General features: G+C 57.7%; 60 protein-coding genes (1 of these 60 running past the window's edge). 36 read left to right on the top strand and 24 right to left on the bottom strand.

What is annotated here, in order from left to right:
- The 4 genes from JWR17_RS05455 to pilG form a co-directional block, all read right to left on the bottom strand.
- On the bottom strand, positions 1–1875 hold the 5' portion of the coding sequence (locus JWR17_RS05455; RefSeq protein WP_299829064.1) for a methyl-accepting chemotaxis protein. The gene continues 156 nt to the left of window position 1, outside the view; the window shows 1875 of its 2031 coding nt (coding positions 1–1875); the start codon lies at positions 1873–1875; its stop codon lies off the left edge, out of view.
- Between the two features lie 78 nt (positions 1876–1953).
- On the bottom strand, positions 1954–2496 hold the full coding sequence (locus JWR17_RS05450) for a chemotaxis protein CheW (RefSeq protein ID WP_299829062.1): 543 nt from the start codon (positions 2494–2496) through the stop codon (positions 1954–1956).
- Positions 2497–2507: 11 nt separating this feature from the next.
- Positions 2508–2873 carry a twitching motility response regulator PilH gene (pilH, locus tag JWR17_RS05445; RefSeq protein ID WP_299829060.1) on the bottom strand — a complete coding sequence of 122 codons (366 nt, stop codon included), beginning with the start codon at positions 2871–2873 and terminating at the stop codon, positions 2508–2510.
- A 50-nt stretch (positions 2874–2923) separates the two neighbouring features.
- Positions 2924–3334 (bottom strand): twitching motility response regulator PilG, encoded by a 411-nt coding sequence (gene pilG, locus JWR17_RS05440; RefSeq protein ID WP_299829058.1) that lies wholly within the window; start codon positions 3332–3334, stop codon positions 2924–2926.
- Positions 3335–3584: 250 nt separating this feature from the next.
- Between pilG and gshB the strand changes: the two genes are divergently transcribed.
- The 7 genes from gshB (at position 3585) to JWR17_RS05405 (ending at position 9649) form a co-directional block, all read left to right on the top strand.
- Complete coding sequence (gene gshB / locus JWR17_RS05435) at positions 3585–4538, top strand: glutathione synthase (protein ID WP_299829056.1); 954 nt, start codon at positions 3585–3587, stop codon at positions 4536–4538.
- A 243-nt stretch (positions 4539–4781) separates the two neighbouring features.
- Positions 4782–5681 carry an energy transducer TonB gene (locus JWR17_RS05430; RefSeq protein WP_299829054.1) on the top strand — a complete coding sequence of 300 codons (900 nt, stop codon included), beginning with the start codon at positions 4782–4784 and terminating at the stop codon, positions 5679–5681.
- 56 nt (positions 5682–5737) lie between these two features.
- On the top strand, positions 5738–6307 hold the full coding sequence (locus JWR17_RS05425; RefSeq protein WP_299829052.1) for a YqgE/AlgH family protein: 570 nt from the start codon (positions 5738–5740) through the stop codon (positions 6305–6307).
- Positions 6307–6747 (top strand): Holliday junction resolvase RuvX, encoded by a 441-nt coding sequence (gene ruvX / locus JWR17_RS05420; RefSeq protein ID WP_299829051.1) that lies wholly within the window; start codon positions 6307–6309, stop codon positions 6745–6747. The genes JWR17_RS05425 and ruvX overlap by 1 nt, the downstream gene beginning before the upstream one ends.
- A 91-nt stretch (positions 6748–6838) precedes the next feature.
- Positions 6839–7354 carry a bifunctional pyr operon transcriptional regulator/uracil phosphoribosyltransferase PyrR gene (gene pyrR, locus JWR17_RS05415; RefSeq protein ID WP_299829049.1) on the top strand — a complete coding sequence of 172 codons (516 nt, stop codon included), beginning with the start codon at positions 6839–6841 and terminating at the stop codon, positions 7352–7354.
- A 22-nt stretch (positions 7355–7376) separates the two neighbouring features.
- Entirely contained in the window at positions 7377–8381 is a 1005-nt protein-coding gene (locus JWR17_RS05410; RefSeq protein ID WP_299829047.1) for an aspartate carbamoyltransferase catalytic subunit, read from the top strand.
- The gene (locus JWR17_RS05405; RefSeq protein ID WP_299829045.1) at positions 8378–9649 is read left to right on the top strand and encodes a dihydroorotase; all 1272 of its coding nucleotides are present in this window, start codon (positions 8378–8380) and stop codon (positions 9647–9649) included. The genes JWR17_RS05410 and JWR17_RS05405 overlap by 4 nt, the downstream gene beginning before the upstream one ends.
- Before the next feature lie 80 nt (positions 9650–9729).
- Here the strand turns inward: JWR17_RS05405 and JWR17_RS05400 are convergent, their stop codons facing one another.
- Positions 9730–10149: a TM2 domain-containing protein gene (locus JWR17_RS05400; protein ID WP_299829043.1), complete on the bottom strand. Its 420-nt coding sequence runs from the start codon at positions 10147–10149 to the stop codon at positions 9730–9732.
- A gap of 250 nt (positions 10150–10399) precedes the next feature.
- Between JWR17_RS05400 and JWR17_RS05395 the strand changes: the two genes are divergently transcribed.
- Positions 10400–11176, top strand: coding sequence for a C40 family peptidase (locus tag JWR17_RS05395; protein WP_299829041.1), 777 nt, complete (start codon positions 10400–10402; stop codon positions 11174–11176).
- Positions 11177–11287: 111 nt separating this feature from the next.
- Here JWR17_RS05395 and JWR17_RS05390 read toward each other — a convergent pair whose 3' ends face one another.
- Positions 11288–12322, bottom strand: coding sequence for a type IV pilus twitching motility protein PilT (locus JWR17_RS05390; RefSeq protein WP_299829039.1), 1035 nt, complete (start codon positions 12320–12322; stop codon positions 11288–11290).
- A gap of 54 nt (positions 12323–12376) precedes the next feature.
- Here JWR17_RS05390 and JWR17_RS05385 point away from each other — a divergent pair, with 54 nt between their 5' ends.
- From JWR17_RS05385 to JWR17_RS05345, 9 genes are all read left to right on the top strand, one after another.
- On the top strand, positions 12377–13063 hold the full coding sequence (locus JWR17_RS05385; protein WP_299829037.1) for a YggS family pyridoxal phosphate-dependent enzyme: 687 nt from the start codon (positions 12377–12379) through the stop codon (positions 13061–13063).
- A 24-nt stretch (positions 13064–13087) separates the two neighbouring features.
- Positions 13088–13906 (top strand): pyrroline-5-carboxylate reductase, encoded by an 819-nt coding sequence (gene proC / locus JWR17_RS05380; protein ID WP_299829034.1) that lies wholly within the window; start codon positions 13088–13090, stop codon positions 13904–13906.
- Positions 13907–13916: 10 nt separating this feature from the next.
- Complete coding sequence (locus JWR17_RS05375; protein ID WP_299829032.1) at positions 13917–14507, top strand: YggT family protein; 591 nt, start codon at positions 13917–13919, stop codon at positions 14505–14507.
- A 184-nt stretch (positions 14508–14691) separates the two neighbouring features.
- Positions 14692–15831: a homoserine O-acetyltransferase gene (locus JWR17_RS05370; RefSeq protein WP_299829030.1), complete on the top strand. Its 1140-nt coding sequence runs from the start codon at positions 14692–14694 to the stop codon at positions 15829–15831.
- 7 nt (positions 15832–15838) lie between these two features.
- Positions 15839–16459, top strand: coding sequence for a methionine biosynthesis protein MetW (metW, locus tag JWR17_RS05365; RefSeq protein WP_299829028.1), 621 nt, complete (start codon positions 15839–15841; stop codon positions 16457–16459).
- Between the two features lie 127 nt (positions 16460–16586).
- Entirely contained in the window at positions 16587–17021 is a 435-nt protein-coding gene (locus JWR17_RS05360; RefSeq protein ID WP_299829026.1) for a DUF4426 domain-containing protein, read from the top strand.
- Positions 17018–17614, top strand: a complete 597-nt coding sequence (gene rdgB / locus JWR17_RS05355; protein WP_299829025.1) for an RdgB/HAM1 family non-canonical purine NTP pyrophosphatase — start codon at positions 17018–17020, stop codon at positions 17612–17614. Before JWR17_RS05360 ends, rdgB begins: the two co-directional genes overlap by 4 nt.
- Positions 17611–18825: a radical SAM family heme chaperone HemW gene (hemW, locus tag JWR17_RS05350; protein WP_299829024.1), complete on the top strand. Its 1215-nt coding sequence runs from the start codon at positions 17611–17613 to the stop codon at positions 18823–18825. The genes rdgB and hemW overlap by 4 nt, the downstream gene beginning before the upstream one ends.
- Before the next feature lie 10 nt (positions 18826–18835).
- Positions 18836–19159, top strand: a complete 324-nt coding sequence (locus JWR17_RS05345) for a DUF3392 domain-containing protein (RefSeq protein WP_299829023.1) — start codon at positions 18836–18838, stop codon at positions 19157–19159.
- A 113-nt stretch (positions 19160–19272) separates the two neighbouring features.
- Here the strand turns inward: JWR17_RS05345 and trmB are convergent, their stop codons facing one another.
- From trmB to JWR17_RS05325, 4 genes are all read right to left on the bottom strand, one after another.
- On the bottom strand, positions 19273–19998 hold the full coding sequence (gene trmB, locus JWR17_RS05340; RefSeq protein WP_299829022.1) for a tRNA (guanosine(46)-N7)-methyltransferase TrmB: 726 nt from the start codon (positions 19996–19998) through the stop codon (positions 19273–19275).
- Between the two features lie 9 nt (positions 19999–20007).
- Complete coding sequence (locus JWR17_RS05335) at positions 20008–20802, bottom strand: thiazole synthase (RefSeq protein WP_299829021.1); 795 nt, start codon at positions 20800–20802, stop codon at positions 20008–20010.
- 76 nt (positions 20803–20878) lie between these two features.
- The gene (gene thiS, locus JWR17_RS05330) at positions 20879–21079 is read right to left on the bottom strand and encodes a sulfur carrier protein ThiS (RefSeq protein WP_299829018.1); all 201 of its coding nucleotides are present in this window, start codon (positions 21077–21079) and stop codon (positions 20879–20881) included.
- Between the two features lie 113 nt (positions 21080–21192).
- Complete coding sequence (locus JWR17_RS05325) at positions 21193–21570, bottom strand: DUF423 domain-containing protein (protein WP_299829016.1); 378 nt, start codon at positions 21568–21570, stop codon at positions 21193–21195.
- A gap of 79 nt (positions 21571–21649) precedes the next feature.
- Here JWR17_RS05325 and mtgA point away from each other — a divergent pair, with 79 nt between their 5' ends.
- The gene (mtgA, locus tag JWR17_RS05320; protein ID WP_299829070.1) at positions 21650–22360 is read left to right on the top strand and encodes a monofunctional biosynthetic peptidoglycan transglycosylase; all 711 of its coding nucleotides are present in this window, start codon (positions 21650–21652) and stop codon (positions 22358–22360) included.
- Positions 22361–22523: 163 nt separating this feature from the next.
- On the opposite strand, the gene rpoH is transcribed toward mtgA, so the two are convergent.
- From rpoH to ftsY, 4 genes are all read right to left on the bottom strand, one after another.
- Positions 22524–23378: an RNA polymerase sigma factor RpoH gene (gene rpoH / locus JWR17_RS05315; RefSeq protein WP_299829014.1), complete on the bottom strand. Its 855-nt coding sequence runs from the start codon at positions 23376–23378 to the stop codon at positions 22524–22526.
- Positions 23379–23490: 112 nt separating this feature from the next.
- Positions 23491–24519 carry a permease-like cell division protein FtsX gene (ftsX, locus tag JWR17_RS05310; protein WP_299829012.1) on the bottom strand — a complete coding sequence of 343 codons (1029 nt, stop codon included), beginning with the start codon at positions 24517–24519 and terminating at the stop codon, positions 23491–23493.
- Positions 24516–25187, bottom strand: coding sequence for a cell division ATP-binding protein FtsE (gene ftsE, locus JWR17_RS05305; RefSeq protein WP_299829010.1), 672 nt, complete (start codon positions 25185–25187; stop codon positions 24516–24518). Before ftsE ends, ftsX begins: the two co-directional genes overlap by 4 nt.
- On the bottom strand, positions 25184–26716 hold the full coding sequence (gene ftsY / locus JWR17_RS05300) for a signal recognition particle-docking protein FtsY (protein ID WP_299829008.1): 1533 nt from the start codon (positions 26714–26716) through the stop codon (positions 25184–25186). Before ftsY ends, ftsE begins: the two co-directional genes overlap by 4 nt.
- A gap of 288 nt (positions 26717–27004) precedes the next feature.
- Here ftsY and JWR17_RS05295 point away from each other — a divergent pair, with 288 nt between their 5' ends.
- The 6 genes from JWR17_RS05295 (at position 27005) to JWR17_RS05270 (ending at position 32860) form a co-directional block, all read left to right on the top strand.
- Positions 27005–28360, top strand: a complete 1356-nt coding sequence (locus JWR17_RS05295) for a pitrilysin family protein (RefSeq protein WP_299829006.1) — start codon at positions 27005–27007, stop codon at positions 28358–28360.
- Positions 28353–29831, top strand: a complete 1479-nt coding sequence (locus JWR17_RS05290) for a pitrilysin family protein (RefSeq protein ID WP_299829004.1) — start codon at positions 28353–28355, stop codon at positions 29829–29831. The genes JWR17_RS05295 and JWR17_RS05290 overlap by 8 nt, the downstream gene beginning before the upstream one ends.
- Positions 29831–30412 (top strand): 16S rRNA (guanine(966)-N(2))-methyltransferase RsmD, encoded by a 582-nt coding sequence (rsmD, locus tag JWR17_RS05285; protein WP_299829002.1) that lies wholly within the window; start codon positions 29831–29833, stop codon positions 30410–30412. The genes JWR17_RS05290 and rsmD overlap by 1 nt, the downstream gene beginning before the upstream one ends.
- 316 nt (positions 30413–30728) lie before the next feature.
- Positions 30729–31745 (top strand): hydrolase, encoded by a 1017-nt coding sequence (locus JWR17_RS05280; RefSeq protein ID WP_299829068.1) that lies wholly within the window; start codon positions 30729–30731, stop codon positions 31743–31745.
- 69 nt (positions 31746–31814) lie between these two features.
- Entirely contained in the window at positions 31815–32540 is a 726-nt protein-coding gene (locus tag JWR17_RS05275; protein WP_299829000.1) for an AzlC family ABC transporter permease, read from the top strand.
- Positions 32537–32860 (top strand): AzlD domain-containing protein, encoded by a 324-nt coding sequence (locus JWR17_RS05270; protein WP_299828999.1) that lies wholly within the window; start codon positions 32537–32539, stop codon positions 32858–32860. The genes JWR17_RS05275 and JWR17_RS05270 overlap by 4 nt, the downstream gene beginning before the upstream one ends.
- 122 nt (positions 32861–32982) lie before the next feature.
- Here JWR17_RS05270 and JWR17_RS05265 read toward each other — a convergent pair whose 3' ends face one another.
- Positions 32983–33837, bottom strand: coding sequence for a sulfurtransferase (locus tag JWR17_RS05265; RefSeq protein ID WP_299828997.1), 855 nt, complete (start codon positions 33835–33837; stop codon positions 32983–32985).
- 37 nt (positions 33838–33874) lie between these two features.
- Positions 33875–34546 carry a TetR/AcrR family transcriptional regulator gene (locus tag JWR17_RS05260; RefSeq protein WP_299828996.1) on the bottom strand — a complete coding sequence of 224 codons (672 nt, stop codon included), beginning with the start codon at positions 34544–34546 and terminating at the stop codon, positions 33875–33877.
- A gap of 148 nt (positions 34547–34694) precedes the next feature.
- Here JWR17_RS05260 and JWR17_RS05255 point away from each other — a divergent pair, with 148 nt between their 5' ends.
- The 5 genes from JWR17_RS05255 to JWR17_RS05235 all read left to right on the top strand — a co-directional run bounded on the left by JWR17_RS05255 (position 34695) and on the right by JWR17_RS05235 (position 39351).
- The gene (locus JWR17_RS05255) at positions 34695–36125 is read left to right on the top strand and encodes a coniferyl aldehyde dehydrogenase (RefSeq protein ID WP_299828994.1); all 1431 of its coding nucleotides are present in this window, start codon (positions 34695–34697) and stop codon (positions 36123–36125) included.
- Positions 36126–36157: 32 nt separating this feature from the next.
- Positions 36158–36703, top strand: a complete 546-nt coding sequence (locus JWR17_RS05250) for a twin-arginine translocation pathway signal protein (protein ID WP_299828992.1) — start codon at positions 36158–36160, stop codon at positions 36701–36703.
- A 30-nt stretch (positions 36704–36733) separates the two neighbouring features.
- Positions 36734–38329: a GMC family oxidoreductase gene (locus tag JWR17_RS05245; protein ID WP_299828990.1), complete on the top strand. Its 1596-nt coding sequence runs from the start codon at positions 36734–36736 to the stop codon at positions 38327–38329.
- A 208-nt stretch (positions 38330–38537) separates the two neighbouring features.
- Positions 38538–39017 carry a pantetheine-phosphate adenylyltransferase gene (coaD, locus tag JWR17_RS05240; protein WP_299828988.1) on the top strand — a complete coding sequence of 160 codons (480 nt, stop codon included), beginning with the start codon at positions 38538–38540 and terminating at the stop codon, positions 39015–39017.
- 82 nt (positions 39018–39099) lie between these two features.
- Entirely contained in the window at positions 39100–39351 is a 252-nt protein-coding gene (locus tag JWR17_RS05235) for a YfhL family 4Fe-4S dicluster ferredoxin (protein ID WP_259101132.1), read from the top strand.
- A gap of 21 nt (positions 39352–39372) precedes the next feature.
- Here the strand turns inward: JWR17_RS05235 and JWR17_RS05230 are convergent, their stop codons facing one another.
- The 3 genes from JWR17_RS05230 to JWR17_RS05220 all read right to left on the bottom strand — a co-directional run bounded on the left by JWR17_RS05230 (position 39373) and on the right by JWR17_RS05220 (position 41514).
- Positions 39373–39705 (bottom strand): multidrug transporter, encoded by a 333-nt coding sequence (locus tag JWR17_RS05230; RefSeq protein ID WP_299828986.1) that lies wholly within the window; start codon positions 39703–39705, stop codon positions 39373–39375.
- 123 nt (positions 39706–39828) lie between these two features.
- Positions 39829–40641, bottom strand: a complete 813-nt coding sequence (mutM, locus tag JWR17_RS05225) for a bifunctional DNA-formamidopyrimidine glycosylase/DNA-(apurinic or apyrimidinic site) lyase (protein WP_299828984.1) — start codon at positions 40639–40641, stop codon at positions 39829–39831.
- A 54-nt stretch (positions 40642–40695) separates the two neighbouring features.
- Positions 40696–41514 (bottom strand): HDOD domain-containing protein, encoded by an 819-nt coding sequence (locus tag JWR17_RS05220; RefSeq protein WP_299829066.1) that lies wholly within the window; start codon positions 41512–41514, stop codon positions 40696–40698.
- Positions 41515–41788: 274 nt separating this feature from the next.
- Here JWR17_RS05220 and JWR17_RS05215 point away from each other — a divergent pair, with 274 nt between their 5' ends.
- Both JWR17_RS05215 and JWR17_RS05210 read left to right on the top strand, forming a co-directional pair.
- Complete coding sequence (locus JWR17_RS05215) at positions 41789–42328, top strand: type 1 glutamine amidotransferase domain-containing protein (protein ID WP_299828982.1); 540 nt, start codon at positions 41789–41791, stop codon at positions 42326–42328.
- Between the two features lie 88 nt (positions 42329–42416).
- Positions 42417–43613, top strand: coding sequence for a class I SAM-dependent rRNA methyltransferase (locus tag JWR17_RS05210; RefSeq protein WP_299828980.1), 1197 nt, complete (start codon positions 42417–42419; stop codon positions 43611–43613).
- A 58-nt stretch (positions 43614–43671) separates the two neighbouring features.
- Here the strand turns inward: JWR17_RS05210 and JWR17_RS05205 are convergent, their stop codons facing one another.
- Positions 43672–44412 (bottom strand): magnesium transporter, encoded by a 741-nt coding sequence (locus JWR17_RS05205; protein WP_299828978.1) that lies wholly within the window; start codon positions 44410–44412, stop codon positions 43672–43674.
- Positions 44413–44864: 452 nt separating this feature from the next.
- Here JWR17_RS05205 and JWR17_RS05200 point away from each other — a divergent pair, with 452 nt between their 5' ends.
- Both JWR17_RS05200 and ilvD read left to right on the top strand, forming a co-directional pair.
- Complete coding sequence (locus tag JWR17_RS05200) at positions 44865–45521, top strand: TIGR04211 family SH3 domain-containing protein (RefSeq protein WP_299828976.1); 657 nt, start codon at positions 44865–44867, stop codon at positions 45519–45521.
- A gap of 312 nt (positions 45522–45833) precedes the next feature.
- Positions 45834–47681, top strand: a complete 1848-nt coding sequence (gene ilvD, locus JWR17_RS05195; RefSeq protein ID WP_299828974.1) for a dihydroxy-acid dehydratase — start codon at positions 45834–45836, stop codon at positions 47679–47681.
- 59 nt (positions 47682–47740) lie between these two features.
- Here the strand turns inward: ilvD and JWR17_RS05190 are convergent, their stop codons facing one another.
- Complete coding sequence (locus JWR17_RS05190) at positions 47741–48808, bottom strand: haloacid dehalogenase-like hydrolase (RefSeq protein WP_299828972.1); 1068 nt, start codon at positions 48806–48808, stop codon at positions 47741–47743.
- A gap of 250 nt (positions 48809–49058) precedes the next feature.
- A complete protein-coding gene (locus tag JWR17_RS05185; RefSeq protein ID WP_299828970.1) occupies positions 49059–49571 on the bottom strand; it encodes a dihydrofolate reductase in 513 nt (170 codons plus the stop codon).
- A 100-nt stretch (positions 49572–49671) separates the two neighbouring features.
- Between JWR17_RS05185 and JWR17_RS05180 the strand changes: the two genes are divergently transcribed.
- Both JWR17_RS05180 and JWR17_RS05175 read left to right on the top strand, forming a co-directional pair.
- A complete protein-coding gene (locus JWR17_RS05180; protein ID WP_299828968.1) occupies positions 49672–51051 on the top strand; it encodes a DUF2868 domain-containing protein in 1380 nt (459 codons plus the stop codon).
- On the top strand, positions 51044–52414 hold the full coding sequence (locus JWR17_RS05175; protein ID WP_299828966.1) for a GTPase/DUF3482 domain-containing protein: 1371 nt from the start codon (positions 51044–51046) through the stop codon (positions 52412–52414). Before JWR17_RS05180 ends, JWR17_RS05175 begins: the two co-directional genes overlap by 8 nt.
- 122 nt (positions 52415–52536) lie before the next feature.
- On the opposite strand, the gene JWR17_RS05170 is transcribed toward JWR17_RS05175, so the two are convergent.
- Positions 52537–53109 carry a phosphonate degradation HD-domain oxygenase gene (locus JWR17_RS05170; RefSeq protein ID WP_299828964.1) on the bottom strand — a complete coding sequence of 191 codons (573 nt, stop codon included), beginning with the start codon at positions 53107–53109 and terminating at the stop codon, positions 52537–52539.
- Positions 53110–53273: 164 nt separating this feature from the next.
- On the opposite strand from JWR17_RS05170, the gene JWR17_RS05165 reads away from it, so the two are divergent.
- Complete coding sequence (locus JWR17_RS05165) at positions 53274–53708, top strand: YkgJ family cysteine cluster protein (RefSeq protein WP_297839279.1); 435 nt, start codon at positions 53274–53276, stop codon at positions 53706–53708.
- Between the two features lie 112 nt (positions 53709–53820).
- Here JWR17_RS05165 and typA read toward each other — a convergent pair whose 3' ends face one another.
- Complete coding sequence (gene typA, locus JWR17_RS05160) at positions 53821–55641, bottom strand: translational GTPase TypA (protein WP_299828961.1); 1821 nt, start codon at positions 55639–55641, stop codon at positions 53821–53823.
- Positions 55642–55832: the final 191 nt, after the last annotated feature.

Raw genomic sequence — 55832 nt, 5'->3', positions numbered from 1 at the left:
CGACGTCGCTTGCTGCTGCGCTGCATTGGTGATGCTTTCGATCAGTGCCGCGAGGGTTTTCGATACACCTTCGATTTCTTCAAGGGCCACTCCGGCATCCTGCGCCAGTCGCGCGCCGCGCACCACTTCACTGGTGGTTTGCTCCATGGAAATCACGGCTTCGTTAGTGTCGTTTTGAATCGCACGTACCAGGGTTTCAATCTGCTTGGTGGCGGAGGACGAACGCTCCGCCAGACGTTGTACTTCGTCGGCGACGATGGCAAAACCGCGCCCGGCGTCTCCCGCCATGGACGCCTGAATCGCGGCGTTCAATGCCAAAATATTTGTCTGGTCGGCAATATCATCGATCAAGCTGACAATATCGCCAATCTCCTGAGAAGACTCACCCAAACGCTTGATACGCTTGGAGGTGTCCTGAATCTGCTCACGAATGTTGTCCATGCCGGTGATGGTGTTGTGCACCACCTCGTTGCCTTTGTTGGCAATCATCACCGAACGCCCGGCCACAGCCGATGACTCCGACGCGTTGGCCGACACTTCATCGATGGACAGCGCCATGTTATTGATCGCGGTCGAGGCAGCAGCGATCTGAAGCGCCTGATGTTCGGACGCAGCCGCCAGTTGCATGGCCGTGGTTTGGGTGTCCTCGACGGCAGACGCCACTTGCTCGGCGGTCAAGTTGATGGTCCCCACCAAATCCCGCAGCTGGTCGATGGAATAGTTAATGGAGTCTGCGATGGCCCCGGTGAAGTCTTCGGTGACTGATGCAGCAACGCGCAAGTCTCCGTCCGCCAGGTTCTCGATCTCATCAAGCAAACGCATGATCGCCGTTTGGTTGCGCTCGTTCTTCTCGGCGGTCTCACGTAATTGGCGGTTGGTCTCACGCACCATCACGATGCCAATCAAAATGATCGACATCAACGCGAACAAACCCAGCACATAACCGACGATGCTGTGCATGGATCGACCGCTGGCCTGGTGCTCAAAGCCGTTGGCCAACACCGACGCTTCGTCCAGCAAGGTTTGCGAGGTGGTGAAAATGGCGCTGGCGGACTCGCGCACCTGGAACAGTTCAGGCGAGGTTTCGAGGATTTCATCCACAGAGCCGGACACAAACTGGAACAGCTCGGCGATTTCGCTCAAGCGAGCGCGGGCGTCGGGGTCTTGAACCTGGGTGATTTTCATCGCCGCGTTGCCTTCCAGCATTCCGTTCAGCACACGACCAAACAGGCTGGCATCGCGACCGAACGCATCGGCGGCTTGCACGGCGGTATCGTCGCCAGCCAACACGGTGTTGACCGAGCCGAGAATTCGTTCAGCCAACAGCGACTGACGCTGGGCAACCACTACCTGGGTCGTAGGTGCATGGTTGAGGAGCAAACTGTCGACAACTTTCTCGTACTCGACCTGCAATTGCGGAATGGTTTCGGCCAGAGTTGCCGCCACTTGGTGCAGGGACAATACCGTCTGCTCACTGGAAACAATCACGTCCGTGCTTTTGCGCAGCTCCTCCCAGTCCCGCTGCACGGCCTGCATTTCGTCTTTCACTTCCGGTGGCGCAGGGGGCAGCCCGGTGAGCTTGTCGCCTTTTTTCAGCACGACCCAACGCTGGTCAAAATCGTTACGGGCATCGGCCAGCAGTTTGAACGCCGGGGCTTTACCAGACGCCGCCTCGCTGGCGTTTTTAGCGATGCGCTGGGACAGCACGCGCAATTCGCCCGCATGGCCGATGTACTGCTTGTCGTAATTCGACTGGGCATTGAGATAGGCGAAGTTAGCGAACAGCAACATGATGCAAATGATCAGGGCGACAAACAGCACTACGATCTGCGACCGACTGCGCGCACCTTCTAAAGACCTACCTGTCTTGCTCATTGATAAGGCCCGCCTGGACCAACTGCATTGTGCATCCCAGAAATAAAGAGCCTGGCCAGGCCCACCGAAATTACAGCGTTATATCCCTGCTACATCCATGAAGCGCGGCGACAGTGCCAACGCCCGAGGGCTGAACACCAGCCAGGCCTGCTCACGCAAAAACTGTCCGCGAATGAACGGCGCAAGCCCTGCATTGACTGCCACCAGCGGCTCCGGCATCAGGCTGCGGTGATTAAAATGCTGCATCCCCAACACTTCATCCACCATCAACCCGGCGAATACGTCCTGATGCTCTACCACCAATACCCGCCGCTCCTTACGCAAAGGCGACAGGTCGTGGCCGAAAAATGCGCATAAATCCATGATTGGCAGCAAACGTCCACGCAAATTGGCCACGCCCTTGATCCAAGGCTTCACCCCCGGTAACACGGCATAGCGCGGTTCATGGAGGATCTCGCCAATTTCTCCCATGGGCGCGACGTAACATTGATCGCCCATACGAAAACCGATCCCGGTCCAGTCTTGCTGTCGGGTTTCTTGCAACGGCAGGTCCGCCGCCAACGAGCGGCAACGCTGATCGATTTCAAGCAGCAACTGGAAAGCGGTTTGCGACTCAGCCATGACGACGGCCGTCAGCCTGCCAGCACTGAATTCAGGGTTTTGATCAGGGTTTCTTCGTCTACCGGTTTGGTCAGGTAGTCGCGTGCACCTTGGCGTGTGCCCCAGACCTTGTCGGTTTCCTGGTCCTTGGTGGTAATGATGATCACCGGAATCGAAGCCGTGTCGGGGTCTTTGGTCAACTGGCGTGTCGCCTGAAAGCCATTAAGGCCGGGCATCACGATGTCCATCAAGACTGCATCGGGTTTTTCCTGCCGCGCCAACGCAACGCCATCGGCGCCGTTTTCGGCTTTCAGGACCTGATGGCCGTGTTTTTCCAGCATGCCGGTGAGCTTGTACATTTCAGTCGGCGAATCGTCGACGATCAGAACGCGAGCCATGGTGTTCCCCAAATGCAGTGGACGCCCGCAACCGACAGGGTCAAAGGGCATCAAGATACTTGTTGTTCTACTGCCACGAATTCCGGCACATGGGCCTTGATCGCGTTCAGTAGCTCTTCCTTGCTAAAAGGCTTGGTCAGAAACTGGTCGGAGCCAACGATCCGGCCTTTGGCCTTGTCGAACAAGCCGTCCTTGGAGGACAGCATGATCACCGGGGTCGACTTGAACGCCCGGTTGTTTTTGATCAGGGCGCAGGTCTGATAGCCATCCAGACGCGGCATCATGATGTCGACAAAGATAATTCTAGGGTGATTATCAGCGATTTTCGCCAACGCATCGAACCCGTCAATCGCTGTGATAACTTCGCAACCGACGTTTTTCAACAGCGTCTCGGCCGTCCGACGAATCGTCTTCGAATCGTCGATAACCATCACTTTCAAAGCTGTGGAATGTTGATCCATGTGAGCTCTACCATCGCCGCGGCGAATCATTTACTGCAATATGCCCGGCATCAACGAGCCACTATCTGCCGCCAAACCCCGCATTAGCAGGGTCCGAGCTCAAGTGCCGAGCCTTTTTAGCACACTCTCCCTATGCAATCCATAAAGCCCTTTGTCACGCGCCTGCCCCTTGACCCGGAGCATGCACGGCGCCACCCTGACGCCTATTTTAAGGCCGTAGCGGCCCCATAACCATCAGAGGATTTTGCCCATGAGCGTTCGCCTAGGAATTGTCATGGACCCCATCGAGCGTATTTCCTATAAAAAGGATAGCTCGCTGGCCATGCTCCTTGCCGCCCAGGCTCGCGGTTGGACGTTGTTCTATATGGAGCAGCAAGACCTGTACCAGAACGCCGGGCAAGCGCGCGCGCGAATGAAACCGCTGAAAGTCTTTGCCGATCCTGCGCATTGGTTCGAACTTGAGGCCGAAATCGACGCTGGCCTGGACGATCTGGACGTGATCCTGATGCGTAAGGATCCGCCGTTCGACATGGAATTCGTCTACGCCACTTACCTGCTGGAACAGGCCGAGCGCGCTGGCGTGCTGGTGGTCAACCGCCCACAGAGCTTGCGTGACTGCAATGAAAAGCTGTTCGCTACGCTATTCCCGCAGTGCACGCCGCCGACCTTGGTCAGCCGTCGCGCCGATATTCTGCGCGGCTTCGCTGATTTGCACGGCGATGTGATCTTGAAACCCCTGGACGGCATGGGCGGCACGTCGATCTTCCGCCACCGCGTCGGCGACCCGAACCTGTCGGTGATTCTCGAAACCCTCACCAACAACGGCAACCAGCAAATCATGGCCCAAGGTTATTTGCCGGCGATCAAGGACGGCGATAAACGCATCCTGATGATCGACGGCGAACCCGTGCCCTATTGCCTGGCGCGCATTCCGGCAGCCGGCGAAACCCGCGGCAACCTCGCCGCCGGTGGCCGTGGCGAAGCCCGCCCACTCACCGACCACGACCGCTGGATCGCCGCCGAAGTCGGCCCTACCCTGCGGGAAAAAGGCCTGCTGTTCGTCGGCCTCGACGTCATCGGCGAGCACCTCACCGAAATCAACGTCACCAGCCCAACGTGCATACGCGAAATCGACAATGCGTTCGGCACCAATATCGGTTCGATGCTGATGGATGCGATCGAAGGGAAGTTGAAGGCGAAGTAACACCATTACCCCAACCTATATAACCCACTGAATTACCGCAAATCACTCTGTAGGAGCCAACGTGTTGGCGAGCCGCCCGGCCTGGCACGCCGTTAGGGCCTCTCGCCAACACGTTGGCTCCTACATTTTTTTTTGGGAGGGGTGTGCGCCCTACCTCACGCCAGACCAGCGTCCCCCGCAATAACCGGCCAGTGCGCTATCATGCGCGCCCTGTGAAACGTGGAATGTGATGCTGACTTGCCGATGAACGCCTTGGCTGACGATATGCCCCCCGAACTCTCCCGCAGCGGCGTGCGCCCGGCGGATCGGCTTGGGTTTACCTTGATGATTGCGGCGCTGATCCACGTGGCGGTGATCCTCGGTGTGGGCTTTACCTTCGTCAAACCGCAGGACATCAGCAGAACCCTGGAAATCACGCTTGCGACCTTCGCCAGTGAAGCGCCGCCGAAAAAAGCTGATTACCTTGCCCAGGACAACCAGCAGGGCAGCGGCACCCTGGACAAGAAGGCGATTCCCAAGACCACTGAAATTGCACCGTTTCAGGACACCAAGATCAATAAGGTGACACCGCCGCCCCCTGCCGTGAAACCGGTGGAGAAGGTCGAAGCGCCGAAAGCCGCCGTGGCGACCAAGGCACAGAAGGCCCAGAAAACGGTCATCAAGCATGAAGAGGTCAAAGAGCAGCCAGCAGCCAAGGCCGAGCCGACCATCGACAGTGCCGAGTTATCCACCGAAATTTCCAGCCTGGAAGCCGAGCTGTCCAACGAACAGCAGTTGTACGCCAAGCGACCAAAGATCCATCGTCTCAGCGCCGCCTCGACCATGCGCGATAAAGGTGCCTGGTATAAAGAAGACTGGCGCAAGAAAATCGAACGCGTCGGCAACCTCAACTACCCGGAAGAGGCACGGCGCCAACAAATTCGCGGCAACTTACGGATGATGGTGTCGCTCAACCGTGACGGTTCGATCTACGAAATATTGGTACTTGAATCTTCCGGGCAACCACTACTGGACCAAGCCGCCCAGCGTATTGTGCGTTTGGCCGCCCCATTTGCGCCGTTCACCGGCGATCTTGCCGACATTGACCGCCTGGAAATCATTCGAACCTGGAAGTTCACCAACGACAAGCTGTCCAGTAACTGATGGCCTAGTCGTTTAGCCAGTTGTCAGGTCCCTCCACCAGCGCCACACTAGGGCTCATGAAAAACGTCTCCGCGAGCTACCTCAAGCATCACTTCCTGATCGCCATGCCGCACATGGCCGATCCGAACTTCGTGCAAACCCTCACCTACGTTGTCGAGCACAACGCCGAAGGTGCCATGGGTATTGTCATCAATCGACCGCAAAGCCTGACGCTGGCCGATGTGCTTGAACAATTGCGACCCGAAGTCACGGCTCATTCACGCTGCCAGTACATCCCTATTTTGACCGGCGGGCCGGTGCAAACCGACCGCGGTTTTGTATTGCACCCCACAGGTCAGGTATTTCAAGCGACGCTGGACCTCGGCGACTTGGCACTATCGACTTCTCAAGACGTATTGTTCTCCATCGCTGACGGCCATGGCCCGGAAAAAAGCGTGATCGCCCTTGGCTATGCCGGTTGGAACGCTGGCCAGCTAGACGCCGAGCTGTCGGCCAATGCATGGCTGACCTGCCCGTTCGACCCGGCCATTCTGTTCGACACGCCCATGGAACTTCGCCTGAATGCCGCCGCCGCGCGCCTGGGTGTCAACCTGAGCTTATTGACCAGCCAGGCGGGCCACGCCTGATGGCTGGATTACGTCTATTGCTGGGCTTTGATTACGGCACTAAACAGATCGGCGTTGCGGTCGGCCAGACCATAACCGGTCAAGCCCGCGAGCTGTGTATCTTGAAAGCCCAGAACGGTATTCCCGACTGGGACAAGGTGGAGGCCCTGGTCCGGGAATGGAAGCCTGATGCCATAGTCGTCGGCTTGCCGTTGAACATGGACGGCACGCCGAGCGACATGAGCGCCCGCGCAGAAAAGTTTTCGCGCCGACTTAACGGGCGCTACAACCTGCCCGTGTTTACCCACGATGAGCGCCTGACGACCTTTGAGGCCAAGGGAGAACGCCAAGCCCGAGGGGGCCAAAAAGGCACTTACCGCGACAATCCGGTAGACGCCATTGCCGCCGCGCTGCTGCTACAGGGCTGGCTGGATGCCAACGGCGCGCTGTTCGACGCCTGATCCGCAACCGGTTGGTTTGATTGACCCCAGAATCCAAGTTTCAGCCTGAGCGAACCGCGCCGCCGGCGCTCAGGCCATTGAAGGAGCAACCATGAGCCTGCCCAATCCCGCCGCCCTGATTAGCCAAATGGCCATCGACCTTACGGCGCACCTCAGCCAGCGCAGCATTAATGAACCGCGCTTCATCGGTATCCGTACCGGCGGCGTCTGGGTGGCTCAAGCACTGCTCGACGAGCTCGGCAGTCAGTCGCCGCTGGGCACGCTGGACGTATCGTTCTACCGCGATGACTTCAGCCAAAACGGCTTGCACCCGCAGGTGCGGCCCTCAGCCCTGCCCTTCGAGATTGAAGGCCAGCATCTGGTGTTGATTGATGACGTACTGATGAGCGGCCGGACCATCCGCGCCGCACTCAACGAGCTATTCGATTATGGCCGCCCAGCCAGCGTGACGCTGGTATGCCTGCTTGACCTGAATGCCGGGGAGCTGCCGATTCGCCCCAACGTGGTCGGTGCAACCTTATCGCTGCCGCCCAACGAGCGGGTCAAACTGCTCGGCCCAACGCCGCTCGCGCTTGAGTATCAAAATCTTTCCGCCGCCGCCCTCTAGCCCTTTATAAAGAGTCTTTGCGATGACGCCTCTCCACGCCAAGCGCCCGCTGCAGCTCAATCATCAGGGCCAGCTGCGCCATTTCCTCTCGCTTGATGGTTTACCCCGCGAGCTGTTGACTGAAATTCTCGACACCGCTGACTCGTTTCTTGAAGTCGGCGCTCGGGCGGTCAAAAAGGTCCCGCTGCTGCGCGGCAAGACCGTGTGCAACGTATTTTTCGAAAACTCGACCCGAACCCGCACTACCTTCGAATTGGCGGCTCAGCGTCTGTCAGCGGACGTGATCACGCTGAACGTGTCGACGTCGTCGACGAGCAAGGGCGAAACGCTGTTCGACACCTTGCGCAACCTTGAAGCCATGGCTGCCGACATGTTTGTGGTGCGCCACGGTGATTCGGGCGCCGCACATTTTATCGCCGAACACGTGTGCCCCGAGGTCGCAATCATCAATGGGGGTGACGGCCGCCATTCGCACCCAACCCAAGGCATGCTCGACATGCTGACGATTCGTCGGCACAAAGGCGGTTTTGAAAACCTTTCCGTGGCCATCGTCGGCGACATCCTGCACTCACGGGTAGCGCGCTCGAACATGATCGCGCTCAAAGCCCTGGGTTGCCCGGACATCCGTGTGATAGCGCCAAAGACGCTGTTGCCAGTGGGCATCGAGCAATATGGAGTCAAAGTCTTCACCGACCTGGCCACCGGCCTGAGAGACGTCGACGTAGTGATCATGCTGCGCCTGCAACGCGAGCGCATGCAGGGCGGTTTGTTGCCCAGCGAAGGCGAATTCTACCGCCTGTTCGGCCTGACCACGGCACGACTGGCTGGAGCAAAACCGGATGCCATCGTCATGCACCCCGGCCCGATCAATCGCGGAGTAGAAATAGAATCGGCCGTGGCTGACGGCGCGCAATCGGTGATTCTCAATCAAGTCACCTACGGCATCGCCATCCGCATGGCCGTATTGTCCATGGCCATGAGCGGGCAAACCGCACAACGTCAATTCGAGCAGGAGATCGCCCAGTGAAGCTCAGCATCCTCGGCGCTCGCGTCATCGACCCCGTCAGCGGTTTCGACCACGTCACTGACTTGCACCTGCACGGTGGCAAAATTGTCGCTATCGGCGCCGCACCGGCAGAATTCGTCGCGGTGCAGACCATTGAAGCCCAGGGTTTAGTCGCTGCACCGGGCCTGGTCGACCTCAGCGTTGCCCTGCGCGAGCCGGGTTACAGCCGCAAAGGCACGATTGCCAGTGAAACCCAGGCTGCGGCTGCCGGTGGTGTGACCAGCCTGTGCTGCCCGCCACGGACCAAACCGGTGCTGGACACGTCCGCCGTCGCCGAGCTGATCCTCGACCGCGCCCGTGAAGCCGGCAACTGTAAGGTATTTCCCATTGGCGCCTTCAGCAAAGGGCTGGAAGGTGAGCAGTTGGCTGAGTTGGTAGCGTTGCGTGACGCTGGCTGTGTGGCGTTTGGCAATGGTCTGGACAGCTTTCAAAATACCCGCACGCTATGCCGGGCAATGGAATACGCCGCGACGTTCGACCTGACGATCATCTTTCACTCTCAGGATCATGATCTGGCAGCGGGCGGCCTGGCCCATGAAGGCGCCACGGCGAGCTTCCTCGGTTTGCCGGGCATTCCCGAGACCGCAGAAACAGTGGCCCTGGCGCGCAATCTGTTGCTGGTGGAACAAAGCGGCGTACGTGCGCACTTCAGCCAGTTGACCAGCGCTCGCGGTGTCGAGCTGATTGCCCAGGCGCAGGCACGCGGCCTGCCGGTGACTGCCGACGTGGCGATGTATCAATTGATACTCACCGACGAAGCGCTGATCGATTTTTCCAGCCTGTATCACGTGCAGCCGCCGCTGCGCACCCGCGCCGACCGTGAAGGCCTGCGTGAGGCGGTAAGGTCCGGGGTGGTTCAAGCCATCTCCAGCCATCATCAACCCCACGAACGGGACGCCAAACTGGCACCTTTCGGCGCAACCGAACCGGGCATCAGCAGCGTCGAGCTGTTGCTGCCGCTGGCGATGACCCTGGTGGAAGACGGCTTGCTTGACCTGCCGACCCTCCTTTCGCGCCTCAGCGCCGGCCCTGCGGCGGCGTTGCGCCTGCCGGCCGGTCGGCTAACGGTCGGTGGCGCTGCGGACATCGTGCTATTCGATCCCACATCCTCGACCGTTGCCGGTGAGAAGTGGCTATCCAAAGGCGAAAACTGCCCATTCATTGGGCACTGCCTGCCAAGTGCAGTGCGTTACACCCTGGTGGACGGCCGGGTAAGCTACGGCGCTTGAAGGATGGCCTCGCCTTGCGGTGTGTCTGACATACCGCGGCGTGGCTTACCGGATGTATTCGGTCCTACAGGGATTGTTGCTTACCCCTGCTGCGCGTTCTTCACGGAAATCTGTTCATTCAATGTCCAGAAGTCATACAGCACGCCCAGCAGAAACAAGCCTCCGGTCAGAAAGTAAACAATCCCACTGATCCATTTTCCCTGGTACAAGCGGTGCGCACCGAACACGCCGAGAAAGGTCAGCAATACCCAGGCGACGTTGTAATCGGTCGAGCCGGCGTTGAAGCGCAGGTCGGCTTCGCGATCCATGGCCGGAATCAAAAACAGGTCGATCAGCCAGCCGATACCCAACAGCCCGAAGGTGAAAAACCAGATCGTTCCCGTGACAGGCTTGCCGTAATAGAACCGATGCGACCCGGTGAAGCCGACAATCCACAACAAATATCCAAGGAGTTTGCTGTGGGTATTTTGCGGTTGCTGATCTTGTCGATAGCTGTTCATTTACTGCCTCTTCAACGCCGATAGAAAAAAATATCTGTATTTTGTGTGACTTTAATTTGGCGCCCCGACAGATGGCAAAGCGCTTGGACCACCGCTGTAAGTCTTTGTTTCAGCGGGCTTGAACAATTCGGTGTGACACATTAACGCAACACATCTGTGCGCCGCCGCGTAAAAGTTTCGACAAGTGGGGTCGGAATCCGTGGAAAAGCTGTTATAAAGTTGCGCGCTGACCAACAAAGAGCCTTGCCGAATGCGTCCAATTTTTAAGACATGGCTAACCATCTGCCTATTTATGCCCCTGGCCGCCCACGCCACCAATCGTGAGCAACAACTACCGCCAAGTTTCAACGGCCACACATCGAAAACCCATTCTTCGCCCGTCACCATCGCCTCAAAAACACCTGAAGCCAGCGAAGAAGAAAGTGCCGAAACGGCAGCCCCAGCGAAATCCTCTCACAAGAAATCCAGCAAACAGACCAGCACGAAAAATAAGCCCGCCAAACAAGCCGCAACGTCCAGACACAGCAAGACCTCCAACCAGGCTTCCCGTCACTCCGCTCATGGCAAATCATCTGTGGCCGCCATAGCGCCGCCGCAAATGCCCGCCAAACAGAGCAGTATTGTGTTGAGCCGGGCAGTGAACGTCTTGGGTACGCCTTATGTTTGGGGCGGCACTAGCCCAAGTAAAGGGTTCGATTGCAGTGGATTGGTTAAATACGCCTTTCGCGATGTGAAAGAAGCTGATCTGCCGCGCACGTCCAATGCCATGGCCGAAGGTCATGGGCAGCGCGTTGAACGCAAGGACTTGAAGCCCGGCGATTTGCTGTTCTTCAACATCAAAGGCCGTCAGGTAAATCACGTTGCTATCTACTTGGGCAACGATCGCTTTATTCACGCACCTCGCCGTGGAAAGGCCGTGACCATCGACACGCTGAGCAAACCGTATTGGGAAGACCACTACGTGCTTGCCAAGCGCGTCCTGCCAAAACAGAAGGCACAGCCCACTCTGCGCGTCAGCCAGCGTTGAGTGTGTCGCTGCACCGTGCAGCGTCAAAGCGCCGAGGGCTCCTTCGGCGCATCGATTTTCCCCGCTTAAACCCCCAATGTCGCGCCCAGCATAAGACCTCGCTCGAAACGACTAGAAATTGTCCGGGGTCTTGGCCTTTTCTCGCGCGCTTTCCCGGGTGACCAAGCCTTTGTTCACTAAGTCCTTGAGGCACATATCCAGCGTTTGCATGCCAAGCGAACCGCCGGTCTGGATCGACGAGTACATCTGCGCCACTTTGTCTTCGCGGATCAGGTTACGAATCGCTGCCGTGCCGATCATGATTTCGTGAGCCGCCACCCGCCCGCCGCCGACTTTTTTCAGCAGCGTCTGGGAAATCACTGCTTGCAGCGACTCAGACAGCATCGAACGCACCATGGACTTTTCTTGCGCCGGGAACACGTCGACCACCCGGTCGATGGTTTTCGCCGCCGAGGTGGTGTGCAGCGTGCCGAAGACCAAGTGACCGGTTTCAGCGGCGGTCAACGCCAGGCGAATGGTTTCAAGGTCGCGCATTTCGCCCACAAGGATGACGTCCGGGTCTTCCCGCAACGCCGAACGCAATGCCTCGGCAAAACCCAGCGTGTCGCGGTGCACTTCTCGCTGGCTGACCAGGCATTTCTTCGATTCGTGAACGAATTCGATGGGGTCTTCAATCGTCAGGATATGGTGGTGCTTGGTGCTGTTCAGGTAATCGATCATCGCCGCAAGGGTGGTGGACTTGCCGGAACCCGTCGGTCCCGTTACTAACACCAGCCCGCGGGGCACGTCGGTAATCTTGCGAAACACTTCTCCCATGCCGAGATCGTCCATGGTCAGGACCTTCGACGGAATGGTCCGAAACACCGCACCGGCACCGCGATTATGGTTAAAGGCGTTGACCCGGAAGCGCGCTACGCCAGGTACATCGAAGGAAAAATCCGTCTCCAGAAACTCTTCGAAATCCTTGCGCTGCTTGTCGTTCATGATGTCGTAGACCAGCCCTTGGACCTGTTTCTGGTCCAGCGCTGGCAGATTGATACGCCGCACATCACCGTCGACCCGAATCATCGGTGGCAGGCCGGCGGATAGGTGCAAATCTGATGCGCCTTGCTTGGCACTGAAGGCCAGCAGCTCGGTAATATCCATAGAGCTCCCCAATCACATAGAATGCCGCAGACTTTAGCCCTGCTGGCGCAAATCATGTCCACGATAGCAGACAACGTTTCCCAAGTTGATGAGCGAATTCGCGCCGCCGCCCTTGTGGCGCAACGGGATCCGAGCACCATCGGCCTATTGGCCGTAAGCAAGACCAAACCGGCCGCCGCACTGCGCGAAGCATATGCCGCTGGCCTGCACGATTTTGGCGAGAATTACCTGCAAGAAGCCTTGAGCAAGCAGCTTGAATTAGCGGACCTGCCCTTGTGTTGGCATTTCATCGGCCCCATTCAATCGAACAAGACTCGTGCTATTGCCGAACACTTCGCTTGGGTGCATTCCGTGGATCGTTTGAAAATTGCACAACGGCTATCTGAGCAACGCCCCGCCGAATTGCCTGCGCTTAACATCTGCATTCAAATCAATGTCAGCGGTGAAGCCAGCAAGTCTGGCTGCACCCCGGAAGACTTACCTGCGCTGGCTGCGGCGATCAGTCTTCTGCCGCGTTTGAAGCTGCGTGGCTTGATGGCCATTCCCGAACCCACCGACGACAGCGCTGCACAAAACGCCGCGTTTGCTGCCGTCAGCAGTCTGCAACACAGCTTGAACCTGCCGCTGGACACACTTTCCATGGGCATGAGCCACGACCTGGAGGCCGCCATTGCACAAGGCGCCACCTGGGTTCGCATCGGCACAGCCCTTTTTGGCGCCCGGGACTACGGCCAGCCATAACCCTTTGCTAACAGGAATCCAGTCATGAGCACGACTCGTATTGCCTTTATCGGCGCCGGCAACATGGCCACCAGCCTGATCGGTGGCTTGCGCGCCCAAGGTGTGGACGCTGCACTGATTCGCGCCAGCGATCCGGGTGCCGAGACCCGCGCCAGAGTGGCGGCTGAACACGGCATCGAACTGTTCGCCGATAACGCCGAGGCCATCGAAGGCGCGGACGTGGTGCTGATCGCGGTCAAACCGCAAATGATGAAAGCGATGTGCATCGCCCTGCGCCCGAATTTGAAGCCCCATCAGTTGGTAGTGTCGGTGGCCGCTGGCATTACTTGCGCCAGCATGAATAGGTGGCTGGGCGACCACCCCGTGGTGCGTTGCATGCCGAACACCCCAGCGCTGTTGCGTCAGGGTGTCAGCGGTTTATACGCCACCGCCCAAGTCTCCAATAACCAACGCGCCCAAGCCGAGCAATTGCTCTCGGCGGTGGGCATCGCGCTGTGGCTCGACGAAGAAAAACAACTGGATGCCGTCACCGCTGTCTCTGGCAGTGGCCCGGCGTATTTTTTCCTGCTGATCGAAGCGATGACCGCCACCGCCGAAAAACTCGGCCTGCCACGTGACATCGCCGTTCAGCTGACCAGGCAAACCGCCTTGGGCGCCGCGCTGATGGTCACGGGCAGCGATGTTGATGCGGCAGAGCTGCGTCGTCGCGTGACCTCGCCAGCCGGCACCACAGAGGCTGCAATCAAAGCGTTCCAGGCCGGCGGCTTCGAAGCCCTGGTCGACACCGCACTCACTGCTGCCGCGCACCGTTCGGCAGAGATGGCCGAACAGCTCGGTAAATAAGGAACTACGTATGAATGCACTTACTGGCGCCATGACTTTCGTTATCCAAACCCTGGTCAGTCTCTATCTGGCCATTGTTTTGCTGCGCTTTGTACTACAGCTGGTCAAGGCCAATTTTTATAACCCGCTCTGCCAATTCGCGGTGCGTGCCACACAACCGCTGCTCAAGCCCATCCGCCGGATAATTCCCAGCGTGCTGGGACTGGACACCTCATCATTGCTGCTGGCGATCATTATCCAGGCGTTGTTGATGGCTCTGGTATTAACGATAACTTACGGCACTATCGGCGATATCCCGCACTTGCTGGTCTGGTCGATCATCGGCGTCACCTCACTGTTCCTGAAAATCTTTTGGGTAGCGATGATCGTCATGGTGATCGTTTCCTGGGTCGCGCCCGGCAGTCATAACCCGGCTGCGGAACTGGCCTACCAGATTAGCGAACCGGTGCTGGCGCCATTTCGCCGATTAGTACCGAACCTTGGCGGCATGGATATTTCGCCGATCTTCGCTTTTATCGCGATCCAGGTGATCCAGTCCTACCTGATGCCCGCATTGGCTGCCTATGCAGAAATGCCGCAAGTGCTGTGGCGTTTGATCTGACTCGCACCCATCCCGAATGCGTCATGCCAAACATCTGTCGGCGCGAATTTGTTCGCGAAGCGGTGTAGCTGAAACACCGCTTTAAGTCCTCGCTGACACGTTGGCTTTTACAGGGACCGTGTTTGCTTGCCGCTAGGGGCAGCGGTCTTTAGACTTACGCCTCATTTATGCGAGAGCAGGGTCGATGCCCACGGTCTTTCCCCCCGATTCTGTTGGACTGGTCACGCCGCAAATGGCGCATTTCAGCGAGCCGCTGGCCTTGGCCTGCGGTCGTTCACTGCCCGCCTACGACTTGATTTACGAAACCTACGGCCAGCTCAACGCCGCTGGCAGCAACGCCGTGCTGGTCTGTCACGCGCTTTCCGGGCACCACCATGCGGCGGGCTTTCACAGCGCCGACGAGCGTAAGCCCGGTTGGTGGGACAGCTGCATAGGTCCCGCAAAGCCCATCGACACCAGCAAGTTCTTCGTCGTCAGCCTGAACAACCTTGGTGGTTGTAACGGTTCGACCGGCCCCAGCAGCATCAATCCCGAGACCGGTAAACCATTCGGTGCCGATTTCCCGGTGTTGACTGTCGAGGACTGGGTCCATAGCCAAGCCCGCCTCGCTGATCTGCTGGGCATCGTGCAATGGGCCGCAGTCGTCGGCGGCAGCCTGGGCGGCATGCAGGCATTGCAATGGACCATCAGTTACCCAGACCGGATCCGTCACTGCCTGGCAATTGCGTCGGCACCGAAGTTGTCCGCGCAAAACATTGCGTTCAACGAAGTGGCGCGGCAGGCGATTTTGTCCGACCCGGATTTCCATGGCGGCTACTTCCAGGAACACGGGGTTATTCCCAAACGCGGGCTGATGCTGGCGCGCATGGTCGGACACATCACTTATTTGTCCGACGACTCCATGGGCGAGAAATTCGGCCGTGGCCTGAAAAGCGAAAAGCTTAACTACGATTTCCACAGCGTAGAGTTTCAGGTTGAGAGTTACTTGCGCTACCAGGGCGAAGAATTCTCCGGTCGCTTCGACGCCAATACCTACCTGCTGATGACCAAGGCGCTGGACTACTTCGACCCCGCTGCCAATCACGGCGATAACCTGGCGCTGACGCTTGCCGGAGCCAAGGCCGACTTCTGCGTGATTTCCTTCACCACCGACTGGCGCTTCTCCCCGGCCCGTTCCCGGGAGCTGGTGGATGCGCTGATGGCAGCGAAAAAGAACGTCTGCTACCTGGAGATCGATGCGCCCCAAGGCCATGACGCCTTTCTGATTCCGATCCCGCGTTACTTGCAGGCCTTCACCAGCTACATGAACCGAATTGCACTCTGAGGACACCATGAGAGCCGACCTGGAAATTATCCAAGACTGGATCCCTGCCGGTAGCCGGGTGCTCGACCTCGGCTGCGGCGACGGCGAGCTGCTGGCGTGGCTGCGCGATAACAAGCAAGTCACTGGCTACGGCCTGGAAAACGACGCGGACAATATTGCCCGTTGTGTGGCCAAAGGCGTGAATGTCATCGAACAAGACCTGGACAAAGGCCTCGGTAATTTTGCCAGCAACAGTTTTGACATTGTCGTTATGACCCAGGCATTGCAAGCCGTGAGTTACCCGGACCGGATACTCGACGAGATGCTGCGCGTCGGTCGTCAGTGCATCATTACGTTCCCCAATTTCGGTCATTGGCGTTGCCGTTGGTACTTGGCGAGCAAGGGTCGGATGCCGGTTTCGGATTTTCTGCCGTACACCTGGTACAACACGCCTAACATTCACTTCTGCACCTTCGAAGACTTCGAAGCGCTGTGCCGGGGCCGTGACGCACAGGTCATTGACCGGTTAGCCGTCGATCAGCACCATCGTCACGGTTGGGCCAGCAAGCTTTGGCCTAACCTGTTAGGTGAGATCGGGATCTATCGGGTCAGCAGTCCTGGCTTTGAAGATCACCAGATCGCGATTTAACTGGGAACACCCAACCGTAGGAGCTGCCGAGGCACGAAGGCCGCGATGCGATTTACCTGACACACCGCAATCGCAGCCTTCGTAACCTCGGCAGCTCCAGGGATCATCCATAACAAGGAGAATATACATGCGCCGCTTAGCTCTGTTTCTCTGCGCCTTCTGCCTCGCTATACCGGCCTTTGCCGCCGATTACGCCAAACCCGATCGCCAGGAAGTGTTCGGGGACACGACCGTGCATTACAGTGCGATCAGTTCAAGCTATTTACAGCCTGAAATCGCCTCTGCGGCGGGGTTGATCCGCAGTAAAAACCAGGGCGTGTTGATTATTGTTGCACTCAAAGCAGGGAAACCGGCGGTAGCCAATATCACCGGCACGGTCAAAGACCTGACGGGGCGCAAACTCCCCCTGGTTTTCAAACAGATCGCTGACCAGGGTGCGATGGACTACATTGCGCAGTTCCCCATTGAACAGCAAGAAACCCTGACCTTCGACATCAATGTCAAAGCAGGCGACGACGCCAACAGCTTCAGCTTTGACCAGGAACTTTTCCCAGGCGAATGATGAATTTCACGCAACTCGTATTGGCCAGCCATAACGCCGGCAAACTCAAAGAACTCCAAGCGATGCTGGGTGGCTCCGTGCAGCTGCGCTCCATCGGCGAATTCAGTGATGTGGAGCCGGAAGAGACCGGCCTGTCATTCGTCGAGAACGCGATTCTCAAAGCCCGTAATGCGGCGCGGATTTCCGGGCTTCCGGCGCTGGCCGATGACTCTGGCCTGGCCGTGGACTTTCTCGGCGGCGCACCGGGTATCTATTCGGCCCGCTATGCCGATGGCAAAGGCGATGCAGCCAATAACGCCAAGCTGCTAGAGGTGCTCAAAGACGTGCCTCATGAGCAGCGCGGTGCGCAGTTCGTTTGCGTCTTGGCGCTGGTTCGGCATGCTGATGACCCGTTGCCGATCTTGTGCGAAGGCTTGTGGCACGGACGCATCCTGACCGTCGCTAGCGGTGAACACGGTTTCGGCTATGACCCGCTGTTCTGGGTCCCGGAGCGCGATTGCTCCAGCTCAGAACTAAGCCCTGCCGAAAAGAACCAACTCAGCCACCGCGCCCGCGCCATGGTGCTGTTGCGTCAACGCCTGGGTTTGCAATGACTCAGGATTCGCCCGCACAGCCGCTATTTTTGGGCGAGGCTGGTTTTTCGTCGCAAGCGCCTCGAATTGCTCTGCCGCACCTGCCACCGTTGGCGCTGTACGTCCATATTCCCTGGTGCGTGCGCAAATGCCCCTATTGCGATTTCAACTCCCACACCGCCAGCCCGGTATTGCCCGAGCAAGCATACGTTGATGCGTTGCTGGCGGACCTCGATCAGGACCTGGCGCACGTTCATGGCCGGGAGCTGAGTTCGATCTTTTTTGGCGGCGGCACGCCGAGCCTGTTCAGTGCCGACGCGCTGGGCCGTCTGCTCAAAGGCGTTGAGCAACGCATCCGGTTCGCCAGCGACATCGAAATTACCCTGGAAGCGAACCCCGGCACCTTTGAGCAAGCCAAATTCAGCGCCTATCGCGGTTTGGGCATCAATCGGCTGTCGATTGGCATTCAGAGTTTTCAGGAAGAGAAGCTCAAGGCGCTGGGACGCATTCATAACGGCGACGAAGCCATTCGTGCTGCTGATATGGCGCGTCAGGCCGGGTTCGATAACTTCAACCTGGACCTGATGCATGGCCTGCCAGATCAATCCCAGGATGACGCGCTGGGTGATTTGCGCCAAGCCATCGCCTTGGCGCCGACGCATTTGTCTTGGTATCAACTGACCCTTGAACCGAACACCGTGTTCTGGAATCAGCCGCCGACCCTGCCGGAAGACGACATTCTCTGGGATATTCAAGAAGCCGGGCAAACGCTACTGGCCGAACACGGTTATGCACAGTATGAAGTGTCGGCCTATGCCCAACCCGGCAGGCCCGCGCGGCATAACCTGAATTATTGGAGCTTCGGTGATTTTATCGGCATCGGCGCCGGTGCCCACGGCAAACTCAGCCACCCGGACGGACGCATCGTACGCACCTGGAAGACGCGGCTGCCCAAGGATTACCTGAACCCGGACAAAGCCTTTAAAGCCGGTGAGAAGCTGGTCAGCCTCGAAGAAATGCCTTTCGACTTTTTGATGAACGCTTTGCGCCTGACAGATGGCGTCGCCGCCGAGCTATTTCCCCAGCGCACCGGTCTAAGCCTCGACACGCTGGCCAGCGCCCGGAAACAGGCCGAACAGCGTGGCCTTATGGACACAAATCCAACGCGGCTGGTTGCCAGCCCCCAAGGCCAGTTGTTCCTGAATGACTTGCTGCACTACTTTTTGATTTAAGGACTTTTGCATGGATCTTGTACTCGACCTGCTCGCCACCGTTTCCCGTTGGAGCCGCAGTAATCTTTCGGAAATTTCGTTGGCGCTGGTCGGTTGTTTGCTGGTGCTATTCGGTGCGGACATCAAAGGCTGGATCGAAGGGCGCATCAGCAGCCTGGCGGGCGCGTTGCGCGTACCGGTAATGGCCTTGTTGTGCACCATCGGCAGCGGCGCGGCGCTTATCTACGCCACACCCTGGGTGATCCGTGGCCTGAGCCAGTTCAACAACTACAGCCTGGCGCCGGTATTGTTGGTGGTGCTGGTGTTGATTGGGGTTATTGCAGATCGCCGCTGAATTTGATGACCAAAAGACCTGTAGGAGCCAACTTGTTGGCGAGGCGTCAGACCTGCTTACCGCATCAGGCCCTTCGCCAACAAGTTGGCGCCTACAGGTGAGGTAGTCGTTACTTAAGCCAGCTTCTCGAACTTCAAATCCCAAACTCCATGCCCCAGTTTTTCGCCCCGGCGTTCGAACTTGGTGACAGGACGCTCAGCCGGACGTGGCACGCATTTAGCGTCTTCGGCCTGGTTTTTATAACCTGGCGCAACGTTCATCACTTCCAGCATGTACTCGGCATACGGTTCCCAATCGGTGGCCATGTGCAAAATCCCGCCGACCTTCAACTTACTGCGTACCAGTTCAGCAAATTCTGGCTGAACGATGCGACGTTTGTGGTGGCGGCTTTTGTGCCATGGATCCGGAAAGAACAGCATCAAGCGGTCGAGGCTGTTGTCGGCGATGCAGCGGTTGAGCACTTCGATCGCATCGCACTCGTAGACCCGCACGTTGGTCAGGCCTTGAGTAAGGACGCCGTTAAGCAGCGCGCCAACGCCCGGGTGATGCACTTCGACACCGATAAAATCGTGCTCGGGCGAGGCTGCTGCCATTTCCAGCAACGAATGGCCCATGCCGAAGCCGATTTCCAGAGTGCGCGGCTCAGAGCGGCCAAACACCTGATCGAAATCCACGGGCGCATCGACCAACGGTAAAACGAACAGCGGACGACCTTGATCGAGGCCGCGTTGCTGGCCTTCGGTCATACGTCCGGCGCGCATCACGAAACTCTTGATGCGGCGGTGCTGGCGCTCTTCGCCTTCTTCCGGGATCGGTGCTGCTTCTAAGATTTTCGTCATCAAGGGCTCTTACTTGATCAGGCCATCCAGCGGCGAGGAAGCGCTGGCATAGAGTTTTTTCGGCATACGGCCGGCGAGGTACGCCAGACGTCCAGCAACAATTGCGTGCTTCATGGCTTGCGCCATCATCACCGGGTTTTGCGCGTGGGCGATGGCCGAGTTCATCAGCACCGCTTCACAGCCCAGCTCCATGGCAATCGTGGCATCGGAGGCGGTACCGACACCGGCATCAACCAGAACAGGCACTTTGGCTTCTTCGAGGATGATTTGCAGGTTATACGGGTTGCAGATACCCAGCCCGGTGCCGATCAAGCCCGCGAGTGGCATCACCGCGATGCACCCGATTTCTGCCAATTGACGGGCAATGATCGGGTCGTCGCTGGTGTACACCATCACGTCGAAACCGTCCTTGACCAGAATTTCGGCGGCTTTAAGCGTTTCGATCACGTTCGGGAACAAGGTTTTCTCGTCAGCCAATACTTCCAGTTTCACCAGATTCTTGCCGTCGAGCAGTTCACGGGCCAGGCGGCAGGTGCGCACGGCTTCGGTGGCGTCGTAGCAGCCTGCGGTGTTTGGCAAAATGGTGTAGCGATCCGGCGGCAGGATATCCAGCAGATTCGGCTCGCCCGGGTTTTGCCCGAGGTTCGTGCGGCGAACGGCGACCGTTACAATTTCAGCGCCCGAGGCTTCAATCGCCAGACGGGTTGATTCCATATCCGGGTATTTGCCAGTGCCGACCAACAGGCGCGACTGGAACGTACGACCGGCCAGAACGAAAGGTTTGTCGGTGCGAAAGGTGTTCATCGGAAATCCTCTTTAAGGTTGAGGTTCTTGCAGACTTGAAATCGGGTTTGATGGACCGCTGATCGGCTGGCGCGGGTTAACCGCCGCCAATAGCGTGGACCACTTCGACCTGATCGCCTTCGCGCAGGGTCGTGGAAACATGCTGGCTGCGCGGAACAATATCCATATTGAGTTCGACCGCGACTCTGCGTCCGGTCAGGTCCAGAAGGACTATCAATGCCGCGACGGTTTCGCCATCGGGCAGTTCAAAGGATTCGCCGTTCAACTGAATGCGCATACGGGCAGCAGCCTTCATTTTAGGGGCCAGCATTCTAGCCCGATCAGTACGTATGACCAAGGCAAAACCGAGCCATTCGTCTCAAGCTCGACCTAGGAGTCAGGATTGACCCCTTAAACCCCGCCTAGACGCCATGCGATCAGGCCTAGCAACGCCCAGCCGATTAGAAACGCCAGGCCACCGAATGGGGTGATGATTCCCAGTTTGCTGACGCCGGTCAGCGTCAGCGCGTACAGGCTGCCGGAGAACAGCACGATACCGATGACAAAGGAAATACCGGCCCACGTCACAAGGCGGCCGGGAATTTGGACGGCAATCAGCGCGACCGCCAGCAAGGCCAGGGTATGGATGAGTTGATACAGCACGCCCGTATGGAAAATTGCCAGGTATTCAGCGCTGAGCCGGTTTTTCAAGCCATGGGCAGCAAACGCGCCCAAGGCCACGCCGGTAAAGCCAAAAAAAGCCGCTAGCATCAAAAAGCCACGAAACATGTCGAACTCCAGTCAACGGTTGTCATTTGCGCAGGGTCTGTATAATGGCCCGCTCGACTGCTCCGGCCAAGCCATCTCTATGCTGCGTATCTTCTTCAATCGACTCGTCAAAGCCCTGTTTTGGTTCGCAGCAGCCAGCGTCGTGCTGGTATTGATCTTTCGCTGGGTGCCTCCGCCCGGCACCGCGCTGATGGTTGAACGCAAGGTCGAATCCTGGTCAGATGGCCAATCCATCGACCTGCAACGCACCTGGCAGCCGTGGGACAAGATATCCAATGACCTGAAACTGGCAGTGATTGCCGGTGAAGATCAGAAATTCGCCGAGCATTGGGGCTTTGACGTCGATGCGATTCAGGCAGCGCTGGCCCACAACGAGCTTGGGGGTTCAGTGCGCGGCGCGAGTACGCTGAGCCAGCAAGTGTCGAAGAATCTGTTTCTATGGTCCGGCCGCAGTTGGCTGCGCAAAGGGTTGGAGGCATGGTTCACCGGCCTGATCGAGGTGTTCTGGTCCAAGCAACGGATTCTTGAGGTTTATCTCAATAGCGTTGAGTGGGATGACGGCGTGTTCGGCGCAGAAGCGGCAGCGCGGCATCACTTTGGTGTAAGCGCTGGTGCGATTTCCTTGCAGCAAGCGAGCTACCTCGCTGCCGTATTGCCCAACCCACGGGAATGGAGCGCCAGCCACCCCAGCAGCTACGTGTCACGCCGCGCCGGCTGGATTCGCCAGCAGATGCGTCAGTTGGGCGGGGATGATTACCTGGTGACGCTGAACAGCAGCCGCAAGTTCTGAGGGTAATACCAAACCCGCAGGAGCCAACTTGCTGGCGAGGCGGTACATCAGACACACCGCACCAAGCCCTTCGCCAACACGTTGGCTTCTACAGATTCAGGCTGCACACAAAAAACGCCCTGACCATTTCTGATCAGGGCGTTTTTGTGTGTCGAGCAACTGCTTATGCCGGAATCGACTGCTTCAGCTTGTTCATCGCGCTTTTTTCCAGCTGACGAATACGCTCGGCAGAGACGTTGTACTTTTGCGCCAGGTCGTGCAGCGTGGCTTTCTCTTCAGCCAACCAGCGCTGATAAAGAATGTCACGGCTACGCTCGTCCAGCACTTCCAGCGCCTGATGCAGATTGGCGGTGGAGTTGTCGGTCCAGTCGGAATCTTCCAACTGACGCGCCGGGTCGTAACGGTGGTCTTCCAGGTAATTGGAAGGCGACTGGAACGCGCTGTCGTCGTCCGCTTCGGCAGCCGGGTCGAACGCCATGTCGTGGCCCGTCAAACGACTTTCCATCTCACGCACTTCGCGTGGCTCGACGCCGAGGCTTTCCGCCACGCGATGGACTTCTTCGTTGTTCAACCAAGCCAGACGTTTTTTCTGGCTGCGCAGGTTGAAGAACAGTTTGCGCTGGGCCTTGGTCGTGGCGACTTTGACGATGCGCCAGTTGCGCAGGATGAATTCGTGAATTTCAGCCTTGATCCAATGGACAGCGAACGACACCAGCCGCACACCCATCTCAGGGTTGAAGCGTTTGACGGCCTTCATCAAGCCAACGTTGCCTTCCTGGATCAGGTCAGCCTGTGCCAGGCCATAACCGGAATAGCTGCGTGCGATATGCACAACAAAACGCAGGTGGGCCAGCACCATCTGCCGAGCCGCCCCTAGATCCTGCTCATAATAAAGACTCTCGGCCAGCTCACGCTCCTGCTCGGGCGTCAGCAATGGAATGCTGTTGACCGTGTGCACATAGGCTTCCAGGTTCGCGCCTGGGACTAATGCATAAACAGGTTGCAAAGAAGTGGTCATACGAAAAAAACCTCCGCTCACATGACTCGTGCAGTTCAGCACTGCGAAATTGACCGGGAACCGTTGGGCAAGTTCCCTAAACAGCTGAAAGTGTCAATATATTAAATAAGGGTTAACGAGGCGCCAGCTCTCTCAAATGGCGGGCAACCGCAATCCAAGCACCGATATACCCTAACAACACAGCTCCAAGCAAGAGCGATAGACCATCGGCTGAGGGCACACCGGCCAGCGAGAAGTCACTTCCGTACAACCCGGCGAGGTCAATTACAGCACCATTTAACCAATTCAGGCCATAAGCAAGTACGCCCCAGGCGAGAAAACCGGCCCCCAGGCCATACAGCGCGCCCATATACAAAAACGGTCTACGCACATAACTGTCTGTACCGCCCACCAGTTTTATCACTTCGATCTCGGTCCGACGATTTTCGATGTGCAGACGTATTGTGTTACCAATTACCAAAAGCAGCGCCGCCACCAGCAGCACGGTCAAGCCGAATACAAACCGGTCGCCCAGTTTTAAAATCGCCGCCAACCGTTCAACCCACACCAGATCGAGTTGCGCCTGCTGCACCTTGGGCAGTTCTGCCAGTCGACCGCGCAACGCCTCAAGCGCTGGTTTGTCGACTTCCAGCGGGGTGACCAGCACCACACCCGGCAGCGGGTTTTGCGGCAATTCCTTCAGCGCCTCGCCGAGCCCCGATTGCTGCTGGAACTCAGCCAGAGCCTGATCGCTGCTGATGTACTCGGCATTCGCCACGCCGGGCATCCCTTTTATCTGGTCGCGCAACTGGGCGCCATCGTCAGCGTTGGCATCAATGTTCAAATACAGCGAAATCTGTGCCGCACGCTGCCAGGAACCGCCCAGCCGTTCGACGTTGCTCAGCAATAAAGACAAGCCCATGGGCAGGCTCAAGGCGATAGCCATGACCAGGCAGGTAAAGAAGCTGCCAATCGGCTGTTTACCCAAGCGCCGCAGACTGTCGACCATGCTGGAGCGATGCGCTTCCAGCCACGCATTCAGCTGCGCGCTGAAATCCGGGCCGTCGTCTTCATCACGTTGCTTTTTCTTTTTCTCAGGCGTCGGTTCGACGGCTTTGGGCGATACCCGCTCCGAGACTTTTGGGGTGCGTGTAGCACTCATACCGCAGCCTCCCCGTCGCCGATCAATCGACCGCGTTGCAAAGTCAGCATGCGATGGCGCATGCGCGCGATGAGGGCCAAATCGTGGCTGGCGATCAGTACGCTGGTGCCGAGACGGTTGATGTCTTCGAACACGCCCATGATTTCTGCGGCCAACCGTGGGTCGAGGTTACCGGTCGGCTCATCCGCCAGCAGCAGGGCCGGGCGGTGGACGATGGCCCGAGCGATACCGATGCGCTGTTGTTGGCCCGTGGACAAATCGCCGGGGTACAGGTCGGTCTTGTCCGACAGCGCCACGCGTTCCAGGGCCGAATCGACGCGCTTGGTCACTTCGCCCTTGGACAAACCCAGTATTTGCAGCGGCAATGCGACGTTATTGAACACCGTGCGATCAGACAACAATTGGTGATTCTGAAACACCACGCCTATCTGGCGCCGTAAAAAAGGGATTTGTGCGGTACTGATCTTGCCCAAGTCTTGCCCGGCCAGCAGCAGTTTGCCCGTGGTCGGCCGCTCCATGGCCAGCAACAAGCGCAGCAAGGTGCTTTTACCGGCGCCCGAGTGCCCCGTGACAAACAGGAATTCGCCGCGACGAACTCGAAAACTCAGTTCATGCAGGCCAACGTGCCCGTTTGGATAACGCTTTCCGACTTGTTCGAATCGAATCATGTGCGCTCCCGCTCTGCAAACAGAGCTTGAACAAAGGGTTCGGCTTCAAAGGTACGTAAATCGTCGATGCCTTCACCGACGCCGATGTAACGGATCGGCAAACCGAATTGCTTGGCCAACGCGAAGATCACCCCGCCTTTGGCGGTGCCGTCGAGTTTAGTCAACGCTAGACCGGTAAGGGCTACGGTCTGATGGAATTGCTTGGCCTGATTGATCGCATTTTGCCCAGTACCGGCGTCCAGCACCAACAGCACCTCATGGGGCGCCTCGGTATCCAGCTTGCCCATCACCCGGCGTACTTTTTTCAGTTCTTCCATCAAGTTGTCTTTGGTGTGCAGGCGCCCGGCGGTGTCAGCGATCAACACATCAATACCGCGGGCCTTGGCGGCCTGTACCGCATCAAAGATGACTGAAGCCGAGTCGGCGCCGGTGTGCTGGGCGATGACGGGAATGTTGTTGCGCTCGCCCCACACCTGCAATTGCTCCACCGCGGCGGCGCGGAAGGTATCACCGGCTGCCAGCATGACCTTCTTGCCTTCGAGCTGAAGCTTTTTCGCCAGTTTACCGATGGTCGTGGTTTTGCCAGCGCCGTTGACGCCCACCACCAGAATCACAAAGGGCTTTTGCAGGCCGGTGATTACCAGCGGCTGTTCAACCGGCTTCAGCAGCGCGGTCAGCTCGTCTTGCAATGACGTGTAAAGTGCATCGCTGTCGGTCAACTGCTTGCGCGCGACTTTCTGCGTCAGGCTCTGAATGATCACCGACGTGGCTTCGACGCCCACGTCAGCGGTCAGCAAGCGGGTTTCGATTTCTTCGAGCAGGTCATCGTCGATGGCCTTTTTGCCGAGAAACAGGCTGGCCATGCCTTCGCCAAGGCTGGCACTGGTTTTCGACAGGCCTTGTTTGAGGCGGGCGAAAAAGCCGATTTTGCTGGCTTCGATTGTTGCGGGAGCGGCAATCGGAGCAGCAACCGGTAAAGAAGGCGCAGGGACGCCTGGCGCAGCAACGGGCACCGTGACAGCTGCGGCGGGAGGGGCCACCAAGGTTTCGGCAACGATAAGCGGCTCGAGAGCAATCTCTGGCTCAGGCGTCACGATCAGCTCAGTGACCCGCTCGGGCTCGGGCGAAGGCTGGTCTGGCAGCGCGTGCGAGTGGTTTGATTGGGTTTGCAGTGGAATCGCTGGCGTGACATGGGGCTCAAGCTCGTCGATCAGCGCTACGGACTCTTCGGCCACCGGCAGCACCAGCCAAGGCTTTGGCGACGGGCTGACGGGCGGTTGCGCCTCAATAACCGTGTGGACAACGGGCTCTATAACCGGATCGGGCAGCGGTTCCGGGACCGATTGCGGCGCAACAGACGGCTCAACGACGACGGGAGCCTGGTCAATGACCGACTCTGGCGTCGCTGAAAATTCGTCCTGTGGCTGTTCGGCAACGGGTTCCTGCGGCTTTTTGCGCAGCCAACCGAACAGGCCTTTTTTCTCTGCAGCCGGAGCTGGGGTCTTCTTGTCGTCGTTGGAACCAAACATGGAGGACGGCTATCTCATGGTAGCGACGCGCCATAGCGGCGCCTCTGAAAATTCTGTCAATGCGAAACAGACTGCTTTTGACCCGGCTTGTTCATCCGCCGCTATAGATAAGCAGCGAATGGGCTGACCGGAAACGTCATTTCTGCGGATTTTGTCCATGCCTGACCGGCCACTGAAACATAAGTAACTGTTCTAGCCGTGGTCGGCAGTCAAACGGATCAGTATCCTAGCACCTCCGCGCCTGCCTACGCTAAGTTCAAGCGGGCCGCCTCACAGGTTCAAAAATCAATGAATGCTTTAGCCCGCCGCGCTGCAGGCCTGATGTTCAGCGCGGTTTGTCTGCCTTTCTCCGCACTGGCCGCTGATCCGCAACCTACCCATGAATTCACGCTGGACAATGGCCTGAAGGTCATCGTCCGCGAAGACCATCGCGCGCCCGTGGTGGTTTCTCAGGTCTGGTACAAAGTCGGCTCCAGCTATGAAACCCCTGGCCAGACCGGTTTGTCCCATGCCCTTGAGCACATGATGTTCAAAGGCAGCAAGAACGTCGGCCCAGGTCAGGCGTCGCTGATTTTGCGCGACCTCGGCGCTGAAGAAAACGCCTTCACTAGTGATGATTACACGGCGTACTACCAGGTATTGGCTCGTGATCGCCTGGGTGTCGCCTTCGAACTCGAAGCGGACCGGATGGGCAGCCTGCTGCTACCGCCGGAGCAATTCACCCGTGAAATCGAAGTGATAAAAGAAGAGCGGCGCCTGCGCACGGACGACAAGCCCAGCTCAAAAGCCTTTGAGCGCTTTAAAGCCATGGCTTACCCCGCCAGCGGTTACCACACGCCGACCATCGGCTGGATGGCCGACCTCGACCGAATGAAGGTCGAAGAACTGCGCCATTGGTACGAAAGCTGGTACGTGCCTAACAACGCTACGCTGGTGGTGGTTGGCGATGTGCAGCCCGATGAAGTCAAAGCCTTGGCTGAGCGCTACTTCGGTCCGATCCCGCGTCGCGCCGTGCCGCCCTCGAAAATCCCGATGGAGCTGCCAGAGCCCGGTGAACGGTTGATCACCTTGCATGTGCAAACGCAGCTGCCGAGCCTGATTTTCGGCTTCAATGTGCCAAGCATGGCCACCGCTGAAGATAAGCGCTCAGTGAACGCGTTGCGCCTGATTTCCGCACTGCTCGACGGCGGCTACAGCGCCCGTATTTCAGCCCGTCTGGAACGTGGGGAAGAATTGGTATCGGGCGCGTCCTCCAGCTACGACGCGTTCAGCCGTGGCGACAGCCTGTTCATGATCAATGCCGCACCTAACGTGCAGAAAAAGAAAACCCTGGCCGATGTTGAAGCCGGTATCTGGCGTTTGCTGGATGAACTCAAGACCACACCACCAAGCGCTGCCGAACTGGAACGGGTTCAGGCACAGGTGATCGCAGGACTGGTCTTTGAACGTGACTCGATCACCAGTCAGGCCAGCACCATTGGCGAACTGGAAACCGTCGGTTTGTCATGGAAACTCATCGACGAAGAGTTGGCCGCGATAAAAAATGTTACCCCGGCCGACATTCAAAAAGCCGCGCGCACCTATTTCATCCGCGAGCGCCTCAGCGTTGCGCATGTTTTGCCTGAGGAGAAAGCACATGAGTGAGCGCAAGGCTTTGAATTACGCGCAGCTCGGCATGGGCGCCCTGGCGTTTCTTGGCTTGCTGACCACGGCCTCGGCCCACGCTGACGGCAGCGTTACCGACACTCCGGCGCCGGCCTATAACCTGCAATCGCTGAAAGAACTGGACGGCAAACCGCCAGCCCACCGCACGGTGAATATTCAGACCTGGAAAACAGCCGAGGGCGCCAAGGTGCTGTTTGTCGAAGCGCGGGAATTGCCGATGTTCGACATGCGCCTGATTTTCGCCGCAGGCAGCAGTCACGACCAAGGCACTCCCGGAATTGCAGTGCTGACCAACGCCATGCTCAACGAAGGCGTGGCGGGTAAAAATGTTGGCGCGATTGCTGAAGGTTTCGAAGGCCTGGGCGCAGATTTCGGTAATGGCGCTTACCGCGACATGGCCGTGGCCTCGCTGCGCAGCCTGAGTGCTGTAGACAAGCGCGAGCCGGCGCTAAAGCTGTTTGCTGACGTGGTGGGCAAGCCGACGTTTCCCCAGGCGTCGCTGACACGAATCAAAAATCAGTTACTGGCTGGCTTTGAATATCAGAAACAAAACCCGGGCCGATTGGCGGGCAACGAACTGTTCACGCGCCTGTACAACGATCACCCTTATGCACATCCAAGCGAAGGCACTGCCAAAAGCGTGACCCCGGTTACCGTCGCGCAACTTAAAGCTTTCCACGCCAAAGCCTATGCGGCGGGCAATGCGGTGATCGCGCTGGTGGGCGACTTATCCCGCGCCGAAGCCGAAGCCATCGCCGCACAGGTTTCTTCCGCGCTGCCGAAAGGGCCTGCTTTGCCGAAAATTGCCGAACCTGTAGCGCCGAAAGCGGGACAGACCCACATCGACTTCGCGTCCAAACAGACGCACCTGATGCTTGCGCAACTGGGAATCGATCGTAACGATCCCGATTATGTCGCGTTGACCCTGGGCAACTCGGTGCTAGGCGGTGGCGGGTTCGGCAGCCGTCTGATGACTGAGGTCCGTGAGAAACGTGGCCTGACCTATGGCGTTTCGTCGGGCTTTACGCCGATGGAAGTCCAGGGTCCTTTTATGATCGCCCTGCAAACCCGCGCCGAACTCAGCGTAAACACCTTGAAACTGGTGCAGGACATTGTGCGAGAATTCCTCCTCACTGGCCCTACGCAGAAGGAACTGGACGACGCCAAGCGTGAATTGGCCGGCAGCTTCCCGCTGTCCACCGCGAGCAACGCCGATATCGTCGGCCAATTGGGCGCTATCGGTTTCTACGATTTGCCGCTGACGTTCCTCGAAGACTTCATGCAACAAGCGCAGAGCGTGACCGTCGAGCAAGTGAAAACGGCGATGAACAAACATTTGAATGTGGACAAGATGGTGATCGTCACTGCTGGCCCAACGGTCGCGCAGAAAGACTTACCAGCACCTACTGACAACCCCGTCGAGCAGCCGCTTGGCGTACCGGAGCATTAATGGCTAATCCAAGACCTAAGGGCCACAACGGCCTGGGTCAACTTCGCATCATCGGTGGCCAGTGGCGCAGCCGGCGCCTGACATTTCCAGACGCGCCAGGCCTGCGCCCGACGCCCGATCGCGTGCGTGAAACCCTGTTCAATTGGCTGGCGCCAACCATCGAGGGCGCGCGGGTACTCGATCTGTTCGCGGGTAGCGGCGCGTTATACCTGGAAGCGCTGTCCCGTGGCGCAAGCATGGCGTTGGCGCTGGATTCCAGCAGCGCAGCCATTACCAGCTTGCGCCAAAACCTGGCCGCCCTTGAATGTACCACCGGGCAGCTGGTGCACACCGATGCCCTGCGTCATTTGGAAGGTCAGCCCGCCGAGCCGTTCGACGTGGTATTCCTTGATCCACCGTTCCATCAAGGCCTGCTGCCTGCGGCCTGTGGGTTGCTGGAAGAGCGCAACTGGCTAGCCGATGAGGCATGGGTCTATACCGAAAGCGAAATACCGCCAGCCACCATCGGCGTACCGGGCAAATGGCGCCTGCACCGCGAGAAAAAGGCAGGACAGGTGTATTACGCGTTGTGGCAGCGGTAACTGATTGCCGTGTCGAACCCTTCGCGCCCTCTGTCGGAGCCAACTTGTTGGCGATGGAGCGCGAAGCGATCCCAAATGCCATACCCGGTTTTAACGGGAAAAAATCTACTCAATGAATCACGACTGCTGCGCAGCCGATTGCGAACAGGTTCGCTCAGATGTGTGTTTGCTGCGCGACATCGAGGCGTCTGGACCAAGGGCGACCTCCTACAGTTGGTCAAAAACCCCCGCACGCCGCTTCGCAGTTGTGGCAACGTAGCGTTCAAGCAGTCCCGTGAGTTTGCCGATGAGTCTCGACGTGCCTATCCGATCTGCTTTGCCGACACCGTCCGAACGTTTCATCCCTGCCTTCGGCCTGGGGAACCCGCACCTGCAAACGTTATGGGGCCCTGTATGGCGCAAAAAGACTCGGCTGGAGCGTGAGCGCGAGCGCGTGTGGTTGGACGACGGCGATTTTCTCGACCTCGATTGGTATGGCCCCCACGAAACAGATTCGCCATTGGTACTGGTGCTGCACGGCCTGACCGGCTCGTCCCATTCGCTGTATACAGTGGGCTTGCAACAGGCGCTGGCACAGCAGGGTTGGGCGAGTGTGGCGCTGAACTGGCGCGGCTGTTCCGGTGAGCCCAATCTTTTACCGCGCAGCTATCACTCGGGCGCCACCGAAGACCTCGCCAGCGTGGTCGCCCATCTTCGTGCAAAGCGCCCGCTGTCGCCCTTATATGCAGTCGGTTACTCCCTCGGTGGGAATGTGCTGCTCAAATACCTGGGCGAAGAAGGCAGCCGCTGCACATTGCAAGGCGCCGTCGCGGTGTCCGTGCCGTTTCGTCTGGACCAATGTGCAGACCGTATTGGCCAGGGCTTTTCCAAGGTATACCAAGCGCACTTCATGCGCGAAATGCTCGCCTACATTCGGGACAAACAGCGGCGCTTCCAGCATGAGGGGCTCAGTGAAGGGCTGGCAGAGCTGTCTGCCCTTGGCTCGCTGGAAAATATGCGCACGTTTTGGGATTTCGATGGCCGGGTCACCGCGCCGTTAAATGGCTTTATCGACGCCAAAGACTATTACCGCCGCGCCTCGAGCCGTTACTTTCTCGGAGACATCCGTACGCCTACGCTGATTATTCATGCGGTTGACGATCCTTTTGTGTTTCCTCACAGTTTGCCCGACCCCGATGAACTATCGCCCAGCACCCACTTCGAGCTTCAGGCCCGAGGCGGACATGTGGGCTTCGTCGAAGGCTCTCTTAGAAAACCCAGCTATTACCTCGAACGTCGGATCCCACAATGGTTGAGCACCGCTCACGGCGTTGGCTCGCAGGTTGCGGACTGAATTAATCCATAAAATCATCCGAGACACGTTTTTCCTTACCGCCTAAGATGCGCGCACAAGGAGAGACACATGTCCCGTTATGAGTTGTATTGCCTCGGTCTTCGCGACAGCGTTCCAATGTTGGTCGGCATCGCTCCCTTTGGCATCATCTTCGGCACCCTGGCTGGCGCAGGCGGCTTGTCATTGTGGCAAGCGGTCGGTATGTCGCTGTTCGTCTACGCCGGTTCCGCCCAATTTATCGTTATCAGCCTGATGGGCGCGGGGGCCAGTGCAGCAGTAATTTTGCTCACTACCGTCATCATCAACCTGCGCCATTTGCTGTACAGCGCCACGCTGCAACCCCAGGTTAACCAACTGCCCCAGCGCTGGCGCCTGATATTGGCATTCTGGCTGACCGACGAAACATTCGCAGTAGTGCAGCGTTATTACCTGGTGCATGGCCGTTCGGCGTTGGCGCATTGGTATTGGCTTGGTGTGGCCAGCTCGCTATATGCCTGCTGGGTTAGCAGCACTCTGGTGGGCGTCCTGTTTGGCGAGGCCGTGCCTGACATGGCCGGCTGGGGACTGGAGTTCGCCATGCTCGCGACCTTTATTGGCATTGTCGTACCCTTGCTGCGCAATCGACCGCAAATCGCCGCGGCGCTGGCGGCCGGTGCAGTTGCGCTAATGACTCATGCCTGGCCGTACAAACTTGGGCTGATGGCGGCGGCGTTCAGCGGAATCGCCGTGGGGGTTTTGTTGGAGCGGCGGCGTACCGGTACGACCGAAACGCCGAATAACGAGGTGCACTCATGAATTATTGGTGGTTGATCCTCGGTATGGCGATGATTACGTTTGTGCTGCGTTACAGCCTGTTCGCCTGGCCAAACCTGCGCTTCCCGCCAGTGGTTCGCCAGGGGCTGCATTACGTCCCGACAGCGGTGCTGACCGCGATAGTGGTGCCTGGCATGTTGCTGCCGGACGGCGAGCACTGGCAGTTGAACCTGAACAACGCGTACCTATTGGCCGGGTTAGCCACCATCGCCGTCGCTGCCCTCAGTCGTAATCTACTGGCGACCATCGGCGGTGGCTTGCTGGTGTTCTTCCTGCTGCGCTGGGCGTTGGGGCAGATTTAATATGAATAATCCACCTACCCTCTGTAGATCCAAGGAGCCAACGTGTTGGCGAAGGATTTGTAACGCTTCATAGGGCGCTTCGCCTACAAGTTGGCTATTACACAGGGGGCGTGTTGCCTGGATTACGCACCGGTTGCGATCTCGCGCTGTGGATCGGTAATCCACTCACTCCACGATCCTGCGTACAGCTTAGCCAACGGGTAACCCGCCAGGCTCAGCGCGAACAGGTTATGGCAAGCCGTTACTCCGGACCCGCAATACGCCACCAAGTCGTCGGCCGAACGGTTTTCCAGCTTGGCCGCAAAACGCTGCTGGAGCTGATCGGCTGGTAAAAACCGCGCGTCGGGGCCAAGGTTTTCGTTGAACGCGGCACACACGGCACCGGGTATATGGCCGGCGACAGAGTCAATCGGTTCGACCTCACCACGATAACGCGGCTCGGCGCGGGCATCGATCAAGGTCATTTCAGGCTGCCCCAGACGCGCTTGTAACGCTTCAGCGCTCAGCAGCAGCGATGGGTCTGCATGCCCGATGAAGTTTCCTTTTTTGACGACAGGCACATCCAGGCTCAGCTTTTGACCCGCCCCATGCCATGCTTTCAGGCCGCCATCCAGCAAGTACACGCCATCGCGCTTGCCCAACCACGCTAACAACCACCAACCCCGTGCGGCAAATGCGCCTGGAGCGTCGTCGTAGAGCACGATTTCGCTGTCTTGGTTGATGCCCCAGTCCTGAAAGCGCTGGACCAGTTCAGCGGGGTTCGGCAGCGGATGACGGCCCGTCACACCTTTGGTCACAGGGCCGCTAAAGTCTCGCTCCAGATCCGCAAAAAGCGCACCGGCAATATGGCCTTCGGCGTAGCTGCTATGGCCGTATTCCGGGTCTTCCAACGCGAAGCGGCAATCCAGGATAACCAACCCCGGCTCCCCGAGGCGAGCCACCAATTGTTCCGGGGTGATCAGTTGCGCAATAGACATGACAGGCTCCGCTCCTACAAGAAAAGGGAAAAGTAACTCAGCTGACTTCCTGCAACGCTCGATTCAGCGGCACGTAAAACTCAGCACACAGGGCATCGACAGAGTTTCGTGCCTGTGGTGTGACGTAACCCAGCTCCAACATCAATACTTGGTAAACGCCTCGACGAAGGGCTTCTTCACTGAGTCGAGTGGAGTTTTCCGTTGTGGTGCACAGAAAGCGCACCCATGACGTGAGAATAATCCAGGCGTTAAGCGTCAGTGACTCGATCTGCACCTTGTCCATCTGCAAAATGCCCGCCTCGACAAACCCGCCGTAGATCGCCATGCCATGAATCATGCAGCGCTGGGAAAACCGTCGATACCGCGCGGCAAGCGCTGGATCAGCGTCCAGCAAATGTTCCAGATCACGGTGCAGGAAACGATAACGCCACATCCCATCAAGCAGTTGCAGCAAGTAAAAACGCTTGTCTTCAACACCTGGCAAACGGCCTTTTGGCAAACGCAAAAAACTGTCTACCCACGTTTCGTACGCGGCAAACAGCTCGGCGATAATCGCTTGCTTATTGGGAAAGTGGTAATACAGATTGCCCGGCGAGATTTCCATGTGCGCCGCGATGTGATTAGTGCTGACGCTGCGCTCGCCCTGCTGATTGAACAGTTCCAGGCTGATATGCACGATGCGCTCACGGGTTTTGATACGGGGAGCCATGTTCAGGTCGACCGGATTAAGCGAGATGAGCACGATCTTAACGCAACCGCCCAAAGCGCGGCGATGCGTTCGGTCCCAGGAGTTTGACAGTTGACTTTATAGAGTCATGACTCTAAAAACATAGCACAACTCTAAAAGAGCCACGTCCATGCCTGCCGAAATTGCCTTTCTGCAAGACTCCCAGCGCACCGTCAGCGAGCTGGAGCCGTTATTCAACGTTCAGCGTCAAGCCTTTGGAGCCAATCCAATGCCGACTGCGGGGCAGCGTCAGCAATGGTTAAAAGCGTTGCGCACGCTGCTCAGCGACGAACGGCAGGCGTTGATCGCCGCCATCAGCAGTGACTTCAGCCACCGCAGCGCTGATGAGACGTTGCTGGCCGAGTTAATGCCGAGTCTGTTAGGCATTCATTACGCCAGCAAGCACCTGAAACGCTGGATGAAGTCGTCGAGACGCAGGGTTGGCATGGCGTTTCAACCGGCGTCGGCCAAGGTGGTGTATCAACCGCTGGGTGTTGTAGGAATTATCGTCCCGTGGAATTACCCGCTGTTTCTTGCCGTTGGGCCGCTGGTCGGGGCATTGTCGGCAGGTAATCGAGTGATGCTCAAGCTCAGTGAGTCCACGCCGGCCACCGGACAACTGCTAAAACGACTACTGGCGCAGGTGTTCCCGGAAGATCTGGTGGCGGTGGTGTTGGGCGAGGCAGACGTCGGCATGGCCTTTTCGAAGCTGCCGTTTGATCATTTGTTGTTCACCGGCGCCACCAGTGTCGGCAAACACGTGATGCGCGCTGCGGCCGAGAATTTGACCCCGGTCACTCTGGAGTTGGGTGGTAAATCCCCCGCCATCGTTTCCCATGACGTGCCGCTCAAGGACGCGGCTGAACGGATTGCCTTCGGTAAAACGTTAAATGCCGGGCAAACCTGTGTAGCCCCGGATTATGTCCTGGTGCCGGAAGATCGCGTCGACGCTTTTGTCGAAGCCTATCGGCAGGCAATCCACGACTTTTACCCGACGCTGGCGGACAACCCGGACTACACCGCAATCATCAATGACCGTCATCTTACGCGGCTTAATCACTACCTGAGCGACGCCAGCAGCAAAGGCGCAAAGGTGATTTCGCTGTTCAATGAGAGCCAGGGTCGACGTATGCCGTTCAGCTTGTTGCTCAATGTCAGCGACGACATGAAGGTGATGCAAGACGAAATTTTCGGTCCGATTTTGCCCATCGTGCCCTACAGCCGTATCGACCAGGCCTTTGCCTACATCAATCAGCGGCCTCGTCCGCTGGCGTTGTACTACTTTGGTTACAACAAATCCGAGCAACAGCGGGTGTTGGAACAGACCCATTCAGGAGGCGTATGCCTGAACGACACGCTGCTGCACGTCGCCCAGGATGACATGCCATTCGGCGGCATCGGTGCGTCGGGCATGGGCCATTACCATGGCCATGAAGGGTTTCTGACATTCAGCAAGGCCAAGGGCGTATTCATCAAACAACGCTTCAATGCGGCGCGGGTCATTTACCCGCCATACGGCAAGGCTATCCAGCGATTGGTGTACAAGTTGTTCATTCGCTGATTAGGCTCGAAAACACAGGTAAAACAATAAAAATGAACAGCAGCCTGCCTGAAAGCGTCGGATTGTCACGGCGCAACGTACTAAAAGTCGGCGTGTGTGCCGGCGCTTTTTTGTCCACCGTCGGGCTTGCGGCAAGCCTGAGCGGCTGCTCCGCCAGTTCTCCCGCCAGTGATTTCAACGTGCTACGCGACAGCGACCTGCCGTTTTTGCACGCGCTGATTCCGGTAATGCTGGAAGGGAGCCTGGGCCCCGTTTCAGTATCGAGCGCCATGACGAGCACTCTGAAAAGCATTGATGCCACCCTAAGCGCGCTTTCCCCTGAAGTGCTCAAACTGACTCAGCAACTGTTCGATGTATTGGCGTTGCCTATTATTCGCGCGCCATTGACCGGTATTTGGGGCCGCTGGGATAACGCCAGTCCGGAGCAGATCAAGGCCTTTCTTGATCGCTGGGATAACAGCTCCCTGAGCCTGTTGCGCATGGGCCATAACGCTTTGCAGCAATTGGTGATGATGGCCTGGTACAGCCGGCCGCAATCGTGGGCACAGTGCGGATACCCTGGTCCACCGACGGTTTAGCCCCATCCAATAACAATAGAAAGAGATTTTATGCCGGTTCCTGACGTGTTTCGCGAAGGCCTTGCCCGTGGCTGGAAAACCTACAACGGCGCGCAGTTGGAAAAAGACCTGACCCTTGAGGCCGATGTGGTGATCATTGGCAGCGGCGCGGGTGGCGGGACCACGGCAGAAATTCTCAGCGCGGCCGGTTACAAGGTATTGCTGGTCGAAGAAGGTCCGCTGCAGACCAGCACCGACTTCAAAATGCTTGAAGATCAGGCCTACTCCAAGCTGTATCAGGAGGGGCTTGGCCGGATGAGCAAGGACGGCGCGATTACCATTCTTCAAGGCCGCGCGGTGGGTGGCAGCACCTTGGTCAACTGGACCTCAAGTTTCCGCACACCCGAGCCGACGCTGGAACATTGGGCGCAGCAGCATGGCGTCACAGGCCACAGCGCCGGGCAGATGGCGCCGTGGTTCGAGAGAATGGAGCAACGCTTGGGCGTCGCGCCATGGGCCGTGCCGCCCAATGCCAATAACGACGTAATCCGCATCGGCTGTCAGCACCTCGGTTATAGCTGGAAGGTCATACCGCGCAATGTTCGTAGCTGCTGGAATTTGGGCTATTGCGGCATGGGTTGCCCGACCAATGCCAAGCAATCGATGCTGGTCACGACCATCCCTGCCACCTTGGATAAGGGCGGCGAGCTGCTGTACCTGGCGCGTGCCGAGTCACTGATGGTTAAAGGTGACAAGGTCGTCGGCCTGCAGTGCCTGGGAATGGATGAGCGCTGCGTGGCGCCGAATGGGCGCTGCATCACGGTCAAGGCGAAACACTACGTACTGGCGGGTGGTGGTATCAACAGCCCGGCACTGCTGATGCGCTCCCAGGCGCCGGACCCGCATAAACGCGTGGGCAAACGCACCTTTTTGCACCTGACGAGCTTTTCTGCGGCGCAATTCGATCGGGTCATCAATCCGTTTTACGGGGCGCCGCAGTCCATTTACTCCGACCATTTCCAGTGGATCGATGGAACTACCGGGCAGATGTCCTACAAGCTTGAGGTGCCACCTTTACAGCCATCATTGGCAAGCACCCTGCTGGGCAGCTTCGCTCAGGAGAGCGCCGAGCGCATGGCTCAACTGCCCAACACACACATGATGTTGGCGCTGATGCGCGATGGTTTCCATGCTGACAGCACGGGCGGCAGCGTGGAATTGCGCAGCGATGGCACGCCGGTGCTGGATTATCAGGTCTCGCCCTATGCATGGGACGGCATTCGCCGCGCTTTCCACAGCATGGCCGAGATCCAGTTCGCGGGCGGCGCAAAGGCGGTAATGCCGTTGCACGAAGACACTGGCTACGTAAAAACCCTTGCTCAAGCAAAATCCGTGATTGACGGTTTGAGCCTCAAAATATTCAGCACTCGGCTAGGCAGCGCTCACGTGATGGGCGGCTGCGCCATGGGGGAAGATCCCGCCATGGCCGTCTGCGACAGCCTCGGCCGTCACCATCAGTTGAGCAATCTGTCGATTCACGACGGCTCGTTATTTCCCACCAGCATCGGCGCCAACCCGCAGTTATCGGTCTATGGGCTGGCTGCGCAATTGGCCACGGCGCTGGCAGAGCGGTTGGGTGCAGCGTAATCCATATGTGAGCGCGCTCGCCTGGGATCGGCGGCGAAGCGTTTGATAGAGGCGGGCCTCTCGTCAACAAGTTAATTTCTACAGATGATGATGTGTTTGTTACGCGACAGAGACGGCAAAAAAACGATACTAACCATAAGCCGACTTGGCCGACCGGGATTGCTGCGATACCATCCGATTCCCCAAGGACTCCGACCAGGACGACGCGATGAACCGAGTGTTGTACCCAGGCACCTTCGACCCTATCACCAAGGGCCATGGCGATCTGGTCGAACGCGCCGCGCGCTTGTTCGACCAAGTGGTGATCGCTGTCGCCGCCAGCCCGAAAAAAAACCCGCTGTTTTCCCTGGAACAGCGCGTGGAGCTGGCCCGTGAAGTCACCAAACACCTGCCTAACGTCGAAGTTGTGGGGTTTTCCAGCCTGCTTGCACACTTTGCCAAAGAGCAGAACGCCAATGTCTTCCTGCGCGGCTTGCGGGCGGTCTCGGATTTCGAATATGAGTTTCAATTGGCGAACATGAACCGCCAGTTAGCCCCTGATGTCGAAAGTCTGTTCCTCACCCCATCCGAGCGTTACTCGTTCATTTCGTCGACGCTGGTACGGGAAATCGCGGCATTGGGTGGAGATATCACCAAGTTCGTGCACCCTGCTGTCGCCGAGGCATTAACCGAACGGTTCAAACGCTAGGGTGCAGAAACTGGACTAATGCGGCACAATTCGTCGCATTAGTTTGCATATGCCCCGGCGTCGACCGCGGCAGGAGAGTTTCATGTCCCTGATCATCACCGACGACTGCATTAACTGCGACGTCTGCGAGCCCGAGTGCCCGAACGAAGCGATTTCACAAGGTGAGGAGATCTACGTGATCAATCCAAACTTGTGTACCGAGTGCGTGGGTCACTATGACGAGCCGCAATGCCAGCAAGTCTGCCCCGTGGACTGCATCCCATTGGATGAAGCGCACGTAGAGAGCAAAGACGACTTGATGGCGAAATACCTGATTTTGACCAGCAAAGCGTAAACCGCGTCAGGTTGCAGCCAGTTATTCGCGCTTGTTGTAGCCCACGCCGGTACAACCCAGGCAGCGTGCGAAAGCAGCCTGGCCAGGGTCCACGACCAACGCTTTACCCATGTCGCCGATGCCACCACCGGCAGCGGCAAACGGCAGCGCCACTACAAACACCACCGCCCCAACCGCCGTTGCTGCGATCAGCAAAGGTCGGGCGATCAGCAGATCGGCAATCATCGAGAACGCTGGCGGCGACTCAATCTGGTAGGTCGGATCACCGCTTTGCTCAGACTGAGCCAACGCTGGCATCGCCTGCAAACCGAACAAAATAGCCAAGGCTACTGCGAGGGTACGAAACTGGCTCATGGCGTGATCCTTCAAGCACAACGGTAGGAATGTCGCTCACTATAAACAGCGGCGCTGGTTTCGCAAGGTTTGCATCTGTGAGAGGGCATTTCGCCGGTTATCCCGCGCGCTCGAAGGACGCAATCAGCTCTGGCACTTAGGACAATACACGCTCGCCCGCTGCCCCAGTTTGACTTCCCGAAGCTCGGTGCCGCAGACCTTGCACGATTTATGTCCTCGCCCGTAAACGAACAGTTCTTGCTGGAAATAACCGGGCTGGCCGTCGCCACCTATAAAGTCTCTCAATGTCGTTCCGCCGCGCTCGATGGCGTGGATCAAAATCCGCTTGATCTCGGCTGCCAGTCGCACATATCGTGCCCGGGAAATGCTTTTGGCCTCGCGACGGGGATCGATTCCGGCGGCAAACAGGGCTTCGGTAGCGTAAATGTTGCCGACGCCGACCACCACTGCGTTGTCCATGATGAACGGCTTGACGGCCATGGAACGACCGCGGGAACGTTCAAACAGGCGCTCGCCGTCGAACAGCTCGGTCAAGGGTTCTGGCCCGAGACGAATCAACAACTCGTGATTGTGCGGATCCAGACTCCAGAGCATGGCGCCGAAACGACGGGGATCGGTGTAACGCAGGGCCATTCCCGACTCAAGTTCGATATCAACGTGTTCATGCTTCAGCGCGGGCAAACCGGCTTCGACCAAGCGCAGGTTGCCTGACATGCCCAAATGGCTGATCAAGGTCCCGACCTCGGCGTTGATTAGCAAATACTTGGCGCGACGCTCCACCAGCACGATCCGCTGCCCGGACAGACGCACATCCAGATCTTCCGGGATCGGCCAGCGCAGGCGTCGGTCACGAACGATGACGCGGCTGACACGCTGACCCTCCAAATGCGGTGCGATGCCCCGGCGTGTGGTTTCGACTTCAGGTAATTCAGGCATTAGAGACCCAGGCAGTGTGCAACGAAGGACGCTAGAGGGCGTGGCCGCATTTTTTTAGTGGGCGTGACCGCCAAGCTCACGGATTGACTCTTTGAGGTTTACAAAATCGTAATCAGACAGGCCCACGTAATCCAGAATCAAGTGGCCAATGCTGCTCCATTCGTGGTCCTCGTCCTGATTGCCCAGTACCCGGTAGGACGCGCAAATATGTTCGGCCATTTTCAAAATGGCCAACAGGTTTTTCAGTGGGCTGTTGCGACCGGTGTCGTCCATGAAAATCGCTAATGCGTTGTGATGGTTCGCAATGGCGTTAGTCACATGTTCCGGCAGGCGCCATGACTTGGCGGTAAAGTAACCCACCACTGCATGGTTGGTGTTGAACGCTGCGTTTTCAGTATCTACCACGCGACAGGTCGGGCTGGCGTTAGCGTAGGCCTCCTCCAGTACGGTCATGTAGTTCGGAAACCGTTTGAGCATCAGCGGGATCCCGCAATCATGGAACAAGCCCAGCGCGTAGGCTTCGTCCACGGCCTGCGAGCCGGTGCGTTTGGCCAGCGTCAGGCTGGTCATCGCCACGTCCTGGGCCGTGTCCCAGAAACGGTTGAGCGTGACGATAGTTTCATCGGTCATCTCGCCCTTGATCGATTGCGCATTGATCAGGTTGATGACCGAGCGACTGCCCAGCAGATTAACAGCCCGTTCGATGGAGGCGATTTTGTTGGTCAGTCCGTAATACTGCGAATTGACGATCTTCAAGAGCGCTCCGGACAGCCCCGGATCCTGTGCGATCAGCCGCGCAATCGCCTTCAGGTCCGGGTCCGGCATGTATTGCTCCATCTGCAAATCCACCATGATTTGCGGCTGAGGCGGCACGCTAATGCCTTGCAGGACCTGTTGGATCTGCTCGGAGGTAAGCTCTGGGGACATAAATACGTACTCTGGACTAGGCGGCAATTCTAACCCCATCGAAGGGTCATCCGACAACCACTGAGACACAACGGCGGAACTTTGAAATCCCGGGCGCTTCGGACAAAGAGAGGCCTGAGCGACGTTTTCCGTGTCTTTAACGACTTGACTATAAACAGTCACCGATACACCACGTTAGCCCAGGCGAACTGATTACAGTCAAAAACGTGAGGAAACAAACGTGTCCAATTCCCTGAGTGGCAAGCGCATTGCTATGTTGGTAACCGATGGTTTCGAACAGGCTGAACTGACCGGCCCTAAAGACGCACTGGAGCAAGCCGGCGCAAGAGTCGACATTTTGTCTACCGAAGAAGGCTCGGTGAAGGGCTGGAACCATGACAAGCCAGCCGACGACTTTGAAGTCAATTTAACCTTTAAATCGGCAAACGTAGATCAGTATGACGCCGTGGTCCTGCCTGGTGGCGTGCAAAACTCCGACACTATTCGCCTCGACAAAGACGCCCAACAGATCGTCAAGCAGGTCGATTCCGCAGGCAAGCCGATCGCCGTTATTTGCCACGGCGGCTGGCTGTTGGTGTCTGCCGGCCTGGTCAAAGGCAAAACCATGACCAGCTATAAAAGCTTGAAGGACGACCTGACGAACGCCGGCGCCAATTGGGTCGACCAAGAAGTGGTTAAGGATGGGCAATGGATCAGCAGCCGCCAGCCTGACGATATTCCGGCGTTTAACCGCGAGTTGATTCAGGCCCTGTCGGCATAATCCTGGGCTGTACCAGTTAATTACCGTGATCCCGGCCCTGAGCCGGGATCACGCGTTATAATCTCGCTCTTTTTTCAGGAGCGACGTCATGTCCCTGCCTAGCTTGCGCCTCAAAGCCAACGCCGACCGTCGCTTACGCAACGGCCATTTGTGGGTCTACAGCAATGAAATCGATGTAGCCGCCACCCCACTCAGCGGCTTTGCTGCAGGCGATCAAGCACAGTTGGAGGCCGCCGGTGGCAAGCCCCTGGGCATCGTCGCCATGAGCCCCAACAACCTGATTTGCGCGCGCCTGGTGTCGCGTGACATCAAAGTCCCGCTGGATAAGTCGCTGCTGGTGCACCGCTTGAACGTTGCGCTGTCCCTGCGTGATCGCCTGTTCGACAAACCTTATTACCGCTTGGTGTTTGGTGACTCGGATTTGTTGCCGGGTCTGGTAGTCGACCGTTTCGGTGACATCCTGGTGGTGCAACTGGCTTCTGCCACCATGGAAAATCACAAGGAAGACCTGATTGCCGCCTTGGTCCAGGTGATCAAGCCGAGCGGCATTCTGTTCAAGAATGATTCTGCCGCCCGCGACGCTGAAGGCCTGACTCGCTACGTTGAAACGGCTTTTGGTCTGGTGCCGGAATGGGTCGCGCTGGAAGAGAACGGCGTGAAGTTCGAAGCGCCGGTCATTGCCGGGCAAAAAACCGGTTGGTTCTACGATCACCGCATGAACCGCGCGCGCATCGCCCCGTACGTCAAAGGCAAACGCGTGTTGGACCTGTACAGCTACATTGGCGGTTGGGGCGTGCAAGCAGCGGCGTTCGGCGCCAGCGATGTTTTCTGCGTTGATGCTTCAGCCTTTGCCCTGGATGGAGTTGAACGTAATGCAACGCTCAACGGCTTTGCTGACAAAATCACCTGCATCGAAGGCGATGTGTTTGAAGCCTTGAAAGAGCTGAAAAACAGCGAAGAGCGTTTTGACGTGATCGTTGCTGATCCTCCGGCTTTCATCAAACGCAAAAAAGACATGAAAAACGGTGAAGGCGCCTATCGCCGCTTGAATGAGCAGGCCATGCGCCTGCTCAGCAAAGACGGGATTTTGATCAGCGCTTCGTGCTCGATGCACTTGCCGGAAGATGACCTGCAAAACATCCTGCTGACCAGCGCACGCCACCTGGATCGCAACATCCAACTCCTGGAACGCGGCGGCCAAGGCCCGGATCACCCGGTGCACCCGGCAATCGCAGAGACACGCTACATCAAAAGCATCACCTGCCGGTTGTTGCCCAATAGCTGATAGCTGTGCGGGCGAGCCTCTTGGAGGGTCGCCCGCGCCAGTCAACCGATGCGCGGTTTCAAAGCTCCAGTACGTAAGCCGCGATACCGAAATACACCAGAACGCCTGCCGCATCTGCAATGGATGTGATCAGGGGGCCGCTGGCCGTAGCGGGATCGAGGCGCATGCGGCTCAGCAGAAATGGCAAGCTCATGCCGATCAGACTGCCTACCAGCACAATAATGAGCATGCTGGTGGCGACAACAAACGCAACGTCTGGGCCTCCGCGCAACATTCCGAGCCCTGCGACGGCTATCGACATGGTCAATCCCAACCCAAGTGCAACAGCAACTTCCCGCCCTAACAGACGCAACCAGTCGCTCATGACCACGTCGCCGGTGGCCAATGCGCGAACCATCAACGTTGCTGACTGAGAACCGGCGTTGCCGCCGCTATCAACCAGTAACGGCAGAAAAAAAACCAACACGATATTGGCCGCAATAATGTCCTCAAAGGCCGCGATCCCTGCTCCTGAGAACAGATTGCCGAATACCAGTAGCACCAGCCAGAGAACGCGCTTGCGATAGAGCAGAGAAATGGTCGCGTTTTTCAGACTGCCAATGGGAGTGCTAATCAAGGCACCCTTGTGAAAGTCTTCAGTCGCCTCGTCGCGTTCGGCTTGAGCCATGGACGGTAGGCGACGAAGAAGATTTTCTCGCTCTTGAGCGGACAGCTTGCTGATGCTATGGACCAGTTCGTCATTGGTGACGTTGGCTTCGAGGGAGGCACGCAGCGATTGTGCGAAGTTAAGTTCGGTCATATTTTTTGCTCCATGCATCCCGGCGGATGCCTGAAGCCGGAACAGCCTTAGCTGATCGGGTCCGCAGCCAGATCCACCGACGATGCAGTAAGAATCATCGGAAAAGTTCGGGATGAGTTAAAACAGGGGAAATCCATGTAAGTAGGATGCTCTTGAGCCGCACATACGGCGGGAAGGAGTCTATGGGGCGCTGCGTGGGTGAACAACTGGAAATGACGGGACTTCAGCATTTTCAGAAATGTCCTACACGGTGGTGCATGTAATCAAATTCGGAGCCACACATCAGCCCGGAATGAACTTGAAACGATTCGCTATGTCTTTGTTGGGGACAAGCGGCACCCGTTGCCAAAATCCGTAGCAGCGACTGCGCTTGCTTCGACTATCGTTTCCCCATCGTCACCGGCCCGTTCATCGGCGCCTCTATTTTTTCGCAATCAAAGATATCCATGCCTATGTCTTCTTATTTTTTTGTACTTCTTTCTCGTCAGCATTACCGCCTTGCTGCCAGCCTGTTGGGCGCGCTGCTTGCGCTGTGCGGCATGGCCCAGGCTGAAGAAGCCAAAACCACTGATCGTTGGGTCAGCGACAGCCTCAATACGTACGTGCGCGCTGGGCCGACCGATGGCTACCGTATTGTCGGCACACTCAAGTCCGGTCGCAAAGTCGAGCTGATCAACACCCAGGGTGACTACAGCCAAGTGCGCGGCGAAGGCGGCGGCACCGTATGGATTCCCAGCGCTGACCTGCAAAGCGTACCCGGCCAAGCCGAACGCTTGCCGGGGCTGACTCAGCAAGTGGAAGACCTGAGCGGCCAGTTGAAAACTATCGACGATAGCTGGAAGACCCGTGTTCAGGGAATGCAAGAGACCCTTGATACCCGTAAGAAGCTGATTGATGAGCTCGAAGCCCACAATAAAGACCTCAATGCGCAATTGACCGACGCGCAATCTGACCTGCGCAGCTCGCAGGCCAAGCTGGGTGATGAGAATAATCAGGTCTTGATGCGCTACATGGCCTACGGCGGCAGCATCGCCGGCGTCGGACTGCTCATCGGCCTGATCATTCCAAGCATGACCCGTGGGCGTAAGAAGAAAGACGGCTGGGCTTGAGTCACAATCGCGAGAATACCGGCGGCAGGAGATCGCATTTTAATTGTAGGAGCGGGCTTGCTCGCCATTGGCGTCATTACAGACCGGATGTCCCCTCAGATGCACACCCGGCATTCCCTCCTGCCACCACAGGTGTAGAATCGCTTTTATTCATCGCCAGTCATCCCCCGGCGGGTTTATGAGCTCAGGCCGAGCGCGCGGCGATCCCGTAGCGTTATCGGTTTCATCGCAGTTTCCGGTCACTGCCGGACGCTCGCGGCGTCAATAGAAGCTCTCTGTCCCCCTCTGATACCTGATTAGCCGGAGTGCTCCATGCCTGATTACCGCTCGAAAACGTCTACCCACGGTCGCAATATGGCCGGCGCCCGCGCGTTGTGGCGCGCCACGGGTATGAAAGACGCCGATTTCAAAAAACCGATTATTGCCATCGCCAACTCGTTTACTCAGTTCGTACCGGGCCATGTGCACCTCAAAGACATGGGCCAACTGGTCGCGCGCGAGATCGAGCGTGCGGGTGGTGTCGCCAAGGAATTCAACACCATCGCGGTGGATGACGGCATCGCCATGGGTCACGACGGCATGCTGTATTCGCTTCCGAGCCGCGAGATCATCGCTGACTCCGTGGAATACATGGTCAACGCCCACTGTGCCGACGCTATCGTCTGCATTTCCAACTGCGACAAAATCACCCCTGGGATGTTGATGGCTGCCTTGCGCCTGAACATCCCGGTGATTTTCGTCTCGGGCGGGCCGATGGAAGCGGGCAAGACTAAGTTGTCAGCCCACGGCCTGGACCTTGTCGATGCCATGGTGATCGCCGCCGACTCCAGCGCCAGCGACGAGAAAGTGGCGGAATACGAGCGCAGCGCTTGCCCAACATGCGGCTCGTGTTCAGGTATGTTCACCGCCAACTCAATGAACTGCCTGACCGAAGCCCTCGGCCTTGCATTGCCGGGCAACGGTTCTCAATTGGCGACTCACAGCGACCGCGAACAGCTGTTCCTGCAAGCCGGCCGGACCATCGTTGACTTGTGCCGTCAGTACTACACCGAGAACGATGAGTCGGTTCTGCCGCGCAATATCGCCAACTTCAAAGCGTTCGAAAACGCGATGACGCTGGACATCGCCATGGGCGGCTCGACCAATACCATCCTGCACTTGCTGGCTTCGGCCCAAGAAGCAGAGATCGATTTCGATCTGAAGGACATCGACCGCCTGTCGCGCAAAGTGCCTCAGTTGTGCAAAGTCGCGCCGAACATCCAGAAGTACCACATGGAAGACGTACACCGTGCGGGCGGGATTTTCAGCATCCTTGGTGAGCTGGCCCGTGGTGGCTTACTGCACACCGACTTGCCGACTGTGCACAGCAAGACCCTGGCTGAAGGCATCGCCAAGTGGGACATCACCCAAACCACCGACGAAGCCGTGCATACCTTCTTCAAAGCAGGCCCGGCGGGTATTCCCACGCAAACGGCGTTCAGCCAGTCGACCCGCTGGGAAACCCTGGATGACGACCGTGAAAACGGCTGTATCCGCAGCGTCGAGCATGCTTATTCGCAAGAAGGCGGCCTGGCCGTCTTGTACGGCAACATCGCGCTGGATGGCTGTGTAGTCAAAACGGCTGGCGTCGATGAGTCGGTGCATGTGTTCGAAGGCACCGCAAAAATCTTTGAAAGCCAGGACAGCGCTGTTCGCGGCATCCTCGCAGACGAAGTGAAGGCCGGCGACATCGTGATCATTCGTTACGAAGGCCCGAAAGGTGGTCCGGGCATGCAGGAAATGCTCTACCCGACGTCGTACCTGAAATCAAAGGGCCTGGGCAAAGTCTGTGCCTTGCTGACTGATGGTCGATTCTCGGGGGGCACTTCGGGTCTGTCCATCGGCCACGCCTCGCCAGAAGCAGCAGCGGGCGGCGCAATTGGTTTGGTACGCGACGGTGACAAGGTGCTGATCGACATTCCTAACCGCGGGATCAACCTGTTGATCAGCGATGAAGAAATGGCCGGTCGCCGTGTCGAGCAAGACGCGAAAGGCTGGAAGCCGGTTGAAAAGCGTCCACGCAAAGTGACCACAGCCCTGAAAGCTTACGCCCTGCTCGCCACCAGCGCCGACAAAGGCGCGGTACGTGACAAGGCGATGCTTGATAAATTGATGCCGTAACGCGCCACCATCCTGTAGGAACCAAATTGTTGGCTCCTACAGGTTTTTGCATTACCGCCTTACTGAATCTCTTCCGGTTTAACGATTACCCAATTCTTGTCTGCGGTCACCGCCAGGCCTTCTTTGGCTTGCGCTTCGGCGTTGGATTTGATCATGCCGTTGAGTTGGGTCATGTATTTGTCTTTGCGGTTGACCCACAAATGAACACCACCTTTGGCCACGTCAACGCTGTGGAACAGCATGTAACCGTCGCTCGTCGGCGTGTCGCCGCCCACTAGAACCGGTTTTTTCCACTGATCGATGTAGGTCAGAATTGCTGCTTGCTTACCTGCCATCCACGTCGCCGGGGTCCACAGGTAGGGCGTCAGTTCCAGACCCATGTTGGCTTTTTCATCGTATTTGCCCGCAGTGATCTGTTTGCGCGCGGTGGTCAGCTCGCCGGTTTTTCGGTCTTTCAACAGCGTGCTCACGCCAATAACATTTTGCGGTTTGACGTTGTAACCGTACTTGGGATCCGCTGCGACCATGCGCACCAACTCTTCGGATGCAGCCGTAACAACGTAAACCTCGATACCATTTTCCATCAGCTTGTTGTACAGCTCAGCCTGGCCGGTAAAGACCTTCGGCGGCTCGACGTTGATTTGCTTGACCGTGTCGCCGTCGTAATAGGTGCTTGGAACCGGTTTGCCGGAAGCCATTAGCTCGTCGACGTAGCCTTTGAGTTCGGTAAGGGTGAAGCCGGAAAATACCTGGGCAACCCATGGATAGCAGACCATGTCGTCGACTTCACACAGGCGGTAGTAATAACTGAACAGGCTTTCTTTGTGATCGGCTGTGTCTTTGAAGGGGATCAGCTTGAGGGACGGATCGAGTGTCTCGCGGGTGATCAGGCCTTTGTTTTCCATGTACGGCAACAGCGACTCTTCCAGATCGTAGCGATAGCTGGTGTTGTCCATGTCGAATACCGCGAAGTTACCCTTGTTGGCGTTGGCTTGGATCATGGCATTGAGCTGCTTGGCCTGAGCGGCGGGCCAATGGGTCAACTCGGTGGCAAACGTCTGGCTGGCAAATCCTACGCCCAATCCCAACGTCAGTACGGCAGCGAATATTTTTGGCGCGAGCTTCATAACGGGGTCCCCTTCTTTTGGTTAAGCACCGACCGTAGCAAAATCTCATGACATATCGGGTTTCTCAGCGACTACCTATGTTCCGAAGGCGTCATGTTGATAACGGTTCGCGACAGGCAATTCAAAAGCGACATATTTGTTACACAATGATTGCACTTATCTGTAGGAGCCAACTTTGTTGGCGAGGCGGTGTATATGAACGCACCGTATCGAGACCCTCGCCAACAAGTTGGCTCCAGTGTTTGTCGCCCTAAGAGCGTTCCCACACCTCAAAACTGTAAGCCGGTTTGTCGTCCAGCGCCGGGTTTTCGAGGTTCGAGACCAGCGTCCATTCTGCGGCATCGAGTTCGGGAAACCAGGCATCGCCGTCGGGGCTGAGGGCGACGCGGGTCAGGTACAGTCGATCGGCCCGGGCCAAGCCCTGCGCATATAACTGCGCACCGCCGATCAGCATCACTTCATCGGCGCCCTGCTCACCGGCCCATTGCTCGGCTCGTGAGATGGCAGCGTCCAGCGAGGTAAACACTTGCGCGCCGTCTAGCTGCAAATCAACCTGCCGGCTGACCACCAGGTTCAATCGCCCAGGCAAGGGCCGACCGAGTGACTCCCAGGTCTTGCGGCCCATGATGATCGGCTTGCCCAAGGTGGTCGCCTTAAAGTATTTGAAATCCGCAGGCAAATGCCACGGCATGGAATTGTTGACGCCGATCACCCGGTTTTCACCGAGGGCGGCAATCAGGCTGAGGGGGAGATGAGTTTTCATGCCCGCGAGAATAGCAGAAGCACAGCTGGCCCTCAGCCCCACCACACGAGCCGCGCCACAGAGGTTATGCTCAGCGCTGACTTCATCAACGAGACGCCGCGTGACTGCTCTGACCCCTATGGATAGCCTCTGGTTGACTGAAGCCGTGCGCCTGCGCGAAGAACACGCAGGCCCGCTGGAAGACTTGGAAGCCAATCGCCGCGCCCGCGCCACCGCTGGCGACCTGACGACCCGCATCAAAAACCGCGCGTTATGGCTGGCCGACCGCGACGGCTTGACCCATGCCCTTCGCCACTGGAAACAAGGTGCACGCCTGGCGTTGCTGGTGCTGGCGATCATCGTGACGCTCAGCGGCGCCGGCCTGGCCTTCGCCGCGCTGGGCAATGGGCAATCCCCGGTCAACGTCTTTTGGGCGTTAGGCAGCTTGCTTGGGCTGAATTTGATTTTGCTCTTGAGTTGGGCGTTGGGCATGTTGTTCGCTGGGGAAAGCACCGCCAGCCTAGGCAGGTTGTGGTTATGGCTGAGTGAAAAACTTGCCCGGGACGCCCAGGCCGCTCAGCTCGGCCCAGCGCTGATTTTATTGCTGCAACGTCAACGATTGAACCGCTGGGCGCTGGGTATGGTAGTCAACGGCGCATGGTTACTGGCGCTGCTGAGCGCCTTGGTGGTTATGTTGTTATTAATGGCAACCCGACGTTACGGCTTCGTGTGGGAAACGACTATTTTGCGCAGCGACACCTTCGTCACCGTGACCCAACTGCTGGGCGCGATACCGACGCTACTGGGGTTCGACATACCGACCGAAACCATGATCCGCGCCAGTGGCGACACTGCGTTGAACATCGACAGCGCTCGTCAGGCCTGGGCCGCATGGCTGGTGGGGGTATTGCTGGTCTTTGGCATTGTTCCGCGACTGTTGCTGGCGCTGACGTGTCTATGGCAATGGCGTCGCGGCCGGGCCGCCCTCGGTCTGGATTTGAATCTGCCTGGATATAGCCAACTGCGGGAACGCTTGATGCCCAGCAGCGAGCGCTTGGGTATCAATGATGTGGCGCCTGAAGCCCTGCATAGCGTTCAAAGCAACAGCGTGGCATTGGACAGCGAAGGGGCGCTGTTGGTCGCCATTGAGCTGGACGAGCAGCAGCCATGGCCGCCATCGTTACCTGAGACGATCAGCGACGGGGGCGTTCTCGACAGCCGCGAGTCTCGGCAGAAACTGCTTGATCAGCTCACGCGCTTTGCGCCTGCGCGTTTGGCAATTGCATGTGATCCACGCCGTTCGCCTGACCGTGGCAGTCTTGCGCTGATCGCTGAGCTGGCGCGCTGTGCTGGCGCTACGCGGGTGTGGTTGCTCCAGGCGCCGCAAGGTCAAACGCTGGACATGGAGCGCCTGGACGATTGGCATACGGCGCTGAACGGCCTCAACCTTACTTATGCCGACAGCTCGCTGCTGGATTGGTTGGAGACCGGTCATGACTAAAGCACTAACGCTCGCCGTGGTCGGTCATACCAACGTTGGCAAAACCTCATTGCTGCGCACCTTGACCCGTGATGTCGGCTTTGGCGAAGTGTCTCACCGGCCAAGCACAACCCGCCATGTCGAGGGTGCTCGATTGTCGGTAGATGGCGAGGCGTTGCTGGAGCTTTACGACACCCCCGGCCTGGAAGACGCCATCGCCCTGCTCGATTATCTAGAGCGCCTGGATCGTCCCGGCGAACGCCTTGACGGGCCCGACCGCTTGGCGCGATTCCTTGAGGGCAGCGAAGCCAGGCAACGCTTCGAGCAGGAAGCCAAGGTGTTGCGTCAGTTACTGGCCTCGGATGCAGGGCTGTATGTCATCGACGCCCGGGAGCCGGTCCTGGCCAAATACCGTGATGAGCTGGCGGTGTTGGCCAGTTGCGGTAGACCATTGCTGCCGGTGCTGAATTTCGTCAGTAGCGCCGAGCATCGCGAAGTCGAATGGCGCGACGCCTTGGCGCGGCTGGGACTGCATGCGCTGGTACGGTTTGACAGTGTGGCGCCGCCAGAGGACGGCGAGCGTCGACTGTATGAGAGCCTGGCCCTGCTGCTGGAAAACGCCCGCGATCAACTGGAACGGTTGATTGTTGACCAACAGGCGCAACGCGTGGCCCGTCAGCAAAGCGCAGCGCGGCTGATCGCTGAGCTGCTGGTGGATTGCGCGGCGTGCCGACGTAGCGTGGCCACCGGCTCCGGCCTGGAGCTGGCGGCAATCAATGAGTTGCGTAAAGCCGTGCGCCAGCGCGAGCAACGGTGCGTCGAGTTACTGCTTAAGCTGTATGCGTTTCGCCCTGGGGACGCTGCGGCCGATGATCTGCCGTTGCTGGATGGGCGTTGGGGCGACGACTTGTTCAACCCGGAAACCCTGAAAGTGTTGGGCGTTCGGGTGGGTAGCGGAATAGCCGCAGGCGCGGCAGCCGGGGCCGGGGTCGATTTATTGTTAGGCGGTATTACCCTGGGCGCTGCCGCGCTGGCCGGCGCAATTGCGGGCGGGGCTCTGCAAACAGCCCGCAGTTATGGCGGACGGCTGATTGGCAAGTTTAAAGGCAAGCGCGAGCTGACGGTGGATGACGCGGTGCTGAGATTGCTCGCCCTGCGCCAACGCCACTTGCTGCAAGCACTGACGATGCGTGGTCATGCGGCGATGACCAGCATCACCTTGGACGAGCCACAGGACCAAACCTGGCGCGAAGGCAAACTCCCGGGTGCCCTGCAAAAAGCCCGCGCCCATCCGCAATGGTCGTCGCTAAATCCCCACCCGAAGTTGAATCAGGCTGAGAGGCAGGAGCAGGTGGAGAGGCTGGCCGAGGTATTGGCTGAGTAGGCTGGTCGGAACGACTCGCCCTGTAGGAGCTAACTTGTTGGCGAGAGAGCTAGATGCCGCTCGCCAGAAACGCCGCCTCGCCAACAGGTGGCGTGTGATCAGCTTCGCCAACAAGTTGGTGCCTATAGGTGGTGTGTGGTCAATAATTTCAGCGCTTTGCTTTTGAGCAATTTCAGATCCATCACCGGGACGTCGGTCTCTTTGGCCCATTCATCCCACTGGCGCATGCGCAGGCTGATGCTGCTCAGGGGGTCTTTCTCGAATGCCGCAGCCTCTTCAATGCTCATCACGCCGCCCTGATACTCCAGCGTTCGGCGGCTGGCGTTGCTCAGTTGATCGTAATAACCCGGCTGTTTGAGGGTCAGGTAGCGCTTGGCTTGAACATGATATTCCACCAACTTAGCCACGCGTTCGCTGAATCCGCACTTGCGCAGATAATCAGCGCCCACACGCTCGTGGCTCATCACACCAAAACCGCCCATGTTCGACGCTTGTGAGTCTTGCCCGCAAATATGCCCGATGTCGTGAAAGAACGCCGCCAGCACCACTTCATCGTCGAAATTTTCGGCCATGGCCAACTGTGCCGACTGCGACATATGCTCTATTTGCGATACGGGTTCGCCAATGTATTCGGTATTACCGTGTTGCTGGTACAAGGCAAAAACGTCCGCGACGACTTGCTCGGGGCTGTGCATGTTCGCTCTCGATACTGAAAGAACACCATCCTGCCGAGTGAATGCGAAGGCCTGATGACAGCCTGAAAAAGACCGCCGACAGTCGGTCAGTTAATTTTTGCTTACGCGAACTCGGCAAGCACCGGTATCATCGCGCGCCCGATACACCCGGAAAATGTGAGCACATGAAACCCACACTGATCGCCGCCGCAGAAATCGACCGAATCGATACCTGGGCCAAATACTCCAGCACCATGTGCGGCGGCTGCATTTCCAGCTGCTGTACGTTGCCGGTGGAAGTGAAGATCAAGGACTTGATCCGCATCGGTCTGGTAGACGAGTTCGAGCGTGGCGATCCGCCGAAGAACATTGCCAAACGCCTGCAAAAAGACGGAATCGTCGAGCGCTATAACCAGAAGCTCGGGATTTTTACCCTGCAGCGCATGAGCAACAACGATTGCCTGTACCTGGACCGTAAAAGCCGCTTGTGTACGATCTACGAAAAGCGCCCGGATACTTGCCGCAACCACCCGAAAATAGGGCCGCGCCCTGGTTATTGCGCGTACGTGCCGAAGACGCCTGAGCGCAAGCCGGTGGATAATACTCTGTACATTTTTTGATCAACACCACCAAACCTCCTACAGAGAATCATTCAGTCTTTTAGCGTGTGCCACACAAACAAAAACGCCCCCGACATCGCTGTCGGGGGCGTTTTTTTAACGCTACTTAAACTCAGTTGCCGCTTTTCTTGGCAGCGCGGGTACGCTCGCTTTCGCCAAGAATTTTCTTACGCAGGCGAATCGACTTTGGAGTCACTTCACAGAGTTCGTCTTCTTGAACGAATTCCAGTGCTTGTTCCAGAGTGAAACGGATAGGCGGAACCAGAGCGATGGTTTCGTCTTTACCGGAAGCACGCATGTTGTCGAGCTTCTTGCCTTTGGTTGGGTTAACGCCCAGGTCGTTGTCGCGGCTGTTGATGCCGACGATTTGGCCTTCGTACACGTCTTCGCCATGGCCCAGGAACAGCTTGCCACGCGCTTGCAGAGTTTCCAGCGAGTAGGTCAACGCCTTACCGGTAGCAACCGAAACCAAAACGCCGTTCTGACGGCCGGACATGTCGCCCGACTTCATCACGTCGTAACGGTCGAAGATGCTGGTCAGAATGCCTGCGCCTGAAGTCAGGGTCAGGAATTCGTTACGGAAACCGATCAAGCCACGAGCAGGGATGTTGTATTCAAGACGAACACGGCCCTTGCCATCCGGAACCATGTTGGTCAGATCGCCCTTACGGATACCGATCTGTTCCATGATCGAGCCCTGGGAATCTTCTGGCAGATCGATGGTTACGTTTTCGTACGGTTCGTGCTTAACGCCGTCAACCATACGGATGATGACTTCCGGACGACCAACACCCATTTCGAAGCCTTCGCGACGCATGGTTTCGATCAGTACCGAGAGGTGCAACTCACCACGGCCGGACACTTTGAACTTGTCGGCCGAGTCGCCTTCTTCAACGCGCAGAGCAACGTTGAACAGCAATTCCTTGTCCAGACGTTCTTTGATGTTACGGCTGGTGACGAACTTGCCTTCTTTACCGCAGAAAGGCGAATCGTTTACCTGGAAAGTCATGGAAACGGTTGGTTCGTCAACGGTCAGCGGCTTCATCGCTTCAACATTCAGTGGGTCGCACAGAGTGTCGGAGATGAACAGCTGGTCGAAGCCGCTGATGCAGACGATGTCGCCGGCAGCTGCTTCTTCAACGTCTACACGGTGCAGACCGTGGTGACCCATCAATTTCAGGATGCGGCCGTTGCGGCGCTTGCCGTCAGCGTCGATAGCAACAACCTGGGTGTTCGGCTTGACGCGACCACGAGCGATACGGCCAACGCCGATGACGCCCAGGAAGCTGTTGTAGTCCAGTGCCGAGATCTGCATCTGGAACGGGCCATCACGGTCAACCTGTGGAGCTGGAACGTGATCGACAACAGCCTGGTACAACGGCGTCATGTCTTCGGCCATTTCGTTGTAGTCAAGACCAGCAATGCCGTTCAACGCAGAGGCGTAGATGACTTTAAAGTCCAGTTGCTCTTCGGTAGCGCCCAGGTTGTCGAACAGGTCGAAGATTTGATCCAGAACCCAGTCCGGACGTGCGCCTGGACGGTCAACCTTGTTGATAACCACGATTGGACGCAGGCCGGCTTCGAAAGCCTTTTTGGTCACGAAACGGGTTTGCGGCATAGGGCCGTCTTGAGCATCAACCAACAGCAGAACGGAGTCGACCATCGACATTACACGTTCAACTTCGCCGCCGAAGTCGGCGTGGCCTGGGGTGTCCACGATGTTGATGTGGTAGCCATTCCAGTTGATCGCGGTGTTTTTCGCGAGAATGGTAATACCGCGTTCTTTCTCCTGGTCGTTGGAGTCCATCACGCGCTCGTCGTTGAGCTCGTTGCGTTCCAGGGTGCCGGATTGACGCAAGAGTTTGTCTACCAGGGTGGTTTTACCATGGTCAACGTGAGCAATGATGGCGATGTTGCGTAGATTTTCGATCACTTGTGTATCTCGATCAGAGGATTCGGTCAGCTGACTAATTGTAGGCAGCTATTTACATAGAGTCGGCGAAAGCCATGACGGCTTGACGACTGGCGTCGGGGGGCCGGTGACGCAAGCCACAGGCAAACAGCCCCGGGCACTTAGCTCGGTCGATAAACGCGCACATTGGCATGCCCCTCACTGAGCAAATG

Source organism: Pseudomonas sp., assembly GCF_028293835.1.
Taxonomy (GTDB): Bacteria; Pseudomonadota; Gammaproteobacteria; order Pseudomonadales; family Pseudomonadaceae; genus Aquipseudomonas.
Note: the sequence above shows the minus strand (reverse complement) of the source record. Positions and strands in the feature narration are given on the sequence as shown.

Bases quoted from the DNA above. Each gene is read 5' to 3' on its own strand.
- JWR17_RS05390 (WP_299829039.1), bottom strand. From the start codon at position 12,322: ATGGATATTACCGAGCTGCTGGCCTTCAGTGCCAAGCAAGGCGCATCA.
- JWR17_RS05185 (WP_299828970.1), bottom strand. From the start codon at position 49,571: ATGAAAACTCATCTCCCCCTCAGCCTGATTGCCGCCCTCGGTGAAAAC.
- JWR17_RS05270 (WP_299828999.1), top strand. From the start codon at position 32,537: ATGAATTATTGGTGGTTGATCCTCGGTATGGCGATGATTACGTTTGTG.
- JWR17_RS05235 (WP_259101132.1), top strand. From the start codon at position 39,100: ATGTCCCTGATCATCACCGACGACTGCATTAACTGCGACGTCTGCGAG.
- JWR17_RS05250 (WP_299828992.1), top strand. From the start codon at position 36,158: ATGAACAGCAGCCTGCCTGAAAGCGTCGGATTGTCACGGCGCAACGTA.
- pilG (WP_299829058.1), bottom strand. From the start codon at position 3,334: ATGGATCAACATTCCACAGCTTTGAAAGTGATGGTTATCGACGATTCG.
- JWR17_RS05265 (WP_299828997.1), bottom strand. From the start codon at position 33,837: ATGTCTATTGCGCAACTGATCACCCCGGAACAATTGGTGGCTCGCCTC.
- ftsE (WP_299829010.1), bottom strand. From the start codon at position 25,187: ATGATTCGATTCGAACAAGTCGGAAAGCGTTATCCAAACGGGCACGTT.
- ftsX (WP_299829012.1), bottom strand. From the start codon at position 24,519: ATGAGTGCTACACGCACCCCAAAAGTCTCGGAGCGGGTATCGCCCAAA.
- JWR17_RS05360 (WP_299829026.1), top strand. From the start codon at position 16,587: ATGCGCCGCTTAGCTCTGTTTCTCTGCGCCTTCTGCCTCGCTATACCG.
- JWR17_RS05170 (WP_299828964.1), bottom strand. From the start codon at position 53,109: ATGCACAGCCCCGAGCAAGTCGTCGCGGACGTTTTTGCCTTGTACCAG.
- JWR17_RS05290 (WP_299829004.1), top strand. From the start codon at position 28,353: ATGAGTGAGCGCAAGGCTTTGAATTACGCGCAGCTCGGCATGGGCGCC.
- JWR17_RS05410 (WP_299829047.1), top strand. From the start codon at position 7,377: ATGACGCCTCTCCACGCCAAGCGCCCGCTGCAGCTCAATCATCAGGGC.
- rdgB (WP_299829025.1), top strand. From the start codon at position 17,018: ATGATGAATTTCACGCAACTCGTATTGGCCAGCCATAACGCCGGCAAA.
- coaD (WP_299828988.1), top strand. From the start codon at position 38,538: ATGAACCGAGTGTTGTACCCAGGCACCTTCGACCCTATCACCAAGGGC.
- rpoH (WP_299829014.1), bottom strand. From the start codon at position 23,378: ATGACCACTTCTTTGCAACCTGTTTATGCATTAGTCCCAGGCGCGAAC.
- JWR17_RS05275 (WP_299829000.1), top strand. From the start codon at position 31,815: ATGTCCCGTTATGAGTTGTATTGCCTCGGTCTTCGCGACAGCGTTCCA.
- JWR17_RS05370 (WP_299829030.1), top strand. From the start codon at position 14,692: ATGCCCACGGTCTTTCCCCCCGATTCTGTTGGACTGGTCACGCCGCAA.
- mtgA (WP_299829070.1), top strand. From the start codon at position 21,650: ATGCTGCGTATCTTCTTCAATCGACTCGTCAAAGCCCTGTTTTGGTTC.
- JWR17_RS05190 (WP_299828972.1), bottom strand. From the start codon at position 48,808: ATGAAGCTCGCGCCAAAAATATTCGCTGCCGTACTGACGTTGGGATTG.
- JWR17_RS05210 (WP_299828980.1), top strand. From the start codon at position 42,417: ATGTCCCTGCCTAGCTTGCGCCTCAAAGCCAACGCCGACCGTCGCTTA.
- hemW (WP_299829024.1), top strand. From the start codon at position 17,611: ATGACTCAGGATTCGCCCGCACAGCCGCTATTTTTGGGCGAGGCTGGT.
- rsmD (WP_299829002.1), top strand. From the start codon at position 29,831: ATGGCTAATCCAAGACCTAAGGGCCACAACGGCCTGGGTCAACTTCGC.
- gshB (WP_299829056.1), top strand. From the start codon at position 3,585: ATGAGCGTTCGCCTAGGAATTGTCATGGACCCCATCGAGCGTATTTCC.
- proC (WP_299829034.1), top strand. From the start codon at position 13,088: ATGAGCACGACTCGTATTGCCTTTATCGGCGCCGGCAACATGGCCACC.
- trmB (WP_299829022.1), bottom strand. From the start codon at position 19,998: ATGACGAAAATCTTAGAAGCAGCACCGATCCCGGAAGAAGGCGAAGAG.
- JWR17_RS05385 (WP_299829037.1), top strand. From the start codon at position 12,377: ATGTCCACGATAGCAGACAACGTTTCCCAAGTTGATGAGCGAATTCGC.
- JWR17_RS05375 (WP_299829032.1), top strand. From the start codon at position 13,917: ATGAATGCACTTACTGGCGCCATGACTTTCGTTATCCAAACCCTGGTC.
- ftsY (WP_299829008.1), bottom strand. From the start codon at position 26,716: ATGTTTGGTTCCAACGACGACAAGAAGACCCCAGCTCCGGCTGCAGAG.
- JWR17_RS05345 (WP_299829023.1), top strand. From the start codon at position 18,836: ATGGATCTTGTACTCGACCTGCTCGCCACCGTTTCCCGTTGGAGCCGC.
- JWR17_RS05200 (WP_299828976.1), top strand. From the start codon at position 44,865: ATGTCTTCTTATTTTTTTGTACTTCTTTCTCGTCAGCATTACCGCCTT.
- JWR17_RS05450 (WP_299829062.1), bottom strand. From the start codon at position 2,496: ATGGCTGAGTCGCAAACCGCTTTCCAGTTGCTGCTTGAAATCGATCAG.
- JWR17_RS05175 (WP_299828966.1), top strand. From the start codon at position 51,044: ATGACTAAAGCACTAACGCTCGCCGTGGTCGGTCATACCAACGTTGGC.
- pyrR (WP_299829049.1), top strand. From the start codon at position 6,839: ATGAGCCTGCCCAATCCCGCCGCCCTGATTAGCCAAATGGCCATCGAC.
- JWR17_RS05255 (WP_299828994.1), top strand. From the start codon at position 34,695: ATGCCTGCCGAAATTGCCTTTCTGCAAGACTCCCAGCGCACCGTCAGC.
- JWR17_RS05260 (WP_299828996.1), bottom strand. From the start codon at position 34,546: ATGGCTCCCCGTATCAAAACCCGTGAGCGCATCGTGCATATCAGCCTG.
- JWR17_RS05395 (WP_299829041.1), top strand. From the start codon at position 10,400: ATGCGTCCAATTTTTAAGACATGGCTAACCATCTGCCTATTTATGCCC.
- mutM (WP_299828984.1), bottom strand. From the start codon at position 40,641: ATGCCTGAATTACCTGAAGTCGAAACCACACGCCGGGGCATCGCACCG.
- JWR17_RS05425 (WP_299829052.1), top strand. From the start codon at position 5,738: ATGAAAAACGTCTCCGCGAGCTACCTCAAGCATCACTTCCTGATCGCC.
- JWR17_RS05325 (WP_299829016.1), bottom strand. From the start codon at position 21,570: ATGTTTCGTGGCTTTTTGATGCTAGCGGCTTTTTTTGGCTTTACCGGC.
- JWR17_RS05295 (WP_299829006.1), top strand. From the start codon at position 27,005: ATGAATGCTTTAGCCCGCCGCGCTGCAGGCCTGATGTTCAGCGCGGTT.
- JWR17_RS05400 (WP_299829043.1), bottom strand. From the start codon at position 10,149: ATGAACAGCTATCGACAAGATCAGCAACCGCAAAATACCCACAGCAAA.
- JWR17_RS05335 (WP_299829021.1), bottom strand. From the start codon at position 20,802: ATGAACACCTTTCGCACCGACAAACCTTTCGTTCTGGCCGGTCGTACG.
- JWR17_RS05230 (WP_299828986.1), bottom strand. From the start codon at position 39,705: ATGAGCCAGTTTCGTACCCTCGCAGTAGCCTTGGCTATTTTGTTCGGT.
- JWR17_RS05430 (WP_299829054.1), top strand. From the start codon at position 4,782: ATGAACGCCTTGGCTGACGATATGCCCCCCGAACTCTCCCGCAGCGGC.
- pilH (WP_299829060.1), bottom strand. From the start codon at position 2,873: ATGGCTCGCGTTCTGATCGTCGACGATTCGCCGACTGAAATGTACAAG.
- metW (WP_299829028.1), top strand. From the start codon at position 15,839: ATGAGAGCCGACCTGGAAATTATCCAAGACTGGATCCCTGCCGGTAGC.
- JWR17_RS05205 (WP_299828978.1), bottom strand. From the start codon at position 44,412: ATGACCGAACTTAACTTCGCACAATCGCTGCGTGCCTCCCTCGAAGCC.
- thiS (WP_299829018.1), bottom strand. From the start codon at position 21,079: ATGCGCATTCAGTTGAACGGCGAATCCTTTGAACTGCCCGATGGCGAA.
- ilvD (WP_299828974.1), top strand. From the start codon at position 45,834: ATGCCTGATTACCGCTCGAAAACGTCTACCCACGGTCGCAATATGGCC.
- ruvX (WP_299829051.1), top strand. From the start codon at position 6,307: ATGGCTGGATTACGTCTATTGCTGGGCTTTGATTACGGCACTAAACAG.
- JWR17_RS05245 (WP_299828990.1), top strand. From the start codon at position 36,734: ATGCCGGTTCCTGACGTGTTTCGCGAAGGCCTTGCCCGTGGCTGGAAA.
- JWR17_RS05165 (WP_297839279.1), top strand. From the start codon at position 53,274: ATGAAACCCACACTGATCGCCGCCGCAGAAATCGACCGAATCGATACC.